General features: G+C 54.2%; 42 protein-coding genes (2 of these 42 cut by a window edge). 39 read left to right on the top strand and 3 right to left on the bottom strand.

All coding sequences use genetic code 11. The features are described 5' to 3' along the window. The 7 genes from HFP08_RS19955 to HFP08_RS19985 all read left to right on the top strand — a co-directional run. On the top strand, positions 1-1,109 hold the 3' portion of the coding sequence (locus tag HFP08_RS19955; RefSeq protein ID WP_168122370.1) for a glycoside hydrolase family protein. The gene continues 625 nt to the left of window position 1, outside the view; 1,109 of the gene's 1,734 nt are visible here — the last part of the coding sequence; its start codon lies off the left edge, out of view; the stop codon is at positions 1,107-1,109. Further along, positions 1,103-2,524, top strand: coding sequence for a four-carbon acid sugar kinase family protein (locus HFP08_RS19960; protein ID WP_168122371.1), 1,422 nt, complete (start codon positions 1,103-1,105; stop codon positions 2,522-2,524). The genes HFP08_RS19955 and HFP08_RS19960 overlap by 7 nt, the downstream gene beginning before the upstream one ends. Further along, positions 2,521-5,748, top strand: coding sequence for a glycoside hydrolase family 2 TIM barrel-domain containing protein (locus HFP08_RS19965; RefSeq protein ID WP_168122372.1), 3,228 nt, complete (start codon positions 2,521-2,523; stop codon positions 5,746-5,748). Before HFP08_RS19960 ends, HFP08_RS19965 begins: the two co-directional genes overlap by 4 nt. Before the next feature lie 64 nt (positions 5,749-5,812). Next, on the top strand, positions 5,813-8,527 hold the full coding sequence (locus HFP08_RS19970; RefSeq protein WP_168122373.1) for a glycoside hydrolase family 78 protein: 2,715 nt from the start codon (positions 5,813-5,815) through the stop codon (positions 8,525-8,527). A gap of 449 nt (positions 8,528-8,976) precedes the next feature. Then, entirely contained in the window at positions 8,977-10,248 is a 1,272-nt protein-coding gene (locus HFP08_RS19975) for a ribulose-bisphosphate carboxylase large subunit family protein (protein ID WP_168122374.1), read from the top strand. Beyond that, positions 10,245-14,066: a family 78 glycoside hydrolase catalytic domain gene (locus tag HFP08_RS29345; RefSeq protein ID WP_168122375.1), complete on the top strand. Its 3,822-nt coding sequence runs from the start codon at positions 10,245-10,247 to the stop codon at positions 14,064-14,066. The genes HFP08_RS19975 and HFP08_RS29345 overlap by 4 nt, the downstream gene beginning before the upstream one ends. A gap of 4 nt (positions 14,067-14,070) precedes the next feature. After that, complete coding sequence (locus HFP08_RS19985; RefSeq protein WP_168122376.1) at positions 14,071-14,772, top strand: SDR family oxidoreductase; 702 nt, start codon at positions 14,071-14,073, stop codon at positions 14,770-14,772. Positions 14,773-14,852: 80 nt separating this feature from the next. On the opposite strand, the gene HFP08_RS19990 is transcribed toward HFP08_RS19985, so the two are convergent. Then, complete coding sequence (locus tag HFP08_RS19990; protein WP_168122377.1) at positions 14,853-15,668, bottom strand: glycosyltransferase family 8 protein; 816 nt, start codon at positions 15,666-15,668, stop codon at positions 14,853-14,855. 13 nt (positions 15,669-15,681) lie between these two features. After that, a complete protein-coding gene (locus tag HFP08_RS19995) occupies positions 15,682-16,764 on the bottom strand; it encodes a hypothetical protein (RefSeq protein ID WP_168122378.1) in 1,083 nt (360 codons plus the stop codon). A 415-nt stretch (positions 16,765-17,179) separates the two neighbouring features. Between HFP08_RS19995 and HFP08_RS20000 the strand changes: the two genes are divergently transcribed. From HFP08_RS20000 to rfbF, 24 genes are all read left to right on the top strand, one after another. Next, complete coding sequence (locus tag HFP08_RS20000) at positions 17,180-18,133, top strand: hypothetical protein (RefSeq protein ID WP_168122379.1); 954 nt, start codon at positions 17,180-17,182, stop codon at positions 18,131-18,133. Next, positions 18,105-18,947 carry a class I SAM-dependent methyltransferase gene (locus HFP08_RS20005; RefSeq protein WP_168122380.1) on the top strand — a complete coding sequence of 281 codons (843 nt, stop codon included), beginning with the start codon at positions 18,105-18,107 and terminating at the stop codon, positions 18,945-18,947. Before HFP08_RS20000 ends, HFP08_RS20005 begins: the two co-directional genes overlap by 29 nt. Positions 18,948-18,981: 34 nt before the next feature. Next, positions 18,982-19,221: an acyl carrier protein gene (locus HFP08_RS20010; RefSeq protein ID WP_168122381.1), complete on the top strand. Its 240-nt coding sequence runs from the start codon at positions 18,982-18,984 to the stop codon at positions 19,219-19,221. Positions 19,222-19,470: 249 nt separating this feature from the next. After that, entirely contained in the window at positions 19,471-21,687 is a 2,217-nt protein-coding gene (locus HFP08_RS20015; protein WP_168122382.1) for an AraC family transcriptional regulator, read from the top strand. A gap of 210 nt (positions 21,688-21,897) precedes the next feature. After that, positions 21,898-23,217 (top strand): ABC transporter substrate-binding protein, encoded by a 1,320-nt coding sequence (locus HFP08_RS20020; protein ID WP_168122383.1) that lies wholly within the window; start codon positions 21,898-21,900, stop codon positions 23,215-23,217. A 90-nt stretch (positions 23,218-23,307) separates the two neighbouring features. Continuing rightward, complete coding sequence (locus HFP08_RS20025; RefSeq protein WP_168122384.1) at positions 23,308-24,213, top strand: carbohydrate ABC transporter permease; 906 nt, start codon at positions 23,308-23,310, stop codon at positions 24,211-24,213. After that, a complete protein-coding gene (locus HFP08_RS20030) occupies positions 24,210-25,043 on the top strand; it encodes a carbohydrate ABC transporter permease (RefSeq protein ID WP_168122385.1) in 834 nt (277 codons plus the stop codon). The genes HFP08_RS20025 and HFP08_RS20030 overlap by 4 nt, the downstream gene beginning before the upstream one ends. A gap of 11 nt (positions 25,044-25,054) precedes the next feature. Beyond that, entirely contained in the window at positions 25,055-28,216 is a 3,162-nt protein-coding gene (locus tag HFP08_RS20035) for a glycosyl hydrolase family 2 protein (protein WP_168122386.1), read from the top strand. A gap of 29 nt (positions 28,217-28,245) precedes the next feature. Beyond that, on the top strand, positions 28,246-29,259 hold the full coding sequence (locus HFP08_RS20040; protein WP_168122387.1) for an alcohol dehydrogenase catalytic domain-containing protein: 1,014 nt from the start codon (positions 28,246-28,248) through the stop codon (positions 29,257-29,259). A gap of 149 nt (positions 29,260-29,408) precedes the next feature. Continuing rightward, positions 29,409-31,046 carry an extracellular solute-binding protein gene (locus HFP08_RS20045; RefSeq protein WP_168122388.1) on the top strand — a complete coding sequence of 546 codons (1,638 nt, stop codon included), beginning with the start codon at positions 29,409-29,411 and terminating at the stop codon, positions 31,044-31,046. A gap of 352 nt (positions 31,047-31,398) precedes the next feature. Continuing rightward, positions 31,399-32,238 (top strand): class I SAM-dependent methyltransferase, encoded by an 840-nt coding sequence (locus tag HFP08_RS20050; protein ID WP_168122389.1) that lies wholly within the window; start codon positions 31,399-31,401, stop codon positions 32,236-32,238. 2 nt (positions 32,239-32,240) lie between these two features. Then, positions 32,241-33,389: a glycosyltransferase family protein gene (locus tag HFP08_RS20055; RefSeq protein ID WP_168122390.1), complete on the top strand. Its 1,149-nt coding sequence runs from the start codon at positions 32,241-32,243 to the stop codon at positions 33,387-33,389. Then, entirely contained in the window at positions 33,386-34,525 is a 1,140-nt protein-coding gene (locus HFP08_RS20060) for an NAD-dependent epimerase/dehydratase family protein (RefSeq protein WP_168122391.1), read from the top strand. The genes HFP08_RS20055 and HFP08_RS20060 overlap by 4 nt, the downstream gene beginning before the upstream one ends. After that, a complete protein-coding gene (locus HFP08_RS20065) occupies positions 34,522-35,793 on the top strand; it encodes a nucleotide sugar dehydrogenase (RefSeq protein WP_168122392.1) in 1,272 nt (423 codons plus the stop codon). The genes HFP08_RS20060 and HFP08_RS20065 overlap by 4 nt, the downstream gene beginning before the upstream one ends. Continuing rightward, positions 35,790-36,773 carry an FkbM family methyltransferase gene (locus HFP08_RS20070; protein WP_168122393.1) on the top strand — a complete coding sequence of 328 codons (984 nt, stop codon included), beginning with the start codon at positions 35,790-35,792 and terminating at the stop codon, positions 36,771-36,773. The genes HFP08_RS20065 and HFP08_RS20070 overlap by 4 nt, the downstream gene beginning before the upstream one ends. Before the next feature lie 14 nt (positions 36,774-36,787). Then, on the top strand, positions 36,788-37,024 hold the full coding sequence (locus HFP08_RS20075) for an acyl carrier protein (RefSeq protein ID WP_168122425.1): 237 nt from the start codon (positions 36,788-36,790) through the stop codon (positions 37,022-37,024). A 10-nt stretch (positions 37,025-37,034) separates the two neighbouring features. After that, positions 37,035-38,324, top strand: coding sequence for an ATP-grasp domain-containing protein (locus HFP08_RS20080; RefSeq protein WP_168122394.1), 1,290 nt, complete (start codon positions 37,035-37,037; stop codon positions 38,322-38,324). A gap of 23 nt (positions 38,325-38,347) precedes the next feature. Then, on the top strand, positions 38,348-39,460 hold the full coding sequence (locus tag HFP08_RS20085; RefSeq protein WP_240941612.1) for a radical SAM protein: 1,113 nt from the start codon (positions 38,348-38,350) through the stop codon (positions 39,458-39,460). A gap of 59 nt (positions 39,461-39,519) precedes the next feature. Beyond that, positions 39,520-40,707: a radical SAM/SPASM domain-containing protein gene (locus HFP08_RS20090; RefSeq protein WP_168122395.1), complete on the top strand. Its 1,188-nt coding sequence runs from the start codon at positions 39,520-39,522 to the stop codon at positions 40,705-40,707. Beyond that, positions 40,659-41,720, top strand: coding sequence for a Gfo/Idh/MocA family protein (locus HFP08_RS20095; protein WP_240941614.1), 1,062 nt, complete (start codon positions 40,659-40,661; stop codon positions 41,718-41,720). The genes HFP08_RS20090 and HFP08_RS20095 overlap by 49 nt, the downstream gene beginning before the upstream one ends. 43 nt (positions 41,721-41,763) lie before the next feature. Next, positions 41,764-42,777, top strand: coding sequence for an ABC transporter ATP-binding protein (locus tag HFP08_RS20100; protein WP_168122397.1), 1,014 nt, complete (start codon positions 41,764-41,766; stop codon positions 42,775-42,777). After that, complete coding sequence (locus HFP08_RS20105) at positions 42,746-43,561, top strand: ABC transporter permease (protein WP_168122398.1); 816 nt, start codon at positions 42,746-42,748, stop codon at positions 43,559-43,561. Before HFP08_RS20100 ends, HFP08_RS20105 begins: the two co-directional genes overlap by 32 nt. Before the next feature lie 9 nt (positions 43,562-43,570). Continuing rightward, on the top strand, positions 43,571-44,383 hold the full coding sequence (locus HFP08_RS20110) for an ABC transporter permease (RefSeq protein WP_168122427.1): 813 nt from the start codon (positions 43,571-43,573) through the stop codon (positions 44,381-44,383). Positions 44,384-44,425: 42 nt separating this feature from the next. After that, positions 44,426-45,199: a glucose-1-phosphate cytidylyltransferase gene (gene rfbF / locus HFP08_RS20115; RefSeq protein ID WP_168122399.1), complete on the top strand. Its 774-nt coding sequence runs from the start codon at positions 44,426-44,428 to the stop codon at positions 45,197-45,199. Between the two features lie 13 nt (positions 45,200-45,212). Here the strand turns inward: rfbF and HFP08_RS20120 are convergent, their stop codons facing one another. Next, the gene (locus HFP08_RS20120; RefSeq protein ID WP_168122400.1) at positions 45,213-45,932 is read right to left on the bottom strand and encodes a helix-turn-helix transcriptional regulator; all 720 of its coding nucleotides are present in this window, start codon (positions 45,930-45,932) and stop codon (positions 45,213-45,215) included. 327 nt (positions 45,933-46,259) lie between these two features. Between HFP08_RS20120 and HFP08_RS20125 the strand changes: the two genes are divergently transcribed. The 8 genes from HFP08_RS20125 to HFP08_RS20160 all read left to right on the top strand — a co-directional run. Continuing rightward, positions 46,260-47,252 (top strand): ABC transporter permease, encoded by a 993-nt coding sequence (locus tag HFP08_RS20125; RefSeq protein WP_346768750.1) that lies wholly within the window; start codon positions 46,260-46,262, stop codon positions 47,250-47,252. Between the two features lie 19 nt (positions 47,253-47,271). Further along, positions 47,272-48,153 carry a carbohydrate ABC transporter permease gene (locus tag HFP08_RS20130; RefSeq protein ID WP_168122401.1) on the top strand — a complete coding sequence of 294 codons (882 nt, stop codon included), beginning with the start codon at positions 47,272-47,274 and terminating at the stop codon, positions 48,151-48,153. A 125-nt stretch (positions 48,154-48,278) separates the two neighbouring features. Continuing rightward, the gene (locus HFP08_RS20135; protein ID WP_168122402.1) at positions 48,279-49,856 is read left to right on the top strand and encodes an extracellular solute-binding protein; all 1,578 of its coding nucleotides are present in this window, start codon (positions 48,279-48,281) and stop codon (positions 49,854-49,856) included. A 117-nt stretch (positions 49,857-49,973) separates the two neighbouring features. Beyond that, positions 49,974-53,831, top strand: coding sequence for a hypothetical protein (locus tag HFP08_RS20140; protein ID WP_168122403.1), 3,858 nt, complete (start codon positions 49,974-49,976; stop codon positions 53,829-53,831). A 112-nt stretch (positions 53,832-53,943) separates the two neighbouring features. Beyond that, positions 53,944-54,726 carry a response regulator transcription factor gene (locus HFP08_RS20145; protein ID WP_168122404.1) on the top strand — a complete coding sequence of 261 codons (783 nt, stop codon included), beginning with the start codon at positions 53,944-53,946 and terminating at the stop codon, positions 54,724-54,726. A gap of 25 nt (positions 54,727-54,751) precedes the next feature. After that, the gene (locus HFP08_RS20150) at positions 54,752-56,044 is read left to right on the top strand and encodes a type III PLP-dependent enzyme (protein ID WP_168122405.1); all 1,293 of its coding nucleotides are present in this window, start codon (positions 54,752-54,754) and stop codon (positions 56,042-56,044) included. A gap of 134 nt (positions 56,045-56,178) precedes the next feature. Continuing rightward, positions 56,179-57,579, top strand: coding sequence for a preATP grasp domain-containing protein (locus HFP08_RS20155; protein ID WP_168122406.1), 1,401 nt, complete (start codon positions 56,179-56,181; stop codon positions 57,577-57,579). After that, a protein-coding gene (locus tag HFP08_RS20160) for an acyl carrier protein (protein WP_168122407.1) crosses the window boundary here: on the top strand, positions 57,579-57,671 show its beginning. The gene runs 180 nt beyond the window's last position; only the first 93 of its 273 coding nucleotides appear in the window; its start codon is at positions 57,579-57,581; its stop codon lies off the right edge, out of view. The genes HFP08_RS20155 and HFP08_RS20160 overlap by 1 nt, the downstream gene beginning before the upstream one ends.

The following is a 57,671-nucleotide window of genomic DNA, read 5'->3' on the forward strand; positions in this document are numbered from 1 at the left end:
AAGACGCTTACGAGCTGTGTCAATTTTTCACGGCGATGATTATGGAACGCAGCGGCGTCTTTAACGCGGACGGGAGCTTTAACGATTCGCTGGCTTATCGTAGCGGACACTTCCACACACGTCTGGGCACGCTGGATGCCATCGCGCGCTTCGGCATGCATACGGGCGACGCGGCGATGATCGCATGGGTGAAGAAAGGCTACGATTGGGCGCTGACCAAATGCACAGCCTTCGGCTGGACGCCGGGCGATCTGCATGAGCAGGCCTATGAGCATGAGACCTGCTCGCTCGTCGATTTGATCGCTTGCGGCATTACGCTTGCGAAGAGCGGCTATGTGGAATATTGGGGCGTTGTCGAACGGTTCCTGCGCAATCATCTCGCAGAATCGCAGCTTCTCGATCTCGATTGGGTGGAGCAAACGGTTGACAAATCGCAGGATATTCCAATGAATCAATCGTTCTACAGGGTGGCGGAGCGCACGCGCGGCTCCTTCGCGGGCTATTCCGCGCCGAATGACTTCGTATGCGATGTCAACGAGGGGCGGGGGCATACGAGCGATCTGCAGCTTTGCTGCCTGGGCTCGGGCACGCGCGGCTTGTTCATGGGCTGGAGCAATACGATTACGGAGAAGAACGGCACGGTCAGCGTTAATTTTCTGCTCAATCGCGGCTCGAAGTGGCTTGATGTCAGCAGCCATCTGCCGCATGAAGGCAAGGTTGTACTTGAGATCCATGCGGATATTCCGCGACTGCTCATTCGTATTCCGGAGTGGGCCGGATTCACGAAGATCAGGTATGTTCGGGAGCGGAACGGGCAGAGGAGCGAAGGGAAGGGCAGCGAAGCGAGCAGCTGGGTGCAACGTCAATTTCTCGCGCTGGGCCAGGCTGCGGCCGGAGAGACCATTACGGTCACGTTCCCGCTCAGCTTCCGCAAGACGCTGGAGAACGCCGTCGGTCAAACCTTCGAGACGGAGTGGCGGGGAGACGATGTGGTCGGCATAACGCCTAAGGGCACGAAGAAGCCGCTGTACAGCGGGCGCAAGGTGTACGATCAGGCGCCGATGCGCGAGGGCGATTATCGCCGCTTGGCTAAGGAATTCGTATGGTAGAGAGGCTGCTCTGTTATTACGGGGATGATTTTACGGGCTCGACGGATGTGCTGGAGGCGTTGTTCCGCACCGGTCTGCGAACGGTTCTGTTCCTGGAGCCGCCCGATCCGCAGCTGCTGCAAGGAAAATTCCGCGATGCGGACTGCTTCGGCGTTGCCGGAGTGGGCCGCTCGCTGTCTCCCCATGCGCTGGAACTCGAGCTTCGCCCCATTCTTGAGACACTTCGAGAGGCCAATGCCGCGATCATGCATTACAAAATATGCTCAACCTTCGATTCCTCCCCGGAAACGGGCAGCATCGGCAAGGCGATCGAGATTGGCCGCGAGGTGTTCCGGGACCGCTCGGGAGGGATGTTCACGCCGCTTTTGGTCGGCGTTCCTTATTTGCGCCGCTATACGCTGTTCGGCCATCACTTCGCGGGCTCGGGAGCGGAGGTGCATCGCCTCGATCGTCATCCCGTGATGATGAAGCATCCCGTTACGCCAATGGTCGAATCGGATCTTCGCTTGCATCTGGGGAAGCAGACGGACTTGCGCATGGCCTTGCTTGATATCGAAGCTCTTGACGGCGATCAAGAGACGGTGAATGCGCGACTGGAACGCATTATACAAGAGCAGCGGCCTGACATTGTACTATTCGACGCGCTCGACGAGAAACGGCTTGAAGCCGCAGGGCAAGCCATTTGGAAACGGGCTGCCGGCGGCGAAGGCTTGTTTGTCGCGGGCTCCTCCGGCGTGGAATATGCGCTTGCCTCGGCTTGGAGGGCGGAAGGTCTGGCTCCGGCCGAGGGAGCCATGGAGGCAGAGGCGGGCAGCGTCGACAAGCTGCTTGTGGTGTCGGGGAGCTGCTCGTCCGTAACGGAGAAGCAGATCTCGCATGCGCTGAAGGCGGGCTTTGCCGGCATTCGCGTCCCCGGTGAGGAGCTGCTTCTGCCCGAACAGCGAGAGGCCGCTTTGGCTGGATTAAGACGGGAGCTGCTGCGGCTGCTGGAAGCCGGAAGAAGCGTCATTCTCTATTCGGCCCTGGGGCCTCAGGACGCAAGCATTGGGAAGCTTCGGGAAGCTCTGGCGAGACAAGGTCTGCGGGCGGAGGATAGCAGCCGCCTGCTTGGAGAAGCGCTTGGGCGTTTAACCCGAGAGATGGTCGCCGAAGCCGGACTATCGCGCATTGTCATCGCCGGCGGAGATACATCGGGCTATATTACGCGGGAGCTTGGTCTCTACGCGCTGGAATGCGTCGCTACGCTCGAGCCGGGAGGTCCGTTATGCCGCGCGCATGCCCATGATCTATCCTTCGATGGTCTGGAGCTGGTGCTCAAGGGCGGCCAGGTCGGCGGCGAAGCCTTCTTCGAGAGGGTTCGTCGAGGCGAGCGCGCACGGGCGGGCGAGGATCAGTCTGGAGGAGGGAAAGGATGAGCAGTCCGAATAGCCTGAATAGTAAGGTTCAAAGCAACATCGGCGTACCCGATTTCGAAAATCTGAACATCCTGCAACGGAATACGGTGCGTCCGAGAGCTGCGGCAATTCCGTTCGCGAATGCGGAGGAGGCATTGGCGGCTGCTCCTGCTCGGGAAGCCTCCCCTTATTACCGTTGTCTGAACGGCGCTTGGAGGTTCTGTTATGCGGAGAGCCCACTTCATGCTCCGGAGCGCTTCTATGAGCCGTCCTACTCCTGCGAAGCCTGGGATATCCTCCCGGTGCCGTCGAATTGGCAGCTTCACGGCTACGGCACTCCCTTGTACAGCAGCAGCAAATATCCGTTCCCGGTCGATCCTCCGCATATTCCGAAGCTGAACCCGACGGGCTGTTATGCGAGAATGTTCGACGTTCCCGAGGATTGGCAGGGTCGCTCCGTGCTTCTCGCGTTCGATGGAGTAGATGCGGCGTTCCATCTGTGGGTGAACGGCGAGGAGGTCGGATTCGGCCAAGGCAGCCATAACCGAATGGAGTTCGATATTACGCCGTATGTCCGCGTCGGAGAGAACAAGCTGGCGGTTCGGGTGTATCAATGGTCGACGGGCAGCTATCTCGAAGATCAGGACAAATGGCGTCTCAGCGGCATATTCCGGGACGTGTACCTGCTGTCCGTGCCAATGACGCATATGATCGACGTTCGAATTCGGACGCGGCTGGATGCCGACTATCGGGAAGGCATGCTTGAGCTTGCCGTTACGCTCATGAATCGCTCCCGCCAGCCGGGAGAGACAGGAAGCCTGCTTGCGGAATTGCTTGGGCCGGAGAAGCAACAGCTTGCGAAAGTTGAGCTGGAAGCCGCCGCGCCGAGTCCCGGCGAAGAAGCCGTTATTGTCGCGAACCTTGGGGTCAGCGCGCCTGAGCTCTGGTCGGCCGAGCGGCCGACGCTATATACGCTCCTGCTGACGCTGACCGAAAGGGACGGCCAGACGCTTGAGTCGCATCGGTATTCGGTCGGCTTCCGGGATGTAGCGGTGAAGGACGGCAAGCTGCTCGTCAACGGCAAGGGAATCATTATGCGGGGAGTGAACCGCAATGAGTTCGACCCCCGCCTCGGGCATGTGACGACGATGGAGGCCATGCTGCGCGATATCACGCTGATGAAGCGGCATAACATTAATACCGTTCGCTGTTCTCACTATCCGAATGACGAGCGCTGGCTCGAGCTATGCGATCAATACGGCTTGTACGTGATTGATGAAGCGGATTTGGAAACGCATGGCTGCGTGTTTCTCGGAGAGATCAGTCGCTGGATCAATAATCCCGACGAGAAGACCGCCTATGAAAGCCGCTTGGCCGAGGACCCGGCATGGAGGGGGGCGTTCCTGGATCGCATGATTCGGGTCGTGGAGCGGGATAAGAATCATCCTTCCATAATTGTCTGGTCGCTTGGGAACGAGTCGGGCTACGGGGCCAATCACGACGTTATGGCCGCATGGACGAGAGAAGCGGACGACACGCGTCCCATCCATTACGAGCGGGCCAAGGATGCCCCGATTGTGGACATAACCAGCTCGATGTATCCTTCCGTGGATATGTTGATCGCGGAGGGCGAGAAGACGGATTCGCGGCCTTATCTCATGGTGGAATTCGGGCATGCGATGGGCAATGCGCTCGGCAACCAGAAGGAATATTGGGATGCCGTATATCGGTATCCGAGGCTTTGCGGCGGTCTGATTTGGGAATGGTCGGATTTGTCGCTCTATCGCGAAGCGGCGGACGGGAGATTGTCCTACGCCTATGGCGGGGATTTCGGAGATGAGCCGCATAGCGGCCACTTCTGCATCGACGGTCTCTTGTTCCCCGACCGCAGTCCCAAGCCGGCGCTTATTGAGTTCAAGAAGGCGATCGAGCCGGTTGTAGTGGAGCTGGCGCAGCTGGAGCAGGGCTTGCTGCGAGTGGTCAATCACTATGACATGGTCACGCTTGCGCATCTTGCAATCCATTGGCGCGTCTACCGCAACGGCGTCTCGCTGGAGGAAGGGGAATTGGCGCCACTCTCGACTCCGGCGGGAGGAGAGGAGTTCATCGCGGTTCCGTATCGCACCCGTCCGTCCGATGAGAGCGGCGAGTGTTGGCTGCATGTCAGCTTCGCCCTGCGGGACAGCACGCTTTGGGCGGAGGAGGGCCATGAGGTGGCTTGGGCGGATTTGCCGCTGCACCCTCCCGTCCGGCGGGAGTCCGCGACCGAGTTAGAGCCTGCTGCAGCGCCACAGCCCGCTGCGGCGGGGATAGCCTTAACCCATAGCAGCCTTATCCTACGCGTCGAAGGGAAGGATTTTTGCTTGCTGTTCGACAAGCTGAAGGGCGAGCTTGCTTCATGGGAGCACCGGGGCGCGGCCTTGCTGACGGAAGGTCCCCGCATCAATCTGTGGCGGGCGCCGGTCGACAACGACGTTCATCTCGCGAAAGCATGGCGCGAAGCGGGCTATCACGAGCTGGAAATCAGCGTTCGCGGCGTCGAATCCACGCTGCTGGAGGACGGGGCGTTCGCGCAGATCAAGGTCGAGTCCGTGCTCGGCGTCAGAGGCTTGAGGCCGATCTTCCGCGCGGAGCAGCTCTATACGATTAGCGGCAGCGGGGAAGTGCTGCTGGAGAGCAAGCTCCAGTCCTTGAAGGAAGGGCTGCCTCCTCTTCCCCGGTTCGGCATTCGCTTCACGGTGCCGAATCGATTCGGGCGCTTCTCGTGGTTCGGCAGAGGGCCGCATGAATGCTATGGCGATCGCAAGGAAAGCGGGAAGCTTGGCGTGTACGAGGGGGAGATCGACGAGCAATTCGTGCCCTACATTAAGCCGCAAGAGAGCGGAAGCAAAGCGGATGTGCGCTGGGCGGCATTCACGGATGCGGGAGGCAGCGGACTGCTTCTCTCGGGAGCGGGGGAGCCGCTTGGGCAGGTCGGCGCCAATCGGTACGGAACACGGGCTTTAAGCGAGGTTAAGCATCATGCCGATTTGGTTCCGATGAGCGGAGTGGAAATTACGGCCGACTGGAAACAATCGGGTCTGGGCAATCATAGCTGCGGCTTCGCCCCGACCTTGCCGTCCTATCTCATTGCGTCGGAGCAGGCGGCCTTCGCGATTCGATTGAAGCCGTACCGGGATGACGAGAAGAACAGGACGAGCGACGTCGCTACGGCGAATGACAGCGACTTGGAAGTGGCCGACTGAGGCTTGAAAGCGGGCAAAAGCGGGCAGCTGCATTTTAAAAGGAGAGAAGGAGGTCGTTAAGGCTATGCGAATAACGATGTGCAAGACCGAATATGAGCCTAATCCGATAGGAATTGACGTTCTTAAGCCGCGATTGTTCTGGAGGCTGGAGGCAGAGGAGCGCGGCGTCAAGCAGCAGGCCTATCAGGTGCTCGTATCGTCCTCGCAAGACAAGCTCGATCAGGATGAAGCGGATTGCTGGGACAGCGGCAAGGTGGAATCGCGAAGCTCGGTTCACGTGACATACGAGGGTCAGCCTCTGCAATCCCAGAGGGAATATTGGTGGAAGGTTCGCGTGTGGGATAACCGGGGTCGCGAAGCCTGGAGCGAGCCGGCTTATTGGACGATGGGAATACTGACTCGCGGGGAGTGGAAGGCGAAGTGGATTGGCAGGAAGCCGCAGCTTGGCCCCGGCGCATCAACGGATTTGCAGCCCTGCCCGTACTTGCGCAAATCGTTCGAGGTCCGGTCGGCTGTCCGCCGCGCCGTTGTGTATGCGACAGCGCTGGGCCTGTTCCGCCTGAGCGTCAACGGAAGGGAGATCGGCCATCTGTTCGCGCCCGGCTGGACCGATTACGATACGCGTGTACAGGTGCATGCCTTTGATATGACGGACAGCCTGCGGCAAGGCGAGAATGCGTTCGGCGTTATGCTGGGCGACGGCTGGTATTCGGGAACGGTCGGTTTTCTGGGAAGCCGCGTTTACGGCGAGCGGCCGTTTCTGCTCTTGCAGGCCAGCATCGAATACGAGGACGGCAGCAGGGAACTTGTCGTGTCGGACGGCTCATGGCGAGTTTCGGAAGGGCCCCTTCGCTATTCCGACATGATTATGGGAGAAACCTATGATGCGAGATTAGAGCTGGATGGATGGGATAGACCCGGCTACAATGCGGCTTCATGGGAGACGCCGGACATTCGGGCGGGCTACAATGGGCTGTTGACGGCGAGGATGGAGCCCCCGATCCGCATAACGGAGACGGTTAAGCCCATATCTATACGGAAGACGGAGGCTGGCTCGTACATTTATGATATGGGCCAGAATATGGTCGGTTGGACCGAGGTTGGCGCAAGCGGCGCGCGAGGCACGCGAATCACGCTGAGTCATGCGGAGATGCTGAATCCGGATGGAACGCTCTATTTGGAAAATCTCAGACTGGCCTCGCAGCAGGATCATTATGTGCTGAGGGGCGAAGGCGAGGAACGGTATGAGCCGCATTTCACCTTCCACGGCTTTCGCTACGTCGAGCTGATCGGCTATCCGGGAGAACCGGACCTGACGACGATAACGGGAAAGGTCATTCATTCCGATACCCCGGCCGCAGGAAGCCTGGAAACCTCCGATCCTATGGTCAACAAGCTGTACGCCAATATTACGTGGGGACAGCGCGGCAATTTCTTATCCGTGCCGACGGACTGTCCGCAGCGCGACGAGCGGCTCGGCTGGACCGGGGACGCGCAGATTTTTGCTAGAACCGCCTCCTACAATATGGATGTATCGCGCTTTTTCACCAAATACATGCAGGATATTATCGACTGCCAGCAGCCGTCGGGCGCGTTCGCGGATGTCGCGCCGGATGCGGGATGGATTCGCTACAAAATGTGGAGCACCCGGCTCAACTGGTTCGCGCCGGATAATGCCGGGTGGGGAGACGCCGGTGTCATTATTCCCTGGACGCTGTATCTCATGTACGGCGATACGCGCATGCTCGAGACGCATTACGAGGCGATGACGAGATGGGTCGATTATCTCGAGGCGAACAGTGACGGTCTGATCCGTCCCGATTACGCCAACTACGGAGATTGGCTGTCGATTCAGGCGGATACGCCGAACGAGGTGCTGGCGACCGCTTATTTCGCATACAGCGCGAAGCTGATGGGCCGTATTGCGGGTACGCTCGGCAGAACGGAGGATCAACGCCGTTACGAAGCGCTGTTCGACAATATTGCGGCGGCGTTCAGAGGCGAATTCGCCTCTGGGGACGGCTTCATAAGAGGAGATACGCAGACGGTATACGTGCTGGCGCTTCAGTTCGGCTTGTTGACGGACAGTCTGAAGGCTCATGCGGTTCGCCGTTTGACTGCCAATATTCGCGAGAAGGGCGATCGCTTGTCGACCGGCTTCCTCGGCGTAGGCTATCTGCTGCCGGCGCTGACCGACAGCGGCGAGCTGGATGTCGCCTACAAGCTGCTGACGCAGGAAGCGTTTCCTTCCTGGATGTATTCCATCAAGCATGGCGCGACCACGATATGGGAGCGGTGGGATGGCTGGACGGAGGAGAACGGCTTTCAGACGCCGCAGATGAACTCGTTCAATCACTATTCGCTCGGCTCGGTGGGCGAGTGGATGTTCCGTTATATGGCGGGCATTGAAGCCGATCCGGCGGAGCCCGGCTTCCGCCATATTCGAATTCGGCCAAGGCCGGGCGGGCGGCTGACGCATGTCCATGCCTCGTACGAGTCGCTTTACGGAACGATAGGCGTGAAGTGGGAGCTCGCGAACGCCGGCGAGCTGAGACTGGAGATCGACGTACCTGCAAACGCGACCGCGACGGTGCATGTTCCGGGCAGTCAGGCGCGCGTGGATGGCAACGACGCCTCGAAGCCGGGAGAAGGCTGCGAATGGCTGGGAGAGCAAGACGGAGACGGAAACAGAAACAGAGATAAAGGCGCAATGTTCCGAGTGGGCTCCGGGCGCTATGTGTTCACAAGCGCGTTTGCTCCGCTTGCGGTGAATCCGTGAGGAGAAGGAAGGCGTTGAATCTAGCGTCTGGCGCCGATGAGATAGTCAATGAACTATGAACAGATGAGGAACAGATGACGATGGAGCTCGGACTTACTCTAACGGAACACATAGCGCCTATTTGACTGAATAACGTCTGTTTAACAAGTTAACGGAACACACAGCGCTTATTTTGTCCAAAACACATCAGAGCTTCTTGCTTTGAGCCGAATTAGCGCGCTCCATTCCGTTAGAATGGCAAATGCAGCTTTGCGATGCCAATAAGCGCGCTGGGTGCCGTTAGAATGTCAAACGGGACTTTTGGCCGGCTGCTCACCATGAACGGACGCACTGTTAGGACTCGCTAGAGCTTCATTGAAGGCTCCAGCTGTTCTCGCAGCACGCGCAAACGAATCAAAAACCTGAGAACATAGGTACGTATATTCCATGATAACGGGAGTGAAAGCAGTATGGATTCACAGCGAGTGGCAGCCACGTATTGGGTGGAAACGCCGTTTCCGTTGGAGCAGGCGGCGACAATTATTGCGGGCGAGCAATCGACGGGCACCTTCACGAAGGTGCCGGGAGAGACGGAACGCTTGAAGAAGGAGCATGGCGCAATTGTAGAGCATATCGAACGGCTGGACGATCATGACGCGCCAAGTTTGCCGGGGGCTGTGTTGCCTGCGAAGCATGATGGCAAATACCATTGCGGACGCATGGTCATCTCCTTCCCGCTGCACAACTTCGGACCGTCCATTCCGAATCTCATGTCGGCGATAGCGGGCAATTTGTACGAATTGCAGCAATTGTCCGGACTTCGCTTACTGGATATCGAATTGCCGGAAGCGTTCGCCTCGCGGTACCCGGGACCCAAGTTCGGCATTGAAGGCACGCGCAAGCTGCTGAACGTGTATAATCGACCGATTCTCGGAACGATCGTGAAGCCCAGCATCGGGCTCTCGATCGAGGAGCTGGCGCAAATGGTGGAGCGGCTTGCCAGAGCGGGTCTGGATTTCATCAAGGATGACGAGCTGAACGCCAATCCGCCCTATGCGCCCCTCGATCAGAAGGTCGCAGCCGTGACGGCGGCGATCGAACGGGCGGCGGATGCGACAGGCAAAAAGCTTATGTATGCCTTTAATATAACGGGAGACTGGGATGAACTGCGCCGAAATCATGATCTGGTCGTCGGCGCCGGCGGCACCTGCGTCATGGCCAGCATTCTAAGCATAGGTCTTGCCGGACTTGCGTATCTCAACAGCTACAGCGAGGTTCCGATTCACGGCCATCGCAATCAGTGGGGGATGATGACACGCTCGCCGCATCTTGGCATGGAATTCACGGCTTATCAGAAGCTGTGCCGGCTCGCCGGCGCCGATCATCTCCATGTTAACGGTCTGGACGGCAAGTTCTATGAGAGCAATGCATCCGTCACGCGCTCGATCAAGGCTTGTACGGCTCCGCTGCTCGGAGGCTACAAGGCGATGCCGGTCATTTCCTCCGGTCAATGGGCCGGCACCGCCCATGCTACCTATGAAGCGACGAAGACAGTCGACGTGATGCATCTGGCCGGCGGCGGAATGCTGGCGCATCCGGATGGAGCGGCGGCCGGCTTCGAGAGCATGAAGCTGGCATGGGAAGCTGCTGCGGCAGGCCAAACGCTGGAGCAATGCGCCGAGCGGCATCCATCCGTGCAACGGGCCATTGACAAATTCGGCAAGGAGGCTCATTCCTCATGAATATCGACGCATACAGGACACCGTACAAATGGAATAAGCCCGTGCTTGTCGGATCGGGAGCTCAAGGAGCCTTCGACAGCCATGCGGTGGATTGCCCGTTCGTGTTCCGGCATAATGATCGGTTCTACATGATGTATGTCGGCTTTGACGGCACCGGCTATCAAACGGCGCTTGCCGTAAGCGATGATCTGCTCAATTGGCGGCATTTAACGACGATTCTGACGCGTGACGAGGAAGGGAAGCACTGGGATTCGCGCAATATCGCCGGCACATGGATTTTGCGCGACAATGATCTTCATGGCTCGGGGCAGCTGAAGAAATGGAAGGGTAAATATTGGCTGGCCTATCACTCTTATCCGGGCGACGGCTATGAATCGGGCTCGGCGAAGATCGGGCTGGCTTGGACGGAGGACGAGAGCCTGCGAAGCTGGAATCGCCTGGAGAACCCGATCCTGTCGCCTGAGGATGGGGGCGAATGGGAGAAGGGAGGGCTCTATAAGGAATGTCTGGTGGAGCATGAAGGAATCTTCTATCTGTTCTACAATGCGAAGGACAAGGATGAGGGACGTTGGATCGAGCAGACGGGGGTAGCGATATCCAGGGATCTCGCCAACTGGACGCGGCATGCGCATAATCCCGTTCTTCAGATAACGTCGGATGCATGGGACAGCGGCTTCGCGAGCGATCCTTGCGTGCTGCGGAACGGCTCCGAGTGGGTGATGTTTTATTTCGGCTTCGATTATAAAGCGGCTCAGGAAGGACTGGCTCTGTCCCCTGATTTGCTGAACTGGCGCAAGGCTGATAAGCCGATTATTACGATTGGCGAAGGCGACGCGATCGATGCCGTGTTCGCCCACAAGCCGTCAGTGATTGCCCATAACGGCATTCTCTATCATTTCTATACGGCGTGCAGACATCCGATGGAAGGCGACGCGACCTGCAATATCTTCCCGGAGTTCCGCACCATTGCGGTCGCGACGTCGAAGCCGCTGGCGATCGACAGGCTGAGAACGGAAGGCAGGCCGCAGCCGCTTGGAGTCGATGACGAGGCGCCGCGGCTAAGCTGGTCGTTCCTCGAGCAATTGCCGCCAGGCTTTCGCCAGAAGGCTTATCGCATCCAGGCAGCGACGAGCGAAGCGGGGCTTTGGAATAGCGGAGAGATGCATGATGCGGGCAATGGAAATGCAAAGGCGAATGCGAATCAGAATTCCAATTCGCAAACAAGCGGGACGGTGTGGGACAGCGGCTTCGTCGCGAGCAGCAAGCATACAGCTATTCCTTACGGGGGATCTGCGCTGCAGCCAAGGCAGCGATATTACTGGAGGGTTACGGTCGTAGACGAGCAAGACACTCATTATACGAGCCCGACCGCCTGGTGGGAGACGGGTCAACTCCGCGATTCAAGCTGGCAGGGGAAGTGGATCGCAAATCCGCTTGCGACAGCGGAATCCAAGGGAGCGTTCCGCTTTCGGCGGCAAATTCAGCTGCATGGCGATATTAAGCGTGCAAGAGTATACATCAGCGGGCTCGGCCATTATGAATTGCAGCTCAACGGCAACAAGGTAGGCGATCGCGAGCTTGATCCCGGCTGGACGGATTATGATCGCACCGTGCTGTATACGACCTGCGATATTACCCATGAGCTCGAAGCAGGCGAGAACGAATTCCGGATTGAGCTTGGCAACGGATTCTATCATGTACCAGGGGGCAAGTACGCAAAGTTCAAGGATTCTTACGGCATTCCGACGGCTCTGGCTGACATCGTCATTGAATATGCTTCAGGAGAGCGCGTGACAATTGGCACGGACAGCAGCTGGCAGGCCGCCGATAGTCCGCTGCGCTTCACCTGCATCTACGGCGGCGAGGAGTATGACGCGGGGCGGGAGGAGACGCCGGCCTCATCATGGCTTCCGGCCGCAGAGATTCAAGGACCCGCCGGCAAGCTGACTGCGCAGACGGCTCCTCCGGTCAAGGTCATGCGCCGCTACAAGCCCGAGTCTGTGACGAGCCCCAAGCCTGGCAGCTATGTGGCGGATCTCGGCCGGAATTTCTCGGGCTGGCCCAAGATCAGCGTAAGCGGAGCTGCGGGCTCGACGGTTGTTCTCACTTGCGGGGAGCTGCTGAGGGATGATGGCCTTGTCAATCAGAAATGGACGGGATCGCCAAGCGAGTTCTGCTATACGTTGAAAGGCGAAGGCGTAGAGGAGTGGCATCCGCAATTCTCCTATACCGGCTTCCGCTATGTCATGATCGAAGGAGCGATGCCGCAAGCTTGTCTCACTGAGGCGGAAGTGGGAGCTCAAGCTGGAACTATAGCGACTTCTGATTGGCCGACACGCGATGTTGAATCGCAGATTGAATTGCGGGAGGCTTCCGCAAATGACGAAAGACGGTCTGCCCTGCCGGTGCTGCACAGCATCGAAGGACAGATGCTGTACCCGGAATTCGAACCCGCCGGAGGCTTTGTCTGCTCCGATCCGCTTTTGAATCGCATTCACGAATTAATTAACCAGGCGATTCTCAGCAACGCGAAGAGCGTATTCACCGATTGTCCGCATCGGGAGAAGCTCGGCTGGCTGGAGGAGGTTCATCTCATGGGGCCGTCCATTATGTTCAATTATGATGTCGAAGCGATGCTGAAAAAGGTGCTGCAGGATATCGCTGACGCTCAATTGCCTGATGGAATGGTGCCGACAACCGCGCCGGAATATGTGGAGTTTGACGATTCGCTGCGTATATTCCGCGATGCCGCCGCCTGGGGCGGAGCCTATCTCTTCACCGCATGGGAGGTGCTGCAGCGCTACGGTAATAGCGGGCTGATTCAGAGGCATTATGCAGGCATGAAGCGGTATCTGTCCTATCTGACCGCAAAGTCGGACGGGCATATCATCGCCGACGGGCTGGGGGACTGGTACGATATCGGTCCGTCAGGACCGGGATTTGCGCAGAATACGCCCGTTCCCCTCGTGGAGACCGCGATCTATTATGGCTTGTCCGCCGTCATGCGGAAGATGGCGTCCTTGCTGAATGAACAAGAGGACGAGCGGCATTACGAGGCATTGGCGGCCTCCATCCATGCCTCCTTTCAACATGCCTATTGGGACGAGGCGTCCGTCAGCTACGCTTCGGGCAGCGACACCGCACTCGCCATGCCTGTGGCGATCGGGCTGGCCCCCGCCGAGCATCGCGAAGCGTTAATCGCGAAGCTGGCGGAGCAAATCGCGGAGCGCAGCTATCAGACGACCGCCGGAGATGTGGGCTATCGCTATGTGCTGCTTGCGCTAAGCCGTGGGAATCGATCGGATGTAATCTACCGTATGTCGCAAGTAACGGATAAGCCGGGCTACGGCTATCAGATCAAGCATGGCGCCACGGCGCTTACCGAGGCTTGGAACGGTCCGACGGTCGGCAAGTCGCAGAATCATTTCATGCTGGGACATCTGGAGGAGTGGCTGTATCAGGGACTGGCGGGCATCGATTATCGCTATCTTCCCGAGGAGGAACGCTACCTCGTCACCATAAAGCCTTACATGCCCCATGATATGGAATGGGCGGAGGCCTGGCAGCAGCTGCGCCCGGGCTATGCGAGCGTGCGCTGGGAGGGAGACGGAGAGCATGGGCCGTCAATGAGCGTAACGATACCGCCTAATGCGAAAGGAATCATTCATGTCCCTAAGTCCGTCTTCAGCGAGCAAGAAGAACAAGAGTCATTGCCGGAAGGAATGAAGAGACGGCATGACGAATTGAACTATACGGTATTCGAGACGGAATCCGGAACCTTTGTTTTTGGCAGAGCAACGATACTTGCGGGAGCGTGATGCTATGAATATCTTGATTACGGGAGCGAACAGGGGACTCGGACTAGCGCTTGCCAAGGAAGCGCTGAATAGAGGTCATGTGGTATGGGCGGCTATGAGGGGAGAGCCCGCCAGCGGCAGCGAGCTGAGCGGGCTTGCCGCGAGCCGGCCGCAGCGCTTGCGCGTCATCCGGCTTGACGTGACCGACGAGGCTTCGGTTGCGGCAGCCGCTTCGCGCCTCAAGGAGCAAGGAGCGGCTCTGGATGTGCTGATCAACAACGCGGCGATCTTGCTTGGGAGATCATCCACTCTGCAAGAGCTGGATATCGCCGAGTTTGAGCGGACGATGGACGTCAATCTGTACGGGCCGATTCGCATGGCGAAGCATTTCCTGCCATTGCTGAGAGGCTCCGGCTCCGCAACGATTATGAATATTTCCTCGGAGTCGGGAAGCTTCTCCAGAGCCTACGGCGGCGATTATTCCTATGCGCTATCGAAGGCTGCGCTTAATTTCTTCAACGCGCAGCTGCGCCAATTGCTGACGGATCAGGGGATCCGCGTATTCGCCGTTCATCCCGGCTGGCTGAGAACGGACATGGGCGGACAGGCTGCGCCAGCGGACGCGGATGACAACGCGCCTGCGCTGATCGACTTGGCAGAAGGCAGGACGAGCTTTAACGATACAGAAATCCTTATTGATCATTTGGGACATTCTATGTCGGTATAACGATTGGAAGAAGGTCGCCGATCAGGGAGGTATCCCTTCATAATCGGCGACCGCTCAGTCGTACTAGGATTAGATCGTATTCAGGATTGGACAGGCGAAGGCGACTTTATCCCGAACAGCAGATCATAGTCCCAGCGAAGCTTCTTCAGATAGCCGAAATATTCATCCTCCAGCGGATGTCCTTGCGTCCAAGGCTTCCTTGGACCTGAGAAATGAATGATTGCAGGGGAGATATCCAGACGCAATAATAACAGATGTCCTGTTGTGTAGTTCCATTTCGGATCCAGATGCAATCGGCCATGATACAATACCGCATTCAGCGCGTCTTGATCCATATGCCTTATTTTTTCTGGATTATGGTTCAGGAAATCCCATAAGCGCTGCGCAATATTCTCCTTCCTCCACTTCTCCAGATTGATAAGCAGGACGCCCGCATTGAAATAGCCATATTGCTCCGGAATGGACAATATGTTCATTCGATCATCCCCGAACGCCCACTCCACGGCTCCCAAGTAATAATCGCTAATATCGGTGCTCCACAGCTCGTACAGATCTTCTTTGATAATCGTGTCCGGATCCATATAGATGACCTTCTCCAGGCTCTCGTCCAGCAATTCGGGTACGTGAATTCGGAAATAAGCTTCCAGACTGATATGCTTCTGCTCGATCAAGCCTTGATACAGGGTACGATCAACAAGAACATAGTGAAGCTTCAAGGGATATTCCTGCATGGAATCATTCAGCGCATTCATCACTCTATCGGAGAGCCCGCTGTTCAGAATATAGAGATGTACAGGGTATTCCAATTTCTTGTTCTCGAATAACGACCGGAGCATAACCGCTAAGTGCCTGCAATATTCGTCGCTGATGGCTGTAACGATGTGGATGGCATTCATAATCATCTCTCCCTTAGTGGAATAATGAAGCGGGCTTCGGCGCAATCTGGCTGCTTAACGTTTCAAGGAATAGCTTTAAGCATCGCATTTCCTTTTCTTTAATCAAATGGAGATTTTGGATAATACGGTTCAAATTGTGGACGTTCTTCGTGAGGTCGTACTTAATGTTATAGGCGACATTGATCGCGCATAGCTTGTGCAGCTCCTTATAGCGTTCTATAAGGGGCTCGGAATGAGAGAGGCCGTGATAATCTCTAAGATAAGCCAATCGTTGCGCCATCATCGCTTTATGCTCCATCAGAATATGAAAGGGGCGGTAATGCGACCAAGCGTTCTCGGATTTCACTTGTTCCATGTGTTCAAGCAGTTTGTCATAGATAGCAATGCCGTATATTTCGTGACAGCTAAAAGTGTTGATTCTTGAATCGGAGTTAAGGGAACATAAATAGTCATGGATCTGATCGCGGATCGCAGAGAAGGATAGAATGAATGGCGGCGCCTTTGGGTTGCATAAAATCAGCTCGACCTTGCCGGCCATTTGAATGTTCACATTATAGCGGTCATTCATTTCATAATAGGCTTTGTTCAATTCCTCGAATGTGCATGTCGATTTGGCAAAACGACCGTTTCCGAACCCGTTGTCGGCGACAAAGAACGTCTCGGTAATTCTATCATAGCCATAAATGAAGACCGAATGATTCACTTGAAAGGCTGAGTTTGAGAGATGCACATGGTTAAGATTCGATTGCACATATTGCTCATCATCGATTGCTTTCATGACAAAATCGCTGAATTTCTTTTCGAGAAAATAGGTGTCAATCACCTTCTTATCAATGGATTGGATAATGACATACGGGCAAATTTTCTTCAAAACAGGGGAGTAGTATTTAATCGGAAAAGCGCTTCCATTATAGTTTCTCGTTATGAATTGCAATTGAATAAAATTCGAATATACCCAAGGCAAAGCCGCTTCGTCATTTAATAATATCGATAACAGATTCGCTTCGTCAGGGCAGGAACTTAGAAGAGGCTCGCTTCTTGGGAGCACTTTGCTGCGGCTATCCATAGATTGCACCTCGCCGTTTACTTTCATCATATCATGCGCTCAAGGCATCAGGCAGTGATGAATATTAATATGTTTCCATGCTTGCCATAACGGTGCAGAACAGGAAGCAGGAATATTAAGATTGTTCGTTAGTTTTCAACATTGACGAGTTTTTTTATTCTTGCTACCATCACAGCATGAAAGCAAAGAAGGCAGGATATCGCCAAAAGAGAGAGGTGAAATCATCATTATGTAAACGCTTACCAAGCTGATTGCAACAGTGTCTGTTCCTTATGCGAAAGTAAATGAGAGTTCTACAAACTATGAAAAAAAAGGTGAAATGAATATGCCGGAATATGCGTTGCGCTCGAATTTCCTTAAAGGAGATTCGGTTGTCGAAAGGGTCAACAATTGCGTTGAAAGAGCCGTATATTTAGCAGCAAAGCAATATTACACAGGCAACTCCTTGCATTTAACCAAATTGTTTGTAGGGAATTTGACATTCAAGCTCACAACCGATTTTCAAGGCGAACAGATTCGAATATATAGTGATCCATTAACGTTTCCCGATGCATTATCCGTACGGCATGTGTTCGAGAATAGAGGAGATGCCGCCAAAGCGATTGCGGAAATAGACTATTATCTTACGAAGGATAAATATGTGCTCCTTAGAACAATCACGCCGCGGGTTCCTTTCTTCAGACGGTACAACAAGCATTACGAGCCTAAGGATAGCGATTATTTCAGACCGGGACATGTTATTCTTCTCATTTGGCAGGATCGGGATCATATTTATTACGTGGATAGCCCCAGTGATTTGCACGCAGACCATTTCGTCCCGCATCCGGATAACCATGAAGTTGGGATGATTGCGAAGCAGGACTTGACGGATGCGCTGCATCGTTTAACCAAGCTTTCGACAATTGATGCGGATAAGGAGAGCCTGAATGCATTCATAGCTCATTCACACGCGTCTCATGTCAAAGCTGTGATGAAGGACAGCATCGTCAAATACCGGTCATCAAGGGTCGAACAAACAGAGCATGGCTACTCTTATACGAATAAAGAAGCATTTCTGTTCTTGGCATCGCTATCTCAAAGTCAAGTACGACCCTTGCTATTAAATGAGGAATTTAAATCGATTGAACAAAACAAAATATTGATTGGATTGAATCTGGTGCTGAAGAGGAGGGAGATACTAAGAGATTATCTCGCACAGGACCTGCCGTTGGCGTCCAAATACGAGGTATTGGAGGGGCTTGAGAGAAGCATAGACGCGATTGCCAGCACGAGAATGTTCATGCTGCATCATATGCTGAAAGGCTATTGGGCGTTTGATAGCGCGTATACAGAATTATTGTTCCATATCGTTCGCGCCGAAGACAGGCTGTATGACGCTCTTGAGAGATATTTCGAATAATCTGGAGCAATGGGGGACTATGATGAGTGTTTATGACAAGCTGACCACGTTTAGCTGGTATCTGTATTCACCTAAATTCTATGGAGAATTTTGGAGATGCTTCAGGAAGCAGTTCGATCCAACCATTCCGTCGTATAGCATGTTTGAGCGTATATCGGCTATCAAATGGTGCGAAGAGCGGGCCGTTGACAGTAAGAGCGCCTTCTATAAGATTACGAATCAAAGGGATTATATAGACTTCCTCGAGGAATACAAGGATGTCATCGAAGCAGGCATGAACAAAGAAGGTTTTACAAGAGAAGTTGGCGGAGCGGCTGATTTGGAGTTTATTTATAATATATCCAACTATTTGAAAGCAACTAAAGTCATTGAAACAGGCGTAGCCTTCGGCTGGTCTTCATTGGCCATCTTGCTTTCATTGAAGGACAGGGCGAATTCAAGCTTAATCAGCGTTGATATTCCATATAAAGGGAGGGAAGATATTGTTGGAATGGTAGTGCCGTCAGATTTAAGAGCGAAGTGGCGGCTTATTCTAAAGCCTGATCGAGAAGGAGTGCCCTTGGCGCTTCAATCCATGGACCAGCTTGATATGTGCCATTACGACAGCGACAAGACGTATGCCGGAAGGGTGTCCACTTATGATCTTCTATGGAATTCCTTGCGGAAGGATGGCGTTTTTATATCGGATGATATTGGAGATAATTTGGCTTTCCGCGATTATTGTCAATCCATTAACAAAACGCCGATTGTATTCAAGCTTGAGGAAAATCGATTGACTCGAACAAAATATGTGGGCGTGCTTGTGAAGGAGTAATAAGGATGTCGATGGGAGAAAGGGGAGATTAAGGATGAGTACCCGAAGTGAAATGGCGGAAGAGATTGCTGCGAGAGTGAAGCAAATGATGAAAATTCAGCAGAATATTGGCCTGGATGAAGATCTGCAAGCGATGGGCTTCAATTCGATGGATTTGATGACGTTGGCCATTGATCTGGAGGATCATTACAAGCTAGACTTTATTCCGGAGGAGCTGTTATTCAAAAACTTTGCAACGATAAGGAAAATTGTGAATCTCGTAGAGAGTAAATAAGTGGAAAGGTCGTAGGTTTCATAAATTCAATTAGAAAAAAATAAATCGTATCTGACGCCGTTTACTTCCCCTTAAGGAAGAAAAACGGCGTTTTTTGCGCCTGAAAGCCTAATTTTCTAGAAGCTTGGTGCTGTAATCTCAAATATTGTGCGGTATAAAAAAGTGAGCATTGTGCTGCATGTTTTGTGTGGAATATAGTAAAACTATGTGCAGTTTCGAATACCGGTTCGTGAAAGCAGGGAATGTGTATTGAAAAATATATTGAAGAATAACCGCTTGTTTCGCAAAATGCTATTTTCTTATTTGCCTATTTTTTATTTGATTATTATCATTATTTTTTTGGTGTCCACGCTCATGATTCGCGAATCATCGCAGAAGCAAATACTGAAGACGAATGAAGCGTTTGCCAGCCATGCCGTTTCCATTCTGGAGCAAACGCTGAAATTCGTTGAAGCCTCCATGATCAACGAAATTGATCAAAACGAGAATTTGATGGATTACGTGTATGCTTCAGATCGCTTCGATAAATATTATTACGCCAACCAAGTTTCCGACAGGTTTAATTCCATTGTCGTGAACAATAAATGGATTCAATCCATCTATTTATATCGCTTCGATGATGATACCGTGCTTAGCTCAAGTCTTTCAACGAAGGTGGGCGAGTACGGAGACGAGAATTTCATCCGCTCATTGTCCGATTCTTTCCCTGCAGGATGGACGAATAAAAGGGAATATCGCGAGCTCGAATATGACAGGCCCGTCAACGTGTTCTCGCTGGTAAAGCCTTTCCCGCTGCTAACGGCAGAGAAAGGATATATCGTTATTAATGTTAGTGTTCAGACGATAGAAAATTTATTGGAAGAGATGACTCAAGCGGAGATCGGCTATATTAATCTGTACGACAGCGAGGGGCAGTTGATCATCGGCTCGGCAAATGACGATATGTCGCGAGTCCAATCCAGTTATCTCGGTTGGACCGTTGGCACCAGAATCACGGAGACGAGTTTGCTGGAGTGGACATCCTCTTTTACATGGTGGTGGATTGTATTCGGATTATGCGCAGTGCTGGTTGGGACACTTGCCATTATCATTATTTCCCTCAAGCACGCCAAGCCGATTGAAGAGATAAGCCGCAAAATCGTCGGATACGTGGATCAAGCATTTGTAAAGCGCAAGAAAGGACGGAATGATGAATTTCAGCTTATTCAAACGGCGCTTGATAAATTGATCACGGAGTCGAACAAATCGCAAAAGCATTTCAAGGAAAACATTGCGTATCGCCGGCAAAAGCTGTTTCAAGAGTTGCCCAAAGCCGATCAAGACCAGGCGAATAAACGGTGGGCGTCGGTGTTGAAGGATCTGGAGAAAAAAGAGAACTATGACGAAATTTCCATATTTATAATCGAAATTGACAATTATGGCGGGTTCTGCAGCCGATTCATAGAGCGCGATCGCGATTTGCTCCGTTATGCGTTGACGAACGCTGCGAAAGAAATGATAGAGGAACGAGGGATTGAGGTCTGGATGGACTGGATTTCTCCGCAGCGGGTAGCGCAAATTTGTTTTTTGCAGCAGAAGCAATCCGAATCGTTAGAGGCTTGCTGGAATGATTTGAAGGACTGGGTGAAACAAAATTTGAAATTCACCGTTACAATCGGCGTTTCTGAGGCGATTTTGGATGCTGAACGCATGCATGTATCGTTCAAGCACTCCTTGGCCGCCCTCGATTACAAATCCGTATACGGTTATGATTCGATTATTTCATTCGAGGCTATCGAGAAGAATGAACAGGGTGACGTATTCGAGCATCTGATGGTTATTCGATCAATCAGCGTATCGTTTCGCGAGGGTGATCCGAAGTGGAAATCGGCATTTGACGGGCTGCTCGACACGCTTCGGGCCAGAAAATACAGTCGTACCGAAATCGCCAATTTGCTCCATTACCTGGTCTATCAGCTCTATAAGGAAATCAGCGCGTTGCCTCGGCTGGGGGAAGATCCGATCCTTAAACTGAACCAAGCTGCAGAGGCTGTGGAGACGATTGGCGATATTGAGGGAGCCTTCAGATCCGTGCTGGAAGAAGTCGGCGACCAGCTTGAAGTGTTCCGCAACACACAGAGCAATAAAGGCATCGTCTATGAAGTGAGGGCTTATATCGAGCAGAATTACGCCAACCCCGATTTGTCTTTGTCACTGCTAAGCGAAACGTTTAGCATTAGCGCCAGTTATTTAAGTCGATTGTTCAAGGAGGCATTCAATCAGAATTTCGTCGATTTTCTGGCGCATGTACGAATCGAGCACGCGAAAGCGATGCTGCAAAGCACTGACGATACGTTGCAGGACATTGCTGAAAAGGTCGGGTATTCGCATTACTTTTCGTTCAGCAGAGTGTTCAAGAAGCTGGAGAAGGTTCCAGTCAGCCAATATCGCAAAATGATTGAATCAAAGACAAACAACGATTTTTGAAGACACCACAATTACTGCTGTGCCGGGATCGCATGCGGATTCCCGGTAAAAACTGTGCTTCCGGTCAAAAGGTGTTTATTGTGGACGAGCGACCCCTCGCTTAAAGTTAAGCCATCGCACATCATCATGATTTCATTTCAACATGAAAGCGAGGGCAAGAACAAGCAAGGAGCATTATGCTCGCATAATAAACGAGGGGAAGATGAATAAATGAATAAGAAAGCGTTATCTCTACTTGCATCGGTTGCATTGACAGGAACATTAATTGCGGGCTGCGGCAGCAACAATAATGACACAACGGGAGACTCGGAGGACACGGTAACACTTCGACTGCTGACCACTAATCCACTGGTCAGTGAAGAATCCGTTGATTTGTTCGAGGAGCAGAACCCTGGCATTAAAGTGAACTACGAATATGTTCCATCCTCCGATTATTCCGCGAAATTTGCGGCACTGGCCGCAAGCGGAGATATTCCGGACGTATTCTGGACGCAATCCGGCTTCTATACGGATCAAATCAAACAAGGTTTGACGATGGATTTGTCCGATGAGCTGCAAACGATGGATTATGAAGGCGATGAGGTTTGGGCCGACACCTTCGTGCCTGCTTTGCTTGACAATGCCAGAAACGTTGTCAAGAAGGGACTGGGCGAGGAAAGAGAAACGTACGATTACGGCGTTCCGTTCACGATGACAACGATCGCGGTCATGTATGACAAAACGATATTCGATCAATTGGGCATTCAGCCGCCAGCCACATGGGATGAATTCATGGCGAATAACGCAGTGTTGAAAGAGGCGGGCTATACGCCAATGTCCATGCATAACAACTGGATCGACTGGTATCCGAGATTGTTCTGGGATCAATACACTCGTGAGGAATTGACTGCCGATCCGAATGCGTTCGAGAACGGCACGATGAATTTCTCTAGCGAGAGCGTGAAGCAGGGCTTGATAGCATTCAAGGATATGTGGGATAAAGGCTACTTCCCGGAAAACGGGATTACTGCCGACCTGCAAGCGATGCAGCAGATGTTCGTCCAACGCAAGCTGGGACAATTTCTGATTGCGCCGGATAAATTGGAATACATTATGAATAATGCGCCGAAGGATATGTCGCTTGCAACGTATGCTCTGCCGGGTATCGCGGGACTTCCAAGCCGCTCGCTTGGCGGCTCCAGCAATGTATTTGCGGTAAGCGCATCGACAGAGCATCCCGAAGAATCCATTCAATTGTTGAAATTCCTAACATCCAAAACGCATTTCTCAGGAGTCGATGCGCTCAAATATTCGAATTCCGGCTTGAACAACATTGAGAGCGAACCTGAATTGTCGCAATTCCTGTCTGGATTTACGAATGCGGCAGCCGGAGGATTCAGCCCGGATATTCTCGTTCCGACGACTATTAATACGGAAATCAGCACGGCGTTCAAAACAGATTTGCTTCCGAACTATCTGCTCGGCAAATATGATCTGGATGAAGTAACTGAAAAGTTGCAAGAACTATACGACAAGACAACAGCAAAGTAACCCGGCAGCAAGATTCAGTGAAAGGGCGATTGGCACGCCGCCAATCGCTTCTTCATTATGCGCTTCGCTTCCAGAAAGGTGTTGAAAGAGATGACAAAACCCAAGCAAGGCTTTTGGTCGGATATGAGAGAAAGCATACCCGCTTACCTTCTTATTTTGCCTACATTGGCGGTATTTTGTGTGTTTCTTTATGTTCCTTTTGTCAAAGCTCTCCGAATCAGTGCGTATGACTATAGAGGTATTGGCGATTTAACCGATTATGTCGGCTTCGACAACTATTTAACGGTTCTGAAGGACGAGAAGTTTTATTCGGCCTTTTGGAATACCTTCAAGCTGATTGGAGCCGATTCGATCTTATCAATTGGCATCGGATTTTTATTGGCATTTGTTATGTACAGAGGCATACGGTTGAAAAGATTTTTTAACACAGCCTTATTTATTCCTTATTTGATTTCCATGGTTGTCATCGGAAGCATCTGGCGAATTATTTATGATCCAACCATCGGTCCTTTGAATCAGTTTTTGGAATTAATCGGCCTGGAGCAATGGGCGCAGCCCTGGCTGTCCAATGAGCATACGGCATTGCCGGCTATTATTGCGACCTGGATCTGGCACACAATTCCGTTCAATATGCTCATCATTTATGCGAATCTGATGACGATGCCGGGAGATTTCCTGGAAGCGGCGGAAATAGACGGAGCATCTCCTTTCCAGAAGTTAAGATATATTATCGTGCCTTACTTGATGCCAACCTTCGCTACGCTGTTCCTGCTGACCGTCACGACAGATTTAAGAGCGTTCGATATGGTTTGGGTCATGACGCAAGGCGGACCTGGCGGAGCTTCTGAGGTTATTACGTCTTATGTATACCGCAAAGCGTTCTCCACACAGGATTTCGGCGTTGCGACAGCCGCCTCGATCATTATGATGCTGGTCATGGTTACCATCATGATCACTTCTCAACTGCTTGGCAGAAAGAGGGGCGATCAGCGATGAAAAAGCGTAAAGGCACGCTCAACGCGATTGTATTTATTCTGGTCGCTATCTATGCATGCATTTCGTTGTATCCGCTTATTTGGGCCATTCTCCAGTCCTTCAAGACGGAAGGCGAATTTCTAAACAGCATTTGGTCACTTCCTTCGAGCTTGAGTGTATCCAATTACGAAACGGCGTTTCAGAAGGGCAAACTGGACACGTATTTCTGGAATACTGCACGCAATACCGCGGCAACGCTGGCTGTCGATATTGTGTTTATCACACTCGCCGGCTTCGCGTTTGCCAAGCTGAAGATGAAATTCAAGTCGTTGCTGTATGGTATGTTCCTGATCAATTTGCTAATCCCGACTCCTATTATCTTGCTGCCCATGTATTTGCTCATTCTGGATTTGCATATTCAGAATACGCTGGCTGCGATTGTCTTCCCATACTATCAAGGCTTTGCGCCGCTCGGCTTAATCTTGATCACGAATTATTTCAGGAGCATTCCTGATGAAGTGATTGAATCGGCCAGAATTGACGGCTGCAACACCGCACAGATTTTAATCAGAATAATTGTTCCGCTGGCGATGCCGATATTAAGCACATTGATGGTGCTTGGCGGTATGAGCGCCTGGAATGAATTCATGTGGGCTTTGATTTCTATCAGCGACTCGGCGAAATATACGCTGTCCGTAGGCATATCCACGTTGAATGATAAAACGTCCATTCTTGGTTATACGCCGGTATTTGCTGCGCTGTCCGTGAGCGCAATCGTCTTTATTGTTATTTATTTGTTGGCGCAAAGAGCGTTTGTACAATCGATTACCGCTGGCGCGGTTAAAGGTTAGGAGGATGGAATATGCTTTACCCAAACAAGCCGTTCGATATGAAGCTGTTCCGGCACCCGACCTCTGAATACCGGGGGGCCCCTTTCTGGGCTTGGAACAAGAAGCTTGACAAGGAGCAAGTGCTGGGACAGATTGACCAGTTCCCTACGATGGGGATGGGCGGCTTTCAAATTCATACAAGAGTAGGGCTGGACACCGAGTATTTGGGCCCGGAATATATGGAGTTGGTCAAGCTATGCGTCGAGCAGGCGAAGAAACAAGGGCTGCTGGTCTGGCTGTACGATGAAGATCGGTGGCCGTCCGGCTATGGCGGCGGCTTTGTAACGGAGCAAGCCGAGCATCGGAGCAAATATATGGTGTGGACGCCCTTCAAACAAGGCGAGCGAGAAATCAAGCCTGGTCATTTCGATTCCTGCGCGGCAGTGACCTCTAACGGCAAGGGAACGTTCCTGGCTGCTTTCCGCGTCCGTCTGGATGATGACGGCTATCTGGAAGGCTATGCGTTATGCGGCGAGGAGACAGTGGCTTCGGCGGGGGAGACCGTTTGGCGCGCGTATCTGGAAACGGGCGAGGACAGTCCTTGGTTCAATAACCAGGCTTATGTCGATACGCTGAGCAAGGATGCGATCCGCCGTTTCATTGAAGTGACCCATGAGCGCTATTTTGAAGAGGTCGGAGACGAATTCGGACGAACCATTCCGGCGATATTCACGGATGAACCGCAATTTCCACATAAGCAATTTCTCGGCTACGGGGATGCGAAGCAGGAGGTGCTTGTCCCATACACCGCCGATTTCAATCAAACCTTCCTGCAGGAATACGGCTATAGTCTTCTTGCGCATCTGCCGGAGTTGTTCTGGGAACGGAAGGACGGCGAGGTGTCCGTCATCCGTTACCACTATCACAATCATATCGCGGAGCGCTTCGCGGAAGCCTTCGCCGATCAGATTGGCAGTTGGTGCGAGGAGCATGGCATCATGCTGTGCGGACATATGATGGAGGAGCCTACGCTGCACTCGCAGACCAAGGCGCTTGGTGAGGCCATGCGCAGTCTGCGCAGCTTTCATCTCCCGGGCATTGACATGCTGTGCGATCAGCGCGAATACAGCACTGCCAAGCAAGCCCAGAGCATCGCGCATCAGTATGGCCGCCCGGGTGTACTGAGTGAATTGTACGGGGTGACGAACTGGGACTTTGACTTCAGGAAGCATAAGCTGCAAGGCGATTGGATGGCCGCGCTGGGCGTTACCGTGCGCGTGCCTCATTTGACCTGGATGAGCATGGGCGGCGAAGCGAAGCGGGATTATCCGGCTTCGATCGGCTTGCAATCGCCTTGGTATGAGAAGTATCCGCTGATCGAGGATCATTTCGCTCGAATCAATACGGTTATGACACGGGGGACGGCATTGGTCAAGGTAGGCATTATTCATCCCGTCGAATCGTACTGGTTGTATTATGGTCCGAACAATCACACGAATTTGATTCGCGAGCAGTTGGAGACGAATTTCAAGAACGTGACGGAATGGCTTCTCTTCGGCATGATCGATTACGATTATATATCGGAATCGCTTATTCCGTCTCTTGCATCCGACGCCAAGCTGGGTGAGATGGAATACGATATCATTCTGGTGCCCGGCTGCAAGACAATCAGACGAACGACGCTGGCATTCTTGAAACGAGCCAAAGAGCTTGGAAAAAAAATCGTGTTCGCCGGCGAGCCGCCGAAGCTGGTCGATGCCCGAATCGACGCGGAGGCTGAATATCTGGCAGAGAGCTGCACGAGAGTACCGCTGTCGAAAAATGAATTGCTTCTGGAGCTCGAAGATCATCGGATAATCGATATCAGGTATGACGGCCCAAAATTTCTGAAAAAGCCAAATCACAAGAAAAACTGGGATGGCGAACGCTCCGACAAATACATTTATCAGTTGCGATGCGAGGGAGATGAGAGATGGCTCCTGATCGCGAACGGGAAGGCTGAAGTCAATCCTGATCTCGTGCTGGAGGATCATCTCCTTATTACCATTAAGGGGATGTGGAAAGCAGAGCTCCTCGATACTTTCACCGGCAGCAAGAGCTTGCTGGAAGCGGGCTATAAAGACGGGAACACCGTGCTGAAGAGGAAGCTATACAGTCATGACAGCCTGCTGCTGCACCTCATGCCGGTCGAAACGGCATCCGTCGATTCGGCAGATGAAACCAGCGATGCGGGCCAGACCGAGCTTGAGGCGGCTAGCTGTCTGTACGAGAAAGAGTTATTCGAAACGCCAGTAGAGCTTCGACTGGAAGAAGACAATGTACTGCTTCTGGACATGGCGGACTATCGTCTGAATAGCGGATCATGGCAAGGCAGGGAAGAGATATTGCGGATTGACAACCTGTGCAGGGCGATTGCCGGATATCCGGAACGAAAAGCGGCGCTGGCGCAGCCATGGGCTCAGAAAGAACAGCGGGATGGAGCCTATACGCTGGAGTTGAAATTTATTGTTCATTCGGAGTTCGTCTGTGAAGACGCCCGCCTGGCGATGGAGAATTTCGACCAGACGGACGTTTGCGTCAACGGCCGATGGCTGACTAAGAAGAAGGCGGGCTTCTATGTTGACAGCTCGATTGAAACCTGCGACCTTCCTCCGCTTCAGGCGGGGGCGAATATCCTTATTCTGAAAATGCCTTTCGAACGCAAAACGAACGTTGAAAATGCCTACATTCTGGGAAGTTTTCTCGTGGAGACTTCCGGCGCTCGGTCAAAGCTCGTTCCAGCGCAAGCAGGAGGGCATTTCGGCTTCCTGAACAATCAAGGGATGCCGTTCTACGGCGGCAATGCGACTTATGCTTTTGATCTGGAGCTTGAGAAAGGCGTCTATGAGCTTCAGATGACAAAGTTCAGGGCGCCGCTTCTGGAAGTATACGTGAACGGGGAGAGCGTGGGAGAGATTATGTTCTCGCCCTACTCGCTGCGCTTCGAAGCAGCGGAACAAGGCGTGCAGCGCATTGAAATCAAAGCTTACGGCAATCGGATTAATACGTTCGGCACCCTTCACAATTGCGATGAAAGGGAAGTGTATTTCGACCCTAATGCATGGAGAACCGTCCAAGACGGATGGTCCTACGAATATCAACTGAAGGATACGGGAATCGGCAAGGCCCCGGTCCTTCGATTCCTGCGTCAATGAAATCATACAAGAAAGAAGGGAATCAAACGATGAAAGCCATTCATATCGCGGAGCCCCTGTCCGTGAAGGCCATTGAAACACAGGTACCCGCTCCGAAGAAGAACGAGGCGCTGATAAAAGTGAAATCGGCGGGAATATGCGGTTCCGATATCAGTGCATTCCGGGGAATGAATCCGCTTGTCAGCTATCCGCGCACGATCGGACATGAAATTGCCGGAGAAGTCATCTCAATTCCGCCCAATGCGCAAGGCATTCAGCCGGGAGATAAGGTGATTGTGGACCCGTATCTCTATTGCGGCAAATGCTATCCATGCAGTCTGAATCGGACGAATTGCTGCGAGCATTTGCAGGTGCTGGGCGTTCATGTGGACGGAGGCATGTCTGAATATTTCTGCCATCCGGCCGATATGCTTGTGAAAGCGCCCGATGGCATGCCTTGGGATATCATGTGCATGGCGGAGCCGCTTACTATCGCGCTTCACGGCTTGCATAGAACCAGACTGCAGAAGGGCGAGCATATCGCAATTATCGGGGCGGGAGCGATCGGCTTGCTTGCCGCTTTGAGCGCTTTACATTACGAAGCGGTTCCAATTGTTATCGATATCGTACAGGAGAGGCTTGAGAAGGCTCGGATGATGGGTGTCGAGCATGTGATAAACTCTGCTGCGGAGGATGTGGTCCAGGCAATCAGCCGGATGACTGGGGGGAGGAAGGCGGAGGTCGTGCTTGAGGCTTCCGGCGCGAACGCGGCGGTAAGAGCGACGCTTGATATTGTTTCCCATGCGGGACGAATCGGACTGACCGGATGGCCGAAGCAGGAGACGAGGCTGCCTACGGATATCATTACGAAGAAAGAGCTCGATATCGTTGGTTGCCGCACGAGTGTCGGGGAGTTCGAAGAAGCCATTGAGCTGATTGATAGCGGCAAAGTGGATGTACGGAAGCTGCTGACCAAAACCGTGAACGGGAAGGAGGCGGCTGCCGTCATCGAGGATATTGAACGCAATCCGGATCAGTATTTGAAAGTCAATGTTCTGCTATAGCCGTTAAACCAACCAAGCAAGGAACCGTTGCCGTTGCCGCGATGTGCGGACGGTTCGGTTTTTTGCTGCTTGTCTGAGGCGAAGCAGCGTTCCTTGGAGGCAGGTTTAGGAAGATCAAGTATGTGCTACACTAGCAGGGGGTGAACAACATGCGATTCAGAGGAATGAAACGAAACAAAGCGGTATTGGCCGGATTCGTGTCGGCTGCCGTCATGCTGCTAGCGAGCTGCTCATGGGGCCAATCCGGGCAAGAGGGAGCACGCGCCGATTCCGACCGTCCCGGCATAAGCGTCTCCATGTTCGACCGGGGCAATATCCCTTCGGAGATGGGAACGCCTACAGCGAATATGTGGGTGGATTGGATCAGAGAAAACTCGGCAATCGACGTGAGGTATATTTCGATTCCAAGGGGAGAATCGGTTCAGAAATACAATATATTGCTGGCATCTAATGAAGCCCCCGATTTGATTCAGGAATATGATACCGAGTTTATAAACAAGCTTTACATTCAGAAGCAGATTTTGCCGATTGACGAGCTTGTCGAAGATTACAGTATCGAATACAAGAAAGTGTTAGAGCAATTCCCGATTCTGAGGAAATTGGCTACCCAGCCCGACGGGAATATGTATGCCGTTGGCCGAGTGCAGGGCTATTTCCCGTTCACCTATCTATTCATCAGGGAGGATTGGCTGAAGAAGCTCGGGCTGGACGTGCCCCGCACGACCGAAGAATTGCTCGAAACGTTGAAGGCATTCGCTTGGCAGGATCCGGACGGCAACGGAGTGAAGGATACATATGGCATGAATATGAGCGGATATGCGCCGGATATCATTAACAGCATGTTTCAGAACATGGGCTGGGTGCTGGAAGACGGCCAGATTGTCCGCGACTGGGATAGGGCGAAGGCTGCGCTGCAATTCAAGAAGCAGTTGTTCGACCTTGATTTGATTGACAGAGATTATATGACGGATAAAAACGGGAGAAAGGCGGAACAGGATTTCTTGAAAGGAAAGATCGGAGTATACGCATTTGCCGGAAATGCGAAGGAAATCTACGATAATTATTCGCTGCTTCGTCAAAATGCTCCCGATGCGAGGATCATACCGATAGCGTTGCCGGAAAGTCCGTTCGGACAATTCAGCGCACAGTTTAATCCGCCGTTCCAGCTTAGCGGGGTTATTAACGCGAAGGCGAAGAATCCAGTCGGCGTTATCCAATATATTGATTTTATGAGCAAAGAATCAACGGAAAAAACATTCAAGTTTGGCTTGGAGGGCGTGCATTACAGAATGGAAAACGGCGTGGCTATAACGCTGGATAAGGATAAATATGAGCGTGAAGTATCGTGGCTCGGGGATTTTCGATCGATCGGTCCGCAATATCATGTGACTGAATTCGAGAAGTACAAGCAGGACCTGGATCTGAATCAGCCGTTCGATCAAGAAGTATATGATTTGTTGAATCAGGCCTATCAGCTGTACATTAGCCCCGACCGTCCTTATGCGGGATTTACTCTGGATCGCTATATGCCGGCGTTGCCCGGCGACATCGAATTTCTCTCATCCAATCTGGAGAATGAGATTCAAGATCTATGGAACAGAGCGATCTTGAGCGGCAGCGACTATTCAGCGGAGCAAGCCGTTCAGGATGCCAGGACAGCCTGGATCAGAGGGGAAGGCGCGGAAATTGAGGAATGGTATAAGAACTGGTACGCGCAGAACGAAGATAAATGGGTGTTCATGAAGGATCTGTACGATAACAGCATTCTTTCTGAATTCGAGCAATAGCGTTATCTGTAAGATTGGAGTAAATGCGCAACCCCTTGCCTGCTTTAGGCCAGGGGTTGTTTTTGACCACATAGAATTTATAAGTTTTCGGAGCTCCGAAAATACAAATTCTGATTGGCGATAAAACCAACCTCTAGACGCGGTCGCTCATCTTCGAAAGGCTTCGATAGAGGTTTTCTCATGTCTCCAGCAAGGAAGTCCGGTACAGGAAGGCATATGCGTTTAATTCGCCGTTTGGATCATGTTGTCAAGATCGCAGAAGAAATGTAGGTTTTTTGAAGTAGTCCGGGTCTCCCGCGGCCCGATATACTTTCCTTAGAGGGGATAGGAAGAACGAAGGAGGGATGCATGAATGAAGGATGGAAGGGAGTCCGCAGCCGTATCCATGCGGGAGCTGTCCCCGGAAGCCGGCGGCACGGCTGGGCTGCGCATCTTTATTGTACGGGCCGCATTTATTGTTTTTTTCGTACTGCTGTCGCCGATTTATTATCTCAATCGTTATGATCTCTTGCGTCAGAAGAAGAAGAATCCCTTCTATACGAGCAAGCTGGTTCGATTCATGTACAAGCATCCGATTGTTTATGAAATCGCTTTATACGTAAATAACTTTCCGAAGCCGTCGCGTGTATACGAGGTGCTGCCCGAGCTGTCGGGGGAGGTGCTGCAGGTCGGCTGCGGGACGGGATTGCTGAACAAATATTACAGGAACAACTCCGGCGTGCGCTTTACGAATCTGGACGTGAGTCTTCCTTCGCTGGAGCTCGGCAAGCGCATGGGACGGTTCGACAGCTATGTGCACGGAGATATATGCAAGGCGCCGCTGCGGGATGAAAGCTTCGACGCGGTATTGTTCGCGCGCTGCTTTCATCATATTCGCCGCACGCGCAAAGCGCTGGAGGAATCCTGCCGACTGCTGAAGCCCGGCGGCATCGTCATCGTCGCTGATCCGGTATTGATGCACAAGACGAGCGCGGCTGAGAAAATGACCGGAGGCTATATGATTAATTCCTCGGTCGACGGCGTGATCTGGAAATACACGCTGGAGGGCTTGAAGGAGCATTTGCTCCGAAACATGCCTGCAGACCTGGCGCTCGAATCGACAACGGAGAAACGGTTAATTCATATGACGAATTATAACTTGAAATATCCGCACACGGACGCCGTAATGATTCTGCGCAAGCTGGGGGGCTGACGATGACTAATCCCAGAGTAACCGTCTTATGCTCGGGCTTCGGTCTCGGCTTCTATATTCCGGGCCTGCTGGCGGCGAGGGGACTTGAGAAGCGCGGCATCGCCTGCGATGTAAGGGTATTCGAGGCGCTGCTGAAGCCGGAGAAGCAACGCCGCATCGATGACAGCAGGATCGCTTATCATCATCATTTCGCGGCGGCGCAGCTCGCGACCCGATTGCCCAAGGATATGCGCGACAGCATGGATGCCGAAGCCGCTCAGCGGCTGATCGAGCAATGGGAGCACGAGGAGCGCGAGCATTTCATCGCTTTGTCCGGCAATTGGGTCTATCTTCTCGACCTGTACAGAGAACGTCGAATCCGGGCGGGGCGCAGCGCGCCTAGGGTCGATCTGCTGTACGTGGACTCGGATTATTCGCCATCCTGGAGAAGCATGAAGAGGTTCGTCCCGGATTTCGGGACGAGGTACCGTGAGGTATGGCTATGCCGCGCGGAAAGCGGAGCTATTCAGCGTTATATTCCGATAGGCGAGGATAAGCCAATTCCGTACGGGGATCGAAGAGAAAGCTATGTGGTGCATGGCGGCGGATGGGGCATCGGAACGTATCGCAGCGAGGCCGAGGAGCTTGCGAGGCTGGGAATAGCGCTTGATATCGTCGTTTATGAGGAGGAGGAAGCAGCACGCCAAAGGAGAGGCAATCGCTGCTTTATAAATGATCCGGCATGGCGGGCGTGGGAGACCGCGCCGGGCGAGCGGCCGAGCTTCCCGCCGTTCGCCGAGCTTCCTCCGGAGGGCAAGCCGGCTTATCGCATCCCGCTCGAGCATCACGGCTTGTACGGCGTTATCCGGCAGGCCAGCGGCATTATCAGCAAGCCCGGAGCAGGTACGTTAATAGATTCGCTTGCCTCAGCGACTCCGCTCATTCTGCTGGAGCCGTTCGGCAAGCATGAGGCCCATAATGCCGCTTTATGGCGCGAGCTTGGCCTCGGCATCCCGATGGCGGACTGGCGAGCGGCCGGTTATTCGCGGGAGGCGCTGCGCCCCTTGCATGAACGTCTCTTGGCGGCCAAATCGAAGGCCGGCGATTATATCGAAGAGTATGCCGAAGCGCTTGGCGCGTTGCGTGCAAAAGGAAGGGGCAGAGAAGAATGAACCATTCGCCGTCCGACAAGAAGAACGGTCGACCGCTGATTCGGTCAGCAGGGGATGTGCTGCGCCAGGATCTGGCTCATATGTATGACAAGCTCGGCGCTGCCGCCGAGTTTCATGAACGAACGGTCGTCATGACAGGAGGAGCGGGCTTTCTCGGCTATTATCTGACGCAGTTCTTCCTGGGATTGAAGACGAGGGGCATGGGCTTGCGCAAGCTTGTCATTCTGGATCGCTTCCTGTTCGGCGAGCCCGAGTGGCTGAGAGAGATGCGCGGCCAGCATGCCGAGCTTGAGGCGCATGCTTACGACGCGGCAAGCGATGAGCCGGGCGCATACGGCAGTGTCGCTGCCGCGGATTATGTGCTGCATATGGCGTCGATCGCTTCTCCCACTTATTACAGACAATATCCGCTCGAGACCATCAGAGCCAATGTCAACGGGCTGGAGCGGCTGCTGGACGCCTATCGGCATTCCGACAGGCTGCGGGGGATGCTGTTCTTCTCCAGCAGCGAGGTCTACGGCAATCCTTCGCCGGATGCGATTCCTACGCCGGAGACCTACCTCGGCCAGGTCTCCTGCACGGGTCCGAGGGCTTGCTACGACGAGTCCAAGCGGCTTGGGGAGACGCTGTGCTATGTGTATGCGACCTCCCTTGGCATGCCGATTCGTATTGTGCGGCCGTTCAACCTGTTCGGGCCGGGCATGCGGCGGGAGGATCGTCGTCTGCCGGCGGACTTTGCCCGCAATGTTCTAAGCGGAGAAGATATCGTCATTCATTCGGACGGTCGTCCGACCCGTACGTATTGTTACATCGGGGATGCGATACCCGGCATCCTGAAGGCGCTGACTCATCATTCGTTCGATACGTTCAATATCGGAATGGACGGAGAGGAGCTGTCCGTCGCCCGGCTTGCCGATATCTATGCCGAGGTCGGCCGCGAGCTGACGGGTTATCGCGGCGTTGTCGTGATGTCGGCCGCCGAGGACCGCGAATATCTGACGGATAATCCGCAGCGGCGATGCCCGGATCTGACCAAGGCGCGAACAATACTGGGCTATGCGCCGGATATCGGCGTGCGGGACGGGGTTCGCCGCTATCTGTCGTTCCTGCTCGATACGGCGGGTGTTCGGCTATGATCGCGGTCGTCGGTCTAGGCTTCGTCGGGTTGACGACGGCGCTTGGTCTTGCCAAGCAGACAGGAAGGCTGGTGTATGCCTACGATTCGAACGACAGCCTGAGAGAGCAGCTTTGCCGGGGCGAAGTGCCGTTCCACGAGCCTGAGCTGGGAGCGGCGCTGCTCGAGCTGCTGGGAAGCGGCCTGATCATTGGCGAGACGCTGGAGGCTGCGGTTCGGCATGCCGACATTGTGTTCTATTGCGTCGGAACGCCGAGCCGTCCCGACGGAGGGGCGAATCTGGATGCGCTGACAGCGGCGATCGTCGAGACGCTTCCGCTGCTGAAGGAGGGCGGGCGCCGCACGCTCGTTATCAAATCGACCGTGCCGCCGATGACCACGACAGGCGTGGTCAAGCCCTTGCTGGAGAGCTCCGGTCACATCGTCGGCGATACGGTCGGACTTGCGCATAATCCGGAATTTCTGCGCGAGGGGCGTGCCTGGCAAGATTTCATCCATCCTGATCGCATTGTAATCGGCGCCTGCGACAAGCTTAGCGAGGAGCAGCTCAAGCGGCTCTATGAACCCTTCGGCGCACCTATGCAGGGCGTATCGCCGGCCACCGCTGAATTCGCCAAGCTGGCCTCGAACGCGCTGCTCGCGACGATGATCAGCTTCTCCAATGAATTGGCTGAGCTGGCAGAGGTCACTCCCGAGATCGATATCCCTCAGGCATTTCGATTGCTTCATGCGGACGGGCGCTGGCAAGGAGGAGGGATGGCGGGCTATGTGTATCCCGGCTGCGGCTTCGGCGGCTATTGCTTGCCGAAGGACGCGCTGTCCTTGCAGCATTACTCGCGGGAGATCGGCCGCGAATCCGCGCTGATAGGAGAGGTGCTCGCGGTGAACGCGCGCGCGAAGCTGGCGTTTGCGAAGCGCGTCGCCGCTGCCGCCGGGTCTCATGGCAGGCTTGCCGTGCTCGGTCTCGCGTTCAAGCCGGGCAGCGATGATGTACGCGGCACGCCGGCAGCGGATATTATCGCCCATCTGCTGGAGCTTGGTCTGACAGATATTGTCGCTTATGATCCGCTTGCCATGCCGCGCTTTCGCGAGGCCTACGATTTCCCGATTCGCTATGCCGGCACGCTCCGCGAGGCGCTGGACGGCCGCGATTCCGCCGCGCTGGTGACGGCATGGCCGGAATTCTCCTGTCAGCAAGAGCTGCTGGAGCGCGTGAAGGTGATAGACGGCCGATACGGCTTGGGGAAAAGGGAGGCTGCTCGGGTATGAGCAAGAACACAACGGATAACTGGCATCGGGAGTTTAACCGCTATGCCGCAGAGCTGGAGACAGCCATCAATAAGGAAATGCCGGAGTCCTATCTGAAGCGGGAACGTCGCAAGTACCAGATGTATGAGCGATTGTCGGCGGAGCGGCTGAAGCATGTCGGCAGGCTGACATCGTTGATCAAAGGAGATATCGCCGCCATCGAGTTTAAGAGCGACCGGGCCGTCGTTGTCATGAAGGACGGCCGCAAATTCAATTGGCTGCTCGATCGGCCGGGCAATCTGGAAACGCTGCTTGGCTTCGGCACCTGGGAGCCGGATGAAACGGCGGTGCTTCGCAAGCTGATCCGCAAGGGACAGACGATCTTCGATATTGGAACGAATTTCGGGTGGCATGCCACGCTGTTCTCTCGGCTGACAGGAGCGGAAGGCGCTGTTCACGGCTTCGAGCCCATTCGGGAATATCGGGACGAGGCATTGGCTAATTTGGCGTTGAACGGCTGCGCCAATGTTGCGATGCACGCCTGTGCGCTGTCCGATCGGCGAGGGAGCGGAACGATGTATATCCCGAAGCTGAGAGGGGGCACTTACGCGTCGCTTCGCATGGACAGCCGGGAGGATCACTACACGGAAGAGCCGTGCGAGACGATGACCCTTGACGATTTCTGCCGAGAACATGCTGCCGGGCAAGCGCATTTCATCAAGATCGATACGGAAGGCGCGGAATTGCCGATTCTTCAAGGCGCTTCCCGACTGCTGGAGCAGGGGAGACCGGCGCTGATGATTGAATTGGATCGGAGGCAGATGGACAAATTCGGATACTCCTGCAAGGATTTGGAGAGGTTTCTGAAGCAATATCGCTATTCCATGCATGTCGCATTTGAGGAACAATTGGTTGCGTTGCCCCATCTCGATGATGTCTACTATTGCAATTTATTTTGCCTCCCCGGCGGAGAAGGAGTCGAAGGAAGATGGAGAAGATGAAGAGCAGTGAAGTCATGGAGAGGAAAATAACGGAGATCATCGCCGAGCTGAAGGAGGATCCCTCGCTGGCGAATGAATTGACAGCCGCATCCAGCATTACGGAGGACGCGGGTCTTGATTCGTTGCAGCTGGTCAATTTCATCCTTCGCATCGAGGATGAATTCGGAGTCGAGTTCGACTTCGATGAGTTCGATCTGGAGCATCTGCGTTCCATCGAGGCTTTCTGCGCGTTTGTTGCGGAACGGGAATAGGATGGATCGCATGATCGGGACGGAGCGGCCCTGGGCGCTGAGCGGCGTATTCCATGCGGAACGATTCTGGCGGGAGCCGGGCTTGTCGCAGCTGCCGCAGCTCGCGGACAAGCAGGCAGAGCGAATGGTAGCCGCGATGGATGAGCTGATGTTCTGCCTGGCCCGCCCCGGCGATTATGTGCTGACGCGTCAGCCGATGCATGCGGCGCATCTGGACTATCTATTCCATATCGGCTTCGACTTTCATAACGAGGTCTGCGATACGGAGGACGAGAACGGAGGCAGCGGGGAGCTGCCCTTATTGCCTGCGGCTTGCAGCTTCCGTCCCTTCGCCGTCCTTCCCCATCATAAGCGCTTGTCGGAGCTGCTTGGAATCGCGTATTGCGAGCCGGAGCCCTCGATCATTCAGAGGGTGAACGGCAAGTGCTATTCCGCGGCGATGCGAACCAGATTGGAGCTTGCGAATCCCGCGCGCGTCGCTTTCAGCGCCGCGGAAGTGTTCATGCTGGCCCAGGCGATGCTTGAGAAGAGCCCGGTGCTGCTGAAGGATGATTACGGCGTATCCGGCAAGGGCATCCTCCGAGTCAATGAAGAGGCCGCGCTGCGCCGCATAGTCGGCTATTTGGCCGCGCAGGAGGAGCAGGGCTGCCATACCCGTCTCATTATCGAGCCCTTGCTTCCGAAGACGCTGGATTTCTCCGCCTTGCTTCATCTCTCGAAGGACGGAGAGCTTCGGGTGGAGTCGGTGCAGCAGATGTTGAACAAGGACTTTGCCTTTCGCGGCATCATGACGCCGAATGCGTCCTTTGTCAGGGAGCTGGAGGAGACCGGCTATCCGGAGCTGATGGAGCGAATCGGCCGGGAGATGCATCGGGACGGCTATTGGGGCGATATTTGCGTGGATTCGATGCGGCTTGAAGGCAACGAATGGACGCCCATCGTTGAGATTAACGCGCGCAAGTCGATGAGTCACATGAAGAATGGCATTGACGCCTTCGTCGCGGCAAGCGGCATGCAGGCTTTGTTCACCCATTATCCTCTCGCTTACAAGAGTAAGCCGTCATATGAACAATTGCTGGATCGCTTAAGTCGCAAGAAGCTGTTATTCGAGAGGATGGCCGGCAAGCCCGGCATCCTGCCCTTGTCGGCGAATACGCTGCTTGCGGGGGGAGGGCTCGAGGCGCAAGGAAGAGGACGCCTCTACGCGGCAATCGTCTATCGAACAGAAGAACAATGCCGAGAGACCGAGAAGCTTCTGGAAGAAATATTTGCGGAGTTGGAGCTCCGTCTGCTGAACTGAAACTGGCTTGGAGGAGTGATGAGATGAGCATGAGCGAGGCCAATACGGCGCTGCGAGCGGCTAATCCCCCTCTTGGAAACGCCGTCCCGCGCTGGATATTCCTGCAGTTGCTGGAGAGCTGCAATCTGCGCTGTCGAATGTGCTACGAATGGGGAGAGAGCGGTTCCTATAACGAGAAGGCAATATTAGCGAAGCTCGATATGAAGGTCATCAAGCAAATTGTCGAATCCTGCAGCTCCGCCAGGCCTTACTACGAGCTGTACGGCGGCGAGCCGCTGTTGTACCCGCAGCTTGAGGAGGTACTGGAGCTTATCACGCATTATGGAAGCACCTTGCATATGCCGACCAACGGAACGCTGCTGGAGCGAAAGGCGGAGATGCTGGTGAAATACAATATCGACCGATTCTGGGTATCGCTCGACGGACCCGAGGAAATCAATGACGAGCAGCGAGGGAAGGGGGTATTCGCGAAGGCGAAACGAGGCATCGAGAAGCTGTATGATGCGAGAGAAGCCCGGGGCGGCTCCTCCATGAAGATAGGCGTCAGCCTGGTCGTGACGCCCGCCAATCATCAGCATATCGCCCGAATGTTCTTCGAAAGCCTAGACCTATCCAAGCTGGATTGCGTCAGCATTGAGCTGCAAGCGTACATCACCGAGGCTAATCATCATGCGTATGCGAAGCTGCTGAAGGAGAAGTTCGGCGTGGACGGCGCCCCGATCGCGAGGGGATTCGTACAGGATGTCCGAAGCTTCGCCGACATGGACTTCGAAGAGCTGTCCCGGCAGCTGAAGCTTGTCAGGGAAGCGTGCGACCGGCGGGGCATCTTTGTCAATATGTATCCGAAGAGTCATTCCGCGGAGGATATCCGACACTATTTTACGGCCAATTGGTTCAAGATGTCGAAGGTGAAGAAGCGCTGCGTATTCCCATGGATCAGCACGGAGGTGAATGCGCGCGGCGAGGTGACTTCCTGTCACGCTTATTATGATCTGACTCTCGGCAATGTGAACGAGACGAGCCTGCTCGACATCTGGAACGGCGAGCGGTACAGCGAATATCGAAAGCATCTGAAGAAGGAATTGTTCCCGATCTGTCAAGGCTGCTGCCTATTCTATAACGAGAAGCCTGTATAATAGCTTGTTCAACCGAGGAGACGCTAGTCCATAAGAGTCCATAGGAAAGAGGGGATTTCATGCAACCGAGGGGCAAGTTGAAGGTAGATCCGGAATCATTCGATTCTCTGAAGCGCACCGTTCGCAATGTGGTCGTGACGCGCAGGAGCAGAGAACGCGACAGCTTGTACAGAACGGATATGCCGGAATCGATCGGCATCAAGCTGACCAATCGATGCAATCTGCGCTGCAAGCATTGCTATCAATGGAGCGAAACCGGCTATCATCAGGATATGGACAAGGAACAGCAAAATCTGGATATCGATGTAGAGCTCTTCAAGAGCATTCTGGATGAAACAGCGGAAGCAAAATCCAGACTTTACTTATGGGGCGGAGAGCCGATGTTCCATCGTCAATTCGGCGAAATTCTTAAGCTTCTGGCCGCCGATCGCAGAGAAACGGTCATTTGCACCAACGGGCTGCTCATTGATCGCCATCTCGACGGACTGCTCGCGCTTTCGAAGGATCTCGAGCTGCTGCTTGCGATTGAAGGCTTCGAGCGCGAGCATGATTTGATCAGAGGCAAGGGCTCGTTCGCCAAGACGATGGAGCAGATCAAGAGACTGACGGAGCTCCGCGCACAAGGCATCTTCCACGGCGTTCTGTCCGTTCACTGCGTCATTCACGACGGCATGATCGGCAGATTGCCGGAATTAATGGCCTTCTTCGAGGAGAGCGGCATCGATTTCGTGCTCCTCTGCTTCCCCTGGTACATCTCGGAGGAGGCTTCGCGGGAGATGGACCGGTATTTCTCGGAGAGCTTCGATTGGCTGATGGATATTCAGGATCGGAAATGCAATTGGCACGGCTTCAAATATCAGATTAATCCGGAGCGGGTGCCCGCTTTGCTGGAGGATCTGAAGCAAATCAAAAGCCGCAGCTGGAAGACGCGCATCCGGTTTCAACCGGGTCTCGAGCCGGATGAAATCGAGAGCTTCGTGCGCGGTCAGGTCATGAACGTGCGCTGTGCCGATACTTGCCTTGCTCTGTCAACGCGAGTGGATATTTTGCCCGACGGGAATGCGTCCGCGTGCAAGTTTTTCTCGGAATTCACCGTTGGCAATTTGCATGAGAGCGGATTGCGGGAGCTGTGGCATTCCGAAGAATACGACAGAATACGCGGGAAGATCAATACGGAGCTGACTCCGGCTTGCTCGAAGTGCAGCGTGCTGTACTTGACGAGCTCCGCGAATTTGAAGCATATATGAGCAGCTCCGGGCGCAAGGAGATTCGGATAGGCGCTTTGGGCTGTCCGGCCATTCTGTCTCGAGCCTTACTGATTCCCGCGCGGGAGGTCGAGGGCGTTCAGGTGGTTGGACTTGCGAACCGTACGGTCTCGAAGGCGGAAGCGCTTGCCGAATCGTACGGCATCGCGAGGGTTTATGACAATCTGCATCAAGTAATAGCCGATCCCGGGATTGATCTTGTGTACATCGCGCTGAGCAATGAGCTGCATGCGGAATGGACCGTTCGCGCTGCGCGCGCGGGCAAGGCTGTATTGGTGGAGAAGCCGATCTGCTCTCATTTGAGCGAATGGGAGAGGATAGCGAGGGCAGCGGAGGAGACAGGCGTACAAATCTATGAAGGGCTGATGGTGCGGCATCATCCCTGGCAGCAGACGCTTCAATCGATGATCAGCGATGGCAGATACGGGCGGTTAATCAAGACGGATACGCGAATAAGCTTGACTCCCAAAAATAACTATCGCGGCAACTATCGCAGCGATCCGGCCAAGGGCGGGGGCGCGTTTCGCGATTTCGGCTGCTATTGGCTGCAATTTTTGCAAGCCGTTCACGGACTTGAGGGAGGCGAATTCACGGGGCAATCGGATTTCGAGGGGCCGGGAGGCTGCGATTGGACCTTTCACGCCAAGGCCGCGTTCCCGGACGGTCTGGAATCGAAGCTGGTCTGCTCCTTCGAGATGCCGTACAAGTCGAGGCATGTCTGTCATTTCGAGCAGGCGACGGTCACGCTGGGCGATTTCTTCCGCGCCAATGTCGGTCACTATAAGATCAAGCTTACGATAGAGAAAAAGGACGACGAGCATCGCGAGCAGATTGAATTCGAGCCAATGAACTATTATACGAATCAATTAAAAGCCGTTCGCGATGCGCTTATCGCTGGCAGGCCGTTCGAGTCATGGAATCAGGTGAGGGAGCGGATTGACGCTGCCGACGCCGTCTACCAATCGGCCTTGCGGAATCAAATGTTGAAGGCGTAAGGGATACAGAGACAGAAGCTGCGGCTTGGAAGGGGAGACATATATGTCGGCGATTATCGTGAAGGATCTGACCAAGATCTTCGAATATTACAAGAAGGAAGCGGGACTTCGTCACTCCTTCTCCAATCTGTTTGCCCGCAAAAAGCTGTATAAAGAAGCGGTCGATAAGGTCTCCTTCGAAATCGGGGAAGGCGAAATCGTAGGATTTCTTGGACCGAACGGTGCGGGGAAGACGACGACCCTGAAGATGCTGTCCGGCATTCTGTATCCGAGCGCGGGGAAGGCGAACGTCCTCGGCTATGTGCCTTGGAGGAGGCAGAAGGCGTTCAAACGCCAATTCTCCATCGTCATGGGCCAGAAAAATCAGCTGTGGTGGGATTTGCCGGCAAGCGAATCCTTTCAATTAAGCAAAGCGATCTATGAGGTGGAGGATGATGCCTACAAGCAGACAGTAGGGGAGCTGACGGAGCTGCTTGATGTGCGGGAGCTGCTCAATGTCCAGGTCCGAAGGCTGTCGCTCGGAGAGCGAATGAAGATGGAGCTTATCGCGGCGCTTCTGCATAATCCCAAGGTGCTGTTTCTCGATGAGCCGACCATTGGTCTCGATATCATCTCCCAGCGCAACATACGGGAATTTCTGAAGCATTACAATCAGACGCGGCGGACTACGATTATACTGACCAGCCACTATATGGAGGATATACAATCGCTGTGCAAGCGCACGATTGTGATCAACCGAGGCAGCGTCGTCTATGACGGGGAGCTTGCGCGCGTGAACGACGCGCTCGGCGAACGCAAATTGATCAAGCTGCAGCTCGAACATGCAATCGAGGCGGATCGACTCCGAATTTACGGGAGAGTCAAGTTCCATGACGGGATGAATGCGCATATTGAGGTGAGCCGTTCGAAGCTCAAAGCCTGCGCGCAAGCTTTGATGGCGAATTTCCCCGTAGTCGATCTTACGATCGAGGATATTCCCATTGAAGAGGGGATCGCGCGTCTGTACGAGAGAGGAGACAGGGCCGATGCTCCCGCTTCCATGGAACACATACTCTAAATGCTTTCAGATGGGCGCGCAGAGCGCGATGGAATATCGCGTCGATTTCTTCATCCAACTGCTTAGCGGAGCTCTGCCGATGGTTATCCAATGTTATTTGTGGACGGCCATCTTTCGCAATTCGTCAACGGCTGTCGTATTTGATTACACCTATTCCCAGATGATTGCGTATTCCATTCTCGCCATTCTAACCTCGAGAGTCGTTGCGGCAGGGTTCGAGAGCGAGATTTCCCTGGATGTGAAGGAAGGCGGACTCAGTAAGTTTGTTGTGCAGCCATTCTCGCATTTCTATTATCGGATGTTCAAGTTTCTGGGAGAGAAGTCGATCCGAATTGCTGTGTTGGTTGTTATTAACGCGATAGTCATTGTCTTATTGCGGATTACTCTGGATTTTGAATGGAAGCCGTCGGCGCTTATCGGATACGTCATGGTCATTCCGCTATCCTTGTTCTTGAATTTCGCCATCTATTATTGCCTAAGCGCAATCAGCTTCTGGGTCATTGAATCCTGGGGCATATTCGCAACCTTCACCTTGCTTGCCGGAATTGCCAGCGGCAGCTTGTTCCCGATTGATGTATTCAGCGAGCCCGTCCAGAGGGTGCTTGATTGGCTGCCGTTCCCATATATCATCTATTTCCCCGTCAACATTCTAAGCGGCAAGGTGAGCGGGTTCGGAATTCTGTCGGGAATGACCATCCAGCTGATATGGACAGCGGCGTTCTTGGGCTTGTCGCGGCTGCTGTGGCAGGCCGGGATGCGAAGATTTGAAGCGGTTGGAGGCTGAGGAACAGTGATGAGCAAGCTGCTGAAGCAGACGAGGCGCTATCTCTCTATTTACTGGCTCCTTTGCAAAAATAGTTTTATGGCCGAGATGGAATACCGCATTAACTTCCTGTTTGGCGCGGTTATCGAGATTGCTTATTTGGCTATCAAGCTGTTATACGTGCTTGTCGTCTACCGCGCCGGGGTAAAGGTTAACGGCTTGACGCCGGACGGCATTCTGCTGTGCGTGGGCTCCTTCACCTTCATGACCGGCATTTATTCCTTGTTCTTCTATTCGAATTTCACCCGGCTGCCCGGACATATCCGGAATGGGACGCTCGATATGATGATGACCAAGCCCGTCTCCCTGCAATTTCTGGCGACGCTGCAACGATTGAATTTCGGCTTCTCGTCAACGAATATTGTTGCCGGAATCATCATAATCGTCATCGCTTGGAAGAGGCTGGAATTGCCGTTGACGCTGGCGAACATCGGCATGTATACGGTATTCACCTTCTGCGGCATCGTGCTCAATTACGTGTTGTTCCTGCTGCCTTCGCTGCTAACCTTCTGGACGGTGCAGTCCAAAGGCATTAATGAAGCGTCCACGCTTATATGGGAGATGAACCATATGCCCATGAATATATACGGCAAGAGCATACAATTCGTCGGGAGCTTCCTGCTTCCGGTATTCCTGATCAGCAATTATTCTCCCTTCTATGTGCTGGAGAGATTGTCGATCGGCAAGATGCTGTGGGGTTTGGCGGCGCCGGTGTTATTCCTGATTGTAAGCCGATTGCTATGGAAACGCGCGCTCAGGAGCTATACAAGCGCCAGCAGCTAGCTCGGCTTAATCTATATTGCTGGAAAGCGGGTGAGAATTGCGATGAAGGTTGTTATCTTATGCGGCGGTCTCGGGACGAGACTGGCCGAAGAGACGTATGCGAAGCCGAAGCCTCTTGTCGAGATTGGAGGGCTGCCGATACTGATTCATATTATGAAGCTGTTCGGCTCGCAGGGGTTTGACGAATTCGAGCTTGCGCTGGGGCACAAGGGAGAGATGATCAAGCATTATATGCTGCATTATCCGCAGTATACCAGCGACTTGACCATTAATATGCGAAGCGGCGCGGTAAGCGTATCCGAAAGCGGGCGCGAGAATTGGGTTGTGCACTTGACCGATACGGGCGAGCGGACGATGACCGGGGGACGACTAGGCAGACTGAGAAGAAGACTCGAGAACGGAACGTTCATGATGACCTATGGCGATGGCGTTGGAGATATCGATCTGAGAGAGCTGCTGGCGTTTCACCGCTCGCATGGCAAGCTGGCGACCGTTACCGCCGTGCGCCCGCCCGGACGATTCGGCGCGATGTTGATGGAGGGGGATCAGGTGAAGGCATTTCATGAGAAACGGGATCAGGACGAGAGATGGATTAACGGCGGCTTCTTCGTGCTGGAGCCGCAGGTTCTGGACTATATCGAGGGAGACGCGGACAGTCTGGAGAGCGATGTGCTCGATCTCATCGCGCGCGACGGCGAGCTGATGGCATATCCCCATCATGGCTATTGGTCCTGCATGGATACGATTCGGGATCGTCAGTCCCTGGAGGAGCTGTGGTCCTCCGGCAATGCGCCATGGAAGGTATGGAAGGATTGACGGGTACTGTCCCTTAGATTCGAGCCCGGAAGCTCTGAGGAGTCAAGCCGGTTTCGCGTTTGAACATCTGCGTGAAATAGCCTGGAGAGGCGAAGCCGAGACGCCTGGCGATGGTTTTGGCGCTAAGCCGTGAATGCGCGAGCAGCTCAATGGCATAATCGAGCTTGCGGGCGGTGATGTACTGCTTCAGCGTAACGCCTTCGGACAGCTTGAACAATCGGGACAAGTAATCGGGATGCAGATAGGCCATTTCCGCCAAATGCGCAAGCGACAAATCCCCGGACAGATGAGCGGCAATATAAGCTTTGACGAGCGCGATCGGATCGCATACGGTCGGCTCCGTTGTCGCGCGCATTTCGAAATAGAGATCGAATAGCTCTTCGAGTCCTGCCAAAGCCGCCTCTTTCGAATGATTACGATGCGCCTCCATTATCTGCGTGTATCTCAGCAGCACTTCCCTGTTGCTCGACAAGCCGCTTTGATTAAATACCGACAGCAGGGTAAGAACGAGAGAATGGTAAATTTCCAGGTATAGCAGTTCATGAATGGGAGCGTTTTGCAGCTTCTCGCGAAGCTCTCGGAGCAGCTCGATCCACTCCTTTCGTCTCCCCGCCTCCATATAGGCTCGAAGCAAATCAAGCTTGCTTTGCGTCAGGCTGCGATCCAGCCACTTCCCTGCTGAGCTTTCAATCGAAATCGCCTTCATTTCTTCTGCCATTTGCACATTTTTCATGGTCATCCATCCTTTCTTGGATAGGCGTTGCCAAACGGAATATCGCTGCCTTGGCTGAAAGCGAAGTTGTGCGTTTCAATCATGAGGAAGGATAAGTATAGCACAATTTTGAAAGCGGTTTAATTCCTGATTTTAAGCGAAAACATGTAAATTGAACACTTCACAAATCCGAAAATGCCGAACGATGATTGCGCTTTCAAAATTCTTAAAAATGATCGCTGTATTTTAAGTTTTCAACACTATTCAGGAGGGGGCGGCAACTATACAATTAATCCATATTCTCCAGTCGGCAGCCTGCCGCGGGGAAAGGGAGGAAGTGAGGAAAGCTTGGAACAGCTAACGAAGATCGGCGCATCGCAGAGGACGAACAAGCTCCCGGCGGCAAAGCGATCCATCTGGCGTAAAATCGCAAAACAGAAATACGGTCATTTATTTGTTCTAACGGGAATGCTGTTCGTCTTTGTCTTCAATTATTTGCCGATGTTCGGCATCTTGATGGCGTTCAAACAATATTCCATCTCAAGCGGCATCAAAGGGATTTTCACCAGTGAATGGGTGGGACTCAAATATTTCGAGGAATTTGTCGGCGCTTACAATTTCAATCAAATTGTAACGAATACGCTGGCTATCAGTCTGCTGAAGCTGGTCTTCACCTTTCCGGTGCCGATTCTTCTTGCTATTATGCTTAATGAAGTTCGGACACAGCTATTCAAACGTTTCGTGCAGACAGTCAGCTATTTCCCTCATTTCATCTCATGGATCGTCGTATCCGGCCTGCTTGTCATCTTCTTGTCGGGCAACTCCGGAATTGTAAACGATTTATTGAAGGGAATCGGCGTTGCCGACAAATCGCTTCCGTTCCTTTCCAGCCCGAATTACTTCTGGGGCTTGGCCGTGACGACGGCGATGTGGAAGGAGGCCGGCTGGTGGGCGATTATTTTCCTGGCCGCGATCAGCGGACTGAATCCGGCGCTGTACGACGCGGCCGAGATCGACGGGGCCGGTCGTCTGAGAAGAATCTGGCATATTACGCTGCCGGGAATCCGAGGAACGATCGTCGTCGTGCTTATTCTGGCTGTCGGCAGTTTGCTCGGCGGAGGACTTGTCGGCTCCAATTTCGAGCAATCCTATTTGCTAGGCAATGTGATGAATAGCGAGAAATCCGAAATTTTGCAGACGTACGCCTTCAAGATGGGGCTTGCTCAAGGGAGATACGCTTATGCGACGGCGATCGACTTGCTGCAGTCGATTATCGCCATCATCCTTGTGTTCGGAAGCAATTTCCTGTCCAAAAAAATAACGAAGAACAGCTTGTTCTAAAGGCGGAAAGGAGCCTGTTATGCATCGCAGATCCGTTGAAGACCGCGTTGTCGACACGATAAACATCAGCTTGCTTGTCATTATCGCGCTCGTAACGATGTATCCCTTCTACTATCTGATTATTATCTCGTTCAATAACGGTCTGGACACCTCGCTGGGCGGCATCTATTTCTGGCCGAGAGACTTCACGCTGGCGAATTACACGAAATTTCTAAGCGATCCGAAATGGCTGCTCGCCTTCGGCGTCTCTGCGCTCAGGACCGTAATCGGGGCGCTTGTCACCATCCTGTTCACTTGCCTGACGGCCTATGGACTCTCTTATCGCAACCTGGTGTTTCAGAAGGGATATTTCACCTTCTTCATCGTCGCCATGTATACGTCCGGCGGATTAATCCCTTATTACGTCGTGCTGCGCAGTCTGGGGTTGCTTAATACGTTCATGGTGTATATTGTTCCCGGAGCGGTCACGATCTTCTTCCTGATCATTGCCGTTTCCTTCTTCCGGGAGATTCCCGCCGAGCTGGAGGAATCGGCGCGAATCGACGGAGCCTCGGACTTGACGATCTTCTTCCGGATGATCGTGCCAATCTCCAAGCCGCTCATCGCGGCAATGGGATTATTCGTTGGCGTTGGTCAATGGAATTCCTGGATGGACTCGGCTTATTTCGTCAACAAGGATTCGCTGCGGACGTTAACGTACCGTATGATGGAGGTTATCAACCAGGGCATGATTCCGACGGATCTTGCTTCCGCGGAGAGGGCTGCCGCTGTTGCCGGCGTTACGACCTTCTCGATACAGGTTACGGCGATGGTTATCGCGGTCGTGCCGATTCTGCTCGTCTATCCCTTCCTTCAGAAATATTTCGTGCAAGGCATTATGATTGGATCGGTTAAGGGTTAGTCAGGAAGCGGAAGATGAGCAATTCTTTCCAAGCAACGGTGGGGCGCGGAATAGGCTGGCAGACCAGACCTTATTCCGATTTCACATAAATGAAGAGGCTAATAGATAAAAAGGAGGCAATTTCAATGAGCAAGGTTTTGAAATCGACATGGTTGTTAGCGCTTGCATGCATGCTGCTTCTGGCAGCTTGCTCCGGCGGCAATAACGGCAACAACGAGAATCAGGCTTCGAACACGGGGAATAACAGCACGGCGGAGCCGACGGACTCCGGGAGCAATGCGGACAAGGAAAAGGAAATCGTGGAGCTTGACGTATTCGTCAATATGTCATGGTGGCCACTTAAGGACTGGAGCGGCAAAATTCCGGAGCAAATCACGACGAACACCGGGGTGAAGCTGAATATCCAGGTTGCGGCTGACGATAAGCAGCTGGCGCTGATGATTGCTTCGGGAGATTTGCCGGATATGGTATATACGGCAACGGACCTGACGCGTATGGCGAACAGCGATGTATCCTATCCGCTGAATGAATTGATTGCGAAGTATACGCCGGACTATAAGCTCAGCCAAGAGCGTATCGGCGTCAATACAATGCCTGACGGCAACTTCTACACGGTGCGCAACGCATTCTCCACGGAGCAGGAATGGATCGATAATCCGAAAGCGCTGCCAGGCGCGAACGGCTTGACCTTCCGTCAAGATATTATGGATGAGCTCGGCAATCCGCCGCTCAACAATCTCGATGATTTGGTGTCCATTCTGGGCATGGTGAAGCAGAAGTACCCGGACATGGTGCCGCTTGTGTGGGACAAAGATCAGATCGGACAGTTTCTGCGTATCAATTACGGCTTGAAGAAGAGCAAGGGCTTTGTGGATATTAACGGCGATGCGCGGTATTACCTCAAGGACGAGAATTACTTGAATTACTACTTGTTGATGAACCGCCTGTATCGCGAAGGCTATATGACCGCCGATAACTTCACCTTCAAGGACGCGCAGCAGGATGACCAGCTTGTGCTGAACGGTCAGGCGTTCGCTCACGGCGGCGGCAATGCGGATACGACGAATCCGCAGCTGGAGGAGCTCGGCAAGGACTTCAAAATGACTCAAGTGACGAAGCTGCTAAGCGATCAAGCCGGCATTCCAATGGGCGGCTCCGGCTGGGCGGGCATGTATATTACGAAAAACAACAAAAATCCGGAAGCATCGATTAAATTTCTGGAATACATGTTCAGCGACGAGGGACAAAAGCTGGGTCTCTACGGCATCGAGGGCGAGGATTGGGAATGGAATGACGCGGAGAAATATCCCGTTATGAATTATGATTTCAACAACAGTGACGTTCAGGCGCAAATGGGCGTTGTATGGTGGGGCCTCATTGGCAGCAGCGGCGTTAACGAGGCGTTGCAGCGTTACAATCCGGATTCGCAAATGACGCAGTGGCTGCTGTCCGCTCGCGACGCTTTGGAATTCAATCCGGCGCTGGGTCTTGTCTCGACGGAGCCGGATACGGAAGAGCAGACGATTGAAGCGCAAATTCAGAACATGGTGACGACCGAGGAGCTGAAAATTTATTTGGCGGCTTCCGAAGAGGAAGCGAAGGCGCAGTATGAAGCGTTGCTGGCAAAAGCGGAGAGCCTGGGACTGTCGAAGCTCGAGGATTGGGCGACGGCGAAATATAAGGAATATCAGAAGAACTTCTGATTGCATAGCTTGGAGTGCTTGACAACATGGCCGAGATGCTAGCGCATTTCGGCCATTGAGTCATCTTCCAACGCAGAATCAGAATAATGAGTTGCCGAATGTCAGGAGGAAATGAAGATGAAGGTCAAGGAAATGCGAGAGAGGTTTGCTTCTCCCCATCCGGATTTCGGTCCCGTGCCGTTCTGGTGGTGGAGCGCGGAGGAGATTACAGCGGAGCGCGTGCGATGGCAATTGCAGAAATTCCGCAGCGGGGGCCTGCGCAATATCGGCATTCTCAATATCGCGCCGACGGGTCCGCAATACGGAAGCGCGGCTGACGATCCGCCCTACTTCAGCGAGCGTTGGTGGTCGATGTTCGAGGTGGCTCTGCGCGAAGCGGAGAGACTCTCCATGCGCATCTTCTTCTATGATCAGATCGGCTTCTCGGGCTCGAACTTCCCCGCGCATCTTGTCGCGGAGCAGCCGGAATTATCCGGCTATCAGCTTCGCAGGCTGGAGCTTGAAGCCGAGCTGCCTGAGGGCGCCGAGCTGCTGACGGAGCTTGGCGGATACCGATATTTCACGGTGCGGCAAGGCTTCAACTGGCTGGACAGGCGGGCGACGGAGCAGCTGTACGACCGGATCTACGGGGAATTCGAGAGGCGGTTTCCCCATGATCTGGGTCGGACGATCGCCGGCAGCTTCCAGGATGAGCTTCCTTCCATGCCGCTATGGACGAAAGGGCTTCCGGAGCTGTACGAGGAACGTTACGGGGAGGATTTGCTTGCGATCTTGCCCGCGCTGTTCGAGGATGCGGAGGGAGCCCCGCTTGTTCGGAGGCGCGTCTACGAGCTGACGACGGAACTCGCGGAGGAAGCGGTATTCAAGCTGCAGCATGAATGGCATGAGCGCCATGGGATGCTGCAATGCTGCGATCAAGCGGGACCGGCCCGGCGGGCCGATCTGCATGGCGCGCAGCGGCTGTATCTGGATTATATGCGTACCCACCGCTGGTATAATTCGGCCGGCAGCGACATGGACGGCGAGATCAAGCCGCATGCATCAATGATGCATCTGCACGGCGGCAAACGCGTGTTTCTGGAATCCTTCCATACGAGCGGCTGGGGAGGAACGCTGGAGGAGACGATGCATTGGCTGGTGCCGTGGCTGCAGGCCGGCGTGACGCTGTACAGCCCGCATTCCGTCTATTACAGCACGCGGGGCGGCTGGTGGGAGTGGGCGCCGCCGGACACGGGCTGGCGGCAGCCGTACTACGAGCATTACGGCGTATTCGCCGACACGATCAGCCGCGCGTGCTGGCTGCTTAGTCAAGGAACGCATGTCGCCGATGTCGCGGTTCATTATCCTTCCCATGCGGCATGTGGATGGATGTCGCTGTCCGACGGCGAGCCGCTCGATCATCCGATGCTTGTAGCGAACATGATGCCTCATGAGCGTCTCGCGCATGTGCAAGAGGTGTACCGGTCGCTGACGGGGCGCTGGAACCGCAAGGAGCGCAATGAGCCGGGCGCGCTTCGTTCCGCTTGCATCGACTTCGATGTGACGGATGATTCCGCGCTCGAGATCGCTTCGCTGGCCAATGGAAAGCTTCAAATCGGCAGGGAAGCCTTCTCGGCGCTGCTGCTGTGCGGAACCGCCATTATGGATGATGCGGCCATGGCGAAGGTGCAAGCGTGGATTAAGGCTGGGGGCTTGGTTATTGCCGTGGCGTGCGGCCAGGAAGATTCCATGCTGGAGGGGGCCGTACACGTCGATTCTTCGGATGAAGCGATAGCGCTCCTCGAATCGAAGCTGCCTGGACGCGCCCAAGGGCCGAATATGCCGCTCATGCGCAGGACGGAGACGGCGGATGTGTTCCTGCTGCTGCCCGAAGCGGGAGAGCTGCTGCCGATGCACGAGCCGTCAAGCAAGCAGACTCGGCCGCCGCGCGGCGCGAGCTATCGTCTGCGCACCGCCGGGCATCCGCAGCTATGGGATCCCGTGACGGGGCAGGCATCGTCGCTTGCGTATCGCAGGGACGGCGAATGGATCGAGCTGGAGGTGTCGTTCGACAGCTGGCCGGCGGCGTTCGTCGTCTGTCCGCGGGAGGCGGAGGAGGTTGATAGTTCCGGCTCTGGAGTGTTGGCGGGAGATCGATTGGCCCCGCCGGCGGAGGTGCCCGCGATGGGAGCGGATGCCGTCCCCGTTGCCGAATTGGACGATTGGCGCGTGCTGGCTGTTTCGACGCTTGATAATCGCTATGGCGATTTCGATCTGCATGGCGGCGAAACGGCGTTTGCGCCGATCGAGCGCCGCGAATTCCTGGTCGCGCGCGAGGAGAGCGAAGCGGATGGAGAGAGGGCGAATTGGCATGCGGCCGTGCTTGATGACGCGGACTGGAAGACGCGTCTATGGAGCGAGGCGGCTTACTGGGAGGCTTCCCGGAGCGAGGCCTTCGAGGAAGGCGGCGTATGGCCGATTGTCTACAGCAATACGTTCGGAGATTTGTCATTCCGAACATGGGCGGGCCGAATGGGTCGCGTGCCTCGCAAATTTCTCAATCTGGGCATGGCGGATCGCGGCGAGAAAGTATGGGCGCGAACGAATGCGGCGGCGCCGGAGGCGGGAATGTACTGGCTTCGCACGGAGAGCAACGCGGCGGTTGAGTTATGGGTGAACGGCGAAGCCGCAAGGTGGAACGGCGGTCCGGAGGAGCAGACCTCGACGGTCTATCTGAAGGCGGGGCTTAATTCGTTGCTGCTTTGCGCGGAGGCGCTGGCTCAGGGCTTGATTCGCATTGGCGTTACGTTATGCGAGGAAGAGCAAGAGCCGCTGCCGAAGTGGATCTACTCCCCCAGCCCGAGCTCGGCAACTCGCTTGTCCTGCACGATTCCCGAGCGGGATGTGCAAGGCGTCAGCCGCGTGCGCGTCATCTTCTGCGCAAAGGAGCGGGTAGCGCTCTATGTGAATGGCAGATTGATGACGGAGCATGGCGATTTCAACCCGTATATTCGCCAGGGACAGGAGGAGGTTGATCTGACCCCGTATTGGCAGGACGGCGACAATCGACTGGAGCTCGTCATGCCGGAAGGCGAAGGCGTTGCCATGCTGGACGGCATAATCGAGCGCGTTGACGGAAGCTGTTCGATGTTCTGCACCGGACCATCGTGGCTGAATGAACGGGGTCAGCCGTCAGAGGTTCTGCATGAGGCGGTGCTGCAATTCACCGAGACGGAGACGATGTGGCTTCCCGGTCGCGCGCATCCGTTGCCGCATATTGACTGGCTTATGCCGGACGCAAAGCCGTCACCCGCTCCATTGCCGTTCGTTCGCGACGCGTCTCAGCCCGGGAAGCCGATCTGGCTGAGGTTCCCGTTGCCTGCAGGCGCGGCGGCCCTTAGGGTCGACTGCACGGGCGAATGCGAATGCTGGATAGCCGGTCGGAGAACGGCTATGCGGGACGGCAAGGCAAGCTTCGAGCCGCAGCCGGCGGGAACGATGGCCGCTCTGCGCATGATGCCAAGCGATACCAGCACGGAGGCCGATGTATTGCGCGCTCCCGTTCGCTTTGAAGTGGAACAGGCGCAAGGGAGACTCGGCGATTGGCGATCGGAGCTTAGCTTGCCGCATCATAGCGGCGTTGTCGAATACGAGACGGAAGTCGTTTGGAACGAGCAGAGCGTCGCGGTGCTTGATCTCGGCCATGTACGCGGCACGGCCGAAGTCTGGCTGAACGGAAGAGAGCTCGGCGTTCGGGCCTGGAGTCCTTACCGGTTCAAGCTGGATGTCCGTCCGGGAACGCAGCATTTGCGGATACGTGTGACCAATACGCTGGGCACCCACTATGAAATCGGGCGCCCGTCGAGCAATGTCGGCGGTTCCACGGATGGCAAGGTGTCTTACTGGCAGCCCGATTCCATGCCGGAGCATTGGGAGAAGGCGTTCGCGGCAGGCGGCTTGTACGGTCCCGTTCGTCTGTATGCCATTAGCGATTAGCGCGCTTCTGATGATGGGATTGCTTGCCTTTTTTGAAGGATAGCGGGATGAATAGGGCGAATTAGGTAGGGACAGCGGAAAGCTGGAATGGGTCTTGGAGGAGGGAAATAGCATGCTTAACCTGATGATCGTGGATGACGAGCCCTTTATGCTGAAGGGGCTGATTAACATCATCGAGAAAGGTCAGACGCCGTGCTCGGAGATCGTCAGCGCCAATGATGGGTTCGACGCGCTTGAGAAGCTGGAGGACTATCGCCCCGATTTGCTCATTACGGATATTCAGATGCCGGAGATGAACGGGCTCGAGCTGATAAGGAAGGTCCGGGAGCGCGGGCTTTGCAACCGCTTTATTATTCTGACCGGCTACGATGATCCGATCTATCTCCATCAAGCGATACGCTGCAAGGTGATCGATTATTTGCTGAAGCCGATCAATAAGGCGGAGCTCTACGATGTGATGTCGAATTTATCGCTGGAGCTCCTTGGAGGCGAGGATGAAGCTTCGGGCCAGACCTCGATAGATCGGGATCGGGATGCCTCCGTTCCGGGCGTCGATTTCGAGCAAATGTCCAAGAACGTCAAGAAGATCATCCGGCATATCGAGAAGCATTATACGGAAAATATTTCGTTGGACCAAATCGCCGAGCATGTCTATCTTCATCCGAATTATATCAGCTCGCTCTTCCGCAAGGAGACCGGCCTTACGTTGATCAATTATTTACATCATTATCGCATTAACAAGGCGAAATCGCTCATTCTGAGCGATTCGGAGGATTCCCTGCATCGCATATCCGAGCAAGTCGGCTACGAAAGCGTCCGGCATTTCTTCAGCGTCTTCAAAAAATATTGCGGCGTCACGCCGAGCGAATATCGTCAGCATTATAAGATGCAATAATGTTCCCGGAAGGGATGGGTTCCCGATGAAAGTGAAGGATTGGATGTCCGACAAAGAGGTTTTGGTTCATCTCGCAAGAAGGCACGGAACGCCTTACTACTTCTACGATGCCGCGGTCATTGGCAGGCAGTATGAGGCGTTGAAGGGAGCTATGCCCGAGAGATGGGAGCTGTTCTATTCCCTCAAAGCGAATCCGCTGGGAGCGTTATGCGAGCTGCTGCGGGGCTGCGGCTGCCGCTGCGAGGTGGCTTCCGCCGGCGAGCTGACTCTTGCGCTTCGAGCTGGCTTCGATCCCTCGGACATCGTCTTTACAGGTCCGGGCAAGACGGATGCGGAGCTCGAGGCGGCGGTGGCTGCCGGCATCTACAGCATCAATGTGGAGAGCGTTCGCGAGGCCGCGCGGCTAAGCGAAATCGCCCAACGCCGGCATAGAACGGTGAAGATCGCCGTGCGCATTAATCCGGATCTGGGGAAGAAGCGTTCGGGACTTGCGATGTCCGGCGTGGCTTCCCAGTTCGGCATTGACGAAGGAGAAGCGGACGAGGCCGTTCAAACGATTCTGAAGCTGCCGGGGCTGCTGCTGTGCGGCGTTCATGTGTATAACGCGACTCAGATGCTGAGCGCCGACGACGTTGCGGACGGCATGGCTTATACGATCCGGCTCGCGCTGCGTTTGTCCCGTACGCATCAATTCCCGCTGGACTTTCTCGACCTGGGGGGAGGGTTCGGCATCCCGTATTTTCCGGGCGAGCAGAGGCTGGACATGGAGCGGCTGCGCGGGAGACTGGCCGAGCTGTGGAGCGAGGCTCGGAGCAGCCTGAGAGGAACGCGCATGGCGGTGGAGAGCGGGCGATTTTTGCTGGCCGACTCAGGCTGCTATGTATCCTCGGTGCTCGATGCGAAGCGATCCAAGGGCAAACGGTATATCGTCTGCGACGGCGGCTCCCATCATCATGCGGCTGCGGCCTTCCTCGGACGATATGTGCGAAACAATTATGTCATGAGCGTCATAAGCGAGCGGGAGGAGGCCGAGGCCGAGCTGGAGGAAACATATGTCGCGGGGCCGCTCTGCACGCCGGCGGATTTGCTCGGGCAGAGGGTGGCACTGCCCCCGGCGCAGCCGGGCGATCTGCTCGTTGTCGAGCAGTCGGGGGCGTACGGGTTGACGCATAGCCCGCTCGCCTTTCTAAGCCATCCGACGCCTCGCGAATGGCTGATGCATGAGGGAGAGACTCGGCTTGTCCGGGATCGCATGGAGCCGCTTGCGCTCGGCGGCGAATGGAAGCCTTCCCGCCGCGGAAGGGAGCTGACGCAATGAACGAGGCGGATGTAAAGACTGCAGCGAATGCAAGGACTGAAGCAGAAGCAAGGACTGAAGCAGATGCAAAGAACGAGGCGGCTGCAAGGTCTGAAACGGAAGCAAGGACTGTAGCTATTGCAAGGAATGAAGCAGTGGCAAAGAAAGAGGCGGATGCCGTGCGCGAGTGTTTTTCCTTATCGAAGTATGCGGCTGTCAGCCGTGAACGCGGCATAATCGTGTGGCTCTGCAATATTGGCGCGGAACAGCAGTGGTATCCCGTGAAACGCACGGTTACAGATCCGGTGGAAGACGAGGTAGTAGGACATATTGAAGAAATTATGCTGCTTGTCAGCCGGCCTCAGGATATCGTGCTGCTGCGGCAGGAGCCGGACCGGGATTATTTGACCATGCTGCGCGACTGGGGTTTTGCTATGCCGACCATCCTTTGTCCCCAAGTACAGGACCCTTCAAGGCCGTTGACGGAGTTAATCCTGGAGGATGAGCAATTGCTTGAACGGTTGAAGGAGGAGGCGGCAGGCTGCGAGGATTTGTGGTTTGTGCCCTATGCGGTAACGGTGCTGGAGGAGGGGCTTGCCGAAGCTTGCGGCTTCGCTATAGTCGGCGCGTCGGCCAAGGTCAGTCAAATGGTGAATGACAAGCTTCACAGCAGGACGCTTGCGCAGGAGCTGGGCTTTCCGGTAACCGAGGGCAAGGTATGCCGGGACGAAGAGGAGATTCGCAGCGCGTACGAGGAGCTGACCAAGGCGGGGTTCGACAAGGTTATCGTCAAAGCCCCGCACGGAGCTTCGGGACAAGGCCTGCATCTGGTGAACGGGAGGTCGAAGCTGGAGCGTCTTCTCATTCTGTTGTTCCAGCGCGGCGGAGAGCGTTCTGAGAGCGTATGGCTCGTCGAAGGCTGGCATGACAAGCTGGTGGACGTGAATATGCAGCTGTTCATAACGGAAGAAGGCTCGGTCGAGCTGTTCTCGCTGAAGGAGCAGCTCCTTGCAGGCACGGTGTACAAGGGCTCGCGAATGGGGCTCGAGCGCGAGGCTCTGTTCTCTTCCGCGCTGGCAACGCTCCGGGATCATGCGGAACGCTCGGGCAAGGCGCTTTATGCGCTCGGTTATCGCGGCGTTGCCGGCATTGACGCTTTGATAACGCAGAGAGAGATTTACCCGATTATAGAGATTAACGGCAGATTCACGCTGTCGACTTATTTGTCCTTTCTCAGCTCGGTGTTGGGCCAGTGCGATATCGTATCTTTCTATTATCGGGTTGTCGCGGACACACCTTGGCATTATGGCGGTCTATGCGCAGAATTGCGCCGCGAGGGGCTGTTGTATGCTTCGGATCGCGGCTGCGGAACGCTGATTTACTCAGCGGGCACGCTGCCGCATCGGGCCTCGCGGACTGGAGCTTATATCGGCCGGGTGTTTGCGCTGTTTGTCGGGAAGGATTCGGAGGAGACTGAATATTTTCGAGAACGCTTTGAGCAATTTCTACTTGCCGCAAGAAGCGGGAAATCAGGAGCGACGGGGAGGAAGGCGTAATGACTGGGCATGAACGGCAAATCGATTATGAAGCGATAAGAGGGATAGTGGCGGATGTAATGGAGCTTGATCGGGAGACGGCGCTTGGTCTC

The organism is Paenibacillus sp. HB172176 (assembly GCF_011947265.1).
In the GTDB taxonomy this organism is placed as follows: domain Bacteria; phylum Bacillota; class Bacilli; order Paenibacillales; family Paenibacillaceae; genus Pristimantibacillus.

Excerpts from the sequence above, each read along its gene's own strand:
- HFP08_RS20070 (WP_168122393.1), top strand. The coding sequence starts at position 35,790 with ATGAGCAAGAACACAACGGATAACTGGCATCGGGAGTTTAACCGCTAT.
- HFP08_RS20060 (WP_168122391.1), top strand. The coding sequence starts at position 33,386 with ATGAACCATTCGCCGTCCGACAAGAAGAACGGTCGACCGCTGATTCGG.
- HFP08_RS20065 (WP_168122392.1), top strand. The coding sequence starts at position 34,522 with ATGATCGCGGTCGTCGGTCTAGGCTTCGTCGGGTTGACGACGGCGCTT.
- HFP08_RS20135 (WP_168122402.1), top strand. The coding sequence starts at position 48,279 with ATGAGCAAGGTTTTGAAATCGACATGGTTGTTAGCGCTTGCATGCATG.
- HFP08_RS20050 (WP_168122389.1), top strand. The coding sequence starts at position 31,399 with ATGAAGGATGGAAGGGAGTCCGCAGCCGTATCCATGCGGGAGCTGTCC.
- HFP08_RS20020 (WP_168122383.1), top strand. The coding sequence starts at position 21,898 with ATGAATAAGAAAGCGTTATCTCTACTTGCATCGGTTGCATTGACAGGA.
- HFP08_RS20010 (WP_168122381.1), top strand. The coding sequence starts at position 18,982 with ATGAGTACCCGAAGTGAAATGGCGGAAGAGATTGCTGCGAGAGTGAAG.
- HFP08_RS20030 (WP_168122385.1), top strand. The coding sequence starts at position 24,210 with ATGAAAAAGCGTAAAGGCACGCTCAACGCGATTGTATTTATTCTGGTC.
- HFP08_RS20100 (WP_168122397.1), top strand. The coding sequence starts at position 41,764 with ATGTCGGCGATTATCGTGAAGGATCTGACCAAGATCTTCGAATATTAC.
- HFP08_RS20005 (WP_168122380.1), top strand. The coding sequence starts at position 18,105 with ATGACGCTCTTGAGAGATATTTCGAATAATCTGGAGCAATGGGGGACT.
- HFP08_RS20080 (WP_168122394.1), top strand. The coding sequence starts at position 37,035 with ATGATCGGGACGGAGCGGCCCTGGGCGCTGAGCGGCGTATTCCATGCG.
- HFP08_RS20145 (WP_168122404.1), top strand. The coding sequence starts at position 53,944 with ATGCTTAACCTGATGATCGTGGATGACGAGCCCTTTATGCTGAAGGGG.
- HFP08_RS20110 (WP_168122427.1), top strand. The coding sequence starts at position 43,571 with ATGAGCAAGCTGCTGAAGCAGACGAGGCGCTATCTCTCTATTTACTGG.
- HFP08_RS19995 (WP_168122378.1), bottom strand. The coding sequence starts at position 16,764 with ATGATGAAAGTAAACGGCGAGGTGCAATCTATGGATAGCCGCAGCAAA.
- HFP08_RS20075 (WP_168122425.1), top strand. The coding sequence starts at position 36,788 with ATGGAGAGGAAAATAACGGAGATCATCGCCGAGCTGAAGGAGGATCCC.
- HFP08_RS20025 (WP_168122384.1), top strand. The coding sequence starts at position 23,308 with ATGACAAAACCCAAGCAAGGCTTTTGGTCGGATATGAGAGAAAGCATA.
- HFP08_RS19965 (WP_168122372.1), top strand. The coding sequence starts at position 2,521 with ATGAGCAGTCCGAATAGCCTGAATAGTAAGGTTCAAAGCAACATCGGC.
- HFP08_RS20045 (WP_168122388.1), top strand. The coding sequence starts at position 29,409 with ATGCGATTCAGAGGAATGAAACGAAACAAAGCGGTATTGGCCGGATTC.
- HFP08_RS20090 (WP_168122395.1), top strand. The coding sequence starts at position 39,520 with ATGCAACCGAGGGGCAAGTTGAAGGTAGATCCGGAATCATTCGATTCT.
- HFP08_RS20120 (WP_168122400.1), bottom strand. The coding sequence starts at position 45,932 with ATGAAAAATGTGCAAATGGCAGAAGAAATGAAGGCGATTTCGATTGAA.
- HFP08_RS20040 (WP_168122387.1), top strand. The coding sequence starts at position 28,246 with ATGAAAGCCATTCATATCGCGGAGCCCCTGTCCGTGAAGGCCATTGAA.
- HFP08_RS20140 (WP_168122403.1), top strand. The coding sequence starts at position 49,974 with ATGAAGGTCAAGGAAATGCGAGAGAGGTTTGCTTCTCCCCATCCGGAT.
- HFP08_RS19960 (WP_168122371.1), top strand. The coding sequence starts at position 1,103 with ATGGTAGAGAGGCTGCTCTGTTATTACGGGGATGATTTTACGGGCTCG.
- HFP08_RS20150 (WP_168122405.1), top strand. The coding sequence starts at position 54,752 with ATGAAAGTGAAGGATTGGATGTCCGACAAAGAGGTTTTGGTTCATCTC.
- HFP08_RS29345 (WP_168122375.1), top strand. The coding sequence starts at position 10,245 with ATGAATATCGACGCATACAGGACACCGTACAAATGGAATAAGCCCGTG.
- HFP08_RS20055 (WP_168122390.1), top strand. The coding sequence starts at position 32,241 with ATGACTAATCCCAGAGTAACCGTCTTATGCTCGGGCTTCGGTCTCGGC.
- HFP08_RS20130 (WP_168122401.1), top strand. The coding sequence starts at position 47,272 with ATGCATCGCAGATCCGTTGAAGACCGCGTTGTCGACACGATAAACATC.
- HFP08_RS19990 (WP_168122377.1), bottom strand. The coding sequence starts at position 15,668 with ATGAATGCCATCCACATCGTTACAGCCATCAGCGACGAATATTGCAGG.
- rfbF (WP_168122399.1), top strand. The coding sequence starts at position 44,426 with ATGAAGGTTGTTATCTTATGCGGCGGTCTCGGGACGAGACTGGCCGAA.
- HFP08_RS20085 (WP_240941612.1), top strand. The coding sequence starts at position 38,348 with ATGAGCATGAGCGAGGCCAATACGGCGCTGCGAGCGGCTAATCCCCCT.
- HFP08_RS19975 (WP_168122374.1), top strand. The coding sequence starts at position 8,977 with ATGGATTCACAGCGAGTGGCAGCCACGTATTGGGTGGAAACGCCGTTT.
- HFP08_RS20105 (WP_168122398.1), top strand. The coding sequence starts at position 42,746 with ATGCTCCCGCTTCCATGGAACACATACTCTAAATGCTTTCAGATGGGC.
- HFP08_RS19970 (WP_168122373.1), top strand. The coding sequence starts at position 5,813 with ATGCGAATAACGATGTGCAAGACCGAATATGAGCCTAATCCGATAGGA.
- HFP08_RS20035 (WP_168122386.1), top strand. The coding sequence starts at position 25,055 with ATGCTTTACCCAAACAAGCCGTTCGATATGAAGCTGTTCCGGCACCCG.
- HFP08_RS19985 (WP_168122376.1), top strand. The coding sequence starts at position 14,071 with ATGAATATCTTGATTACGGGAGCGAACAGGGGACTCGGACTAGCGCTT.